The organism is Bradyrhizobium sp. LA2.1 (assembly GCF_040547725.1).
Lineage (GTDB): Bacteria > Pseudomonadota > Alphaproteobacteria > Rhizobiales > Xanthobacteraceae > Bradyrhizobium > Bradyrhizobium barranii.
Map to the genome: position 1 here is coordinate 331,849 of NZ_JBEPQI010000007.1, position 55,689 is coordinate 387,537.

Annotated in this window: 57 protein-coding genes, 1 tRNA gene and 2 pseudogenes (1 of these 60 only partly in view); 18 read left to right on the top strand and 42 right to left on the bottom strand. The window is 63.2% G+C overall.

The annotated features are described in order from the left end of the window. Positions 1-74: 74 nt before the first annotated feature. From ABIB95_RS16490 to ABIB95_RS16515, 6 genes are all read right to left on the bottom strand, one after another. Positions 75-1,028 carry a 2-hydroxyacid dehydrogenase gene (locus tag ABIB95_RS16490; RefSeq protein WP_354240593.1) on the bottom strand — a complete coding sequence of 318 codons (954 nt, stop codon included), beginning with the start codon at positions 1,026-1,028 and terminating at the stop codon, positions 75-77. A gap of 118 nt (positions 1,029-1,146) precedes the next feature. Beyond that, on the bottom strand, positions 1,147-1,839 hold the full coding sequence (gene rplA, locus ABIB95_RS16495) for a 50S ribosomal protein L1 (protein ID WP_014494487.1): 693 nt from the start codon (positions 1,837-1,839) through the stop codon (positions 1,147-1,149). A 6-nt stretch (positions 1,840-1,845) separates the two neighbouring features. Next, a complete protein-coding gene (rplK, locus tag ABIB95_RS16500; protein ID WP_006611824.1) occupies positions 1,846-2,274 on the bottom strand; it encodes a 50S ribosomal protein L11 in 429 nt (142 codons plus the stop codon). Between the two features lie 131 nt (positions 2,275-2,405). After that, the gene (gene nusG, locus ABIB95_RS16505; protein ID WP_063982569.1) at positions 2,406-2,963 is read right to left on the bottom strand and encodes a transcription termination/antitermination protein NusG; all 558 of its coding nucleotides are present in this window, start codon (positions 2,961-2,963) and stop codon (positions 2,406-2,408) included. Further along, positions 2,963-3,154, bottom strand: a complete 192-nt coding sequence (gene secE, locus ABIB95_RS16510; protein WP_007611620.1) for a preprotein translocase subunit SecE — start codon at positions 3,152-3,154, stop codon at positions 2,963-2,965. The genes nusG and secE overlap by 1 nt, the downstream gene beginning before the upstream one ends. A 345-nt stretch (positions 3,155-3,499) precedes the next feature. Next, a tRNA-Trp gene (locus ABIB95_RS16515) sits at positions 3,500-3,575 on the bottom strand. 152 nt (positions 3,576-3,727) lie between these two features. Here ABIB95_RS16515 and ABIB95_RS16520 point away from each other — a divergent pair. Beyond that, positions 3,728-4,951 (top strand): serine hydrolase domain-containing protein, encoded by a 1,224-nt coding sequence (locus tag ABIB95_RS16520; RefSeq protein WP_354240595.1) that lies wholly within the window; start codon positions 3,728-3,730, stop codon positions 4,949-4,951. Positions 4,952-5,101: 150 nt separating this feature from the next. On the opposite strand, the gene ABIB95_RS16525 is transcribed toward ABIB95_RS16520, so the two are convergent. Together ABIB95_RS16525 and ABIB95_RS16530 are read right to left on the bottom strand one after the other, a co-directional pair. Then, positions 5,102-5,869 (bottom strand): SDR family NAD(P)-dependent oxidoreductase, encoded by a 768-nt coding sequence (locus ABIB95_RS16525; protein WP_063982568.1) that lies wholly within the window; start codon positions 5,867-5,869, stop codon positions 5,102-5,104. 69 nt (positions 5,870-5,938) lie between these two features. Continuing rightward, positions 5,939-6,637: a histidine phosphatase family protein gene (locus ABIB95_RS16530; protein ID WP_063982567.1), complete on the bottom strand. Its 699-nt coding sequence runs from the start codon at positions 6,635-6,637 to the stop codon at positions 5,939-5,941. A gap of 134 nt (positions 6,638-6,771) precedes the next feature. Between ABIB95_RS16530 and ABIB95_RS16535 the strand changes: the two genes are divergently transcribed. Then, entirely contained in the window at positions 6,772-7,557 is a 786-nt protein-coding gene (locus ABIB95_RS16535; protein WP_063986290.1) for an SDR family NAD(P)-dependent oxidoreductase, read from the top strand. A 670-nt stretch (positions 7,558-8,227) separates the two neighbouring features. Here the strand turns inward: ABIB95_RS16535 and ABIB95_RS16540 are convergent. The 3 genes from ABIB95_RS16540 to ABIB95_RS16550 are packed head-to-tail and all read right to left on the bottom strand — an operon-like array spanning position 8,228 to position 12,988. Next, a complete protein-coding gene (locus ABIB95_RS16540) occupies positions 8,228-10,210 on the bottom strand; it encodes a hypothetical protein (protein WP_354240598.1) in 1,983 nt (660 codons plus the stop codon). Next, positions 10,207-12,240: a tail fiber assembly protein gene (locus ABIB95_RS16545; RefSeq protein ID WP_354240600.1), complete on the bottom strand. Its 2,034-nt coding sequence runs from the start codon at positions 12,238-12,240 to the stop codon at positions 10,207-10,209. Before ABIB95_RS16545 ends, ABIB95_RS16540 begins: the two co-directional genes overlap by 4 nt. Further along, the gene (locus tag ABIB95_RS16550; protein ID WP_354240602.1) at positions 12,161-12,988 is read right to left on the bottom strand and encodes a hypothetical protein; all 828 of its coding nucleotides are present in this window, start codon (positions 12,986-12,988) and stop codon (positions 12,161-12,163) included. The genes ABIB95_RS16545 and ABIB95_RS16550 overlap by 80 nt, the downstream gene beginning before the upstream one ends. Between ABIB95_RS16550 and ABIB95_RS16555 the strand changes: the two genes are divergently transcribed. From ABIB95_RS16555 to ABIB95_RS16580, 6 genes are all read left to right on the top strand, one after another. Then, complete coding sequence (locus ABIB95_RS16555; protein WP_354122667.1) at positions 12,959-13,210, top strand: hypothetical protein; 252 nt, start codon at positions 12,959-12,961, stop codon at positions 13,208-13,210. The genes ABIB95_RS16550 and ABIB95_RS16555 overlap by 30 nt on opposite strands. After that, the gene (locus tag ABIB95_RS16560; RefSeq protein ID WP_354122666.1) at positions 13,207-13,626 is read left to right on the top strand and encodes a hypothetical protein; all 420 of its coding nucleotides are present in this window, start codon (positions 13,207-13,209) and stop codon (positions 13,624-13,626) included. The genes ABIB95_RS16555 and ABIB95_RS16560 overlap by 4 nt, the downstream gene beginning before the upstream one ends. A gap of 155 nt (positions 13,627-13,781) precedes the next feature. Next, positions 13,782-14,120 (top strand): septal ring lytic transglycosylase RlpA family protein, encoded by a 339-nt coding sequence (locus ABIB95_RS16565; protein WP_354122665.1) that lies wholly within the window; start codon positions 13,782-13,784, stop codon positions 14,118-14,120. Then, the gene (locus ABIB95_RS16570) at positions 14,117-14,980 is read left to right on the top strand and encodes a glycoside hydrolase family 108 protein (RefSeq protein ID WP_354240605.1); all 864 of its coding nucleotides are present in this window, start codon (positions 14,117-14,119) and stop codon (positions 14,978-14,980) included. Before ABIB95_RS16565 ends, ABIB95_RS16570 begins: the two co-directional genes overlap by 4 nt. A 165-nt stretch (positions 14,981-15,145) precedes the next feature. After that, entirely contained in the window at positions 15,146-15,958 is an 813-nt protein-coding gene (locus tag ABIB95_RS16575; protein WP_354122716.1) for a DNA adenine methylase, read from the top strand. Between the two features lie 112 nt (positions 15,959-16,070). Continuing rightward, on the top strand, positions 16,071-16,325 hold the full coding sequence (locus ABIB95_RS16580) for a hypothetical protein (RefSeq protein WP_354240607.1): 255 nt from the start codon (positions 16,071-16,073) through the stop codon (positions 16,323-16,325). Between the two features lie 438 nt (positions 16,326-16,763). Here ABIB95_RS16580 and ABIB95_RS16585 read toward each other — a convergent pair whose 3' ends face one another. After that, positions 16,764-17,246, bottom strand: coding sequence for an anthrone oxygenase family protein (locus ABIB95_RS16585; protein WP_063982566.1), 483 nt, complete (start codon positions 17,244-17,246; stop codon positions 16,764-16,766). Positions 17,247-17,340: 94 nt separating this feature from the next. Here ABIB95_RS16585 and ABIB95_RS16590 point away from each other — a divergent pair, with 94 nt between their 5' ends. The 3 genes from ABIB95_RS16590 to ABIB95_RS16600 all read left to right on the top strand — a co-directional run bounded on the left by ABIB95_RS16590 (position 17,341) and on the right by ABIB95_RS16600 (position 19,754). Next, positions 17,341-17,991: a TetR/AcrR family transcriptional regulator gene (locus ABIB95_RS16590; protein WP_063982565.1), complete on the top strand. Its 651-nt coding sequence runs from the start codon at positions 17,341-17,343 to the stop codon at positions 17,989-17,991. Positions 17,992-18,095: 104 nt separating this feature from the next. Beyond that, positions 18,096-19,283, top strand: a complete 1,188-nt coding sequence (gene argE, locus ABIB95_RS16595) for an acetylornithine deacetylase (protein ID WP_063986289.1) — start codon at positions 18,096-18,098, stop codon at positions 19,281-19,283. A 168-nt stretch (positions 19,284-19,451) separates the two neighbouring features. Then, positions 19,452-19,754, top strand: a complete 303-nt coding sequence (locus ABIB95_RS16600) for a hypothetical protein (protein WP_063982564.1) — start codon at positions 19,452-19,454, stop codon at positions 19,752-19,754. Between the two features lie 199 nt (positions 19,755-19,953). Here the strand turns inward: ABIB95_RS16600 and ABIB95_RS16605 are convergent, their stop codons facing one another. The 3 genes from ABIB95_RS16605 to ABIB95_RS16615 form a co-directional block, all read right to left on the bottom strand. Continuing rightward, the gene (locus ABIB95_RS16605) at positions 19,954-20,580 is read right to left on the bottom strand and encodes a LysE family translocator (RefSeq protein ID WP_063982563.1); all 627 of its coding nucleotides are present in this window, start codon (positions 20,578-20,580) and stop codon (positions 19,954-19,956) included. A 209-nt stretch (positions 20,581-20,789) separates the two neighbouring features. Further along, positions 20,790-21,848: a phosphotransferase family protein gene (locus ABIB95_RS16610; protein WP_063982562.1), complete on the bottom strand. Its 1,059-nt coding sequence runs from the start codon at positions 21,846-21,848 to the stop codon at positions 20,790-20,792. Between the two features lie 131 nt (positions 21,849-21,979). Continuing rightward, complete coding sequence (locus ABIB95_RS16615; RefSeq protein WP_063982561.1) at positions 21,980-23,215, bottom strand: acyl-CoA dehydrogenase family protein; 1,236 nt, start codon at positions 23,213-23,215, stop codon at positions 21,980-21,982. Positions 23,216-23,424: 209 nt separating this feature from the next. On the opposite strand from ABIB95_RS16615, the gene ABIB95_RS16620 reads away from it, so the two are divergent. Continuing rightward, positions 23,425-24,087, top strand: a complete 663-nt coding sequence (locus tag ABIB95_RS16620) for a TetR/AcrR family transcriptional regulator (RefSeq protein WP_166092677.1) — start codon at positions 23,425-23,427, stop codon at positions 24,085-24,087. A gap of 3 nt (positions 24,088-24,090) precedes the next feature. Here the strand turns inward: ABIB95_RS16620 and ABIB95_RS16625 are convergent, their stop codons facing one another. The 13 genes from ABIB95_RS16625 to ABIB95_RS16685 all read right to left on the bottom strand — a co-directional run bounded on the left by ABIB95_RS16625 (position 24,091) and on the right by ABIB95_RS16685 (position 37,487). Next, on the bottom strand, positions 24,091-24,483 hold the full coding sequence (locus ABIB95_RS16625; RefSeq protein ID WP_038942317.1) for a RidA family protein: 393 nt from the start codon (positions 24,481-24,483) through the stop codon (positions 24,091-24,093). 203 nt (positions 24,484-24,686) lie between these two features. Then, on the bottom strand, positions 24,687-24,902 hold the full coding sequence (locus ABIB95_RS16630) for a hypothetical protein (RefSeq protein WP_092192602.1): 216 nt from the start codon (positions 24,900-24,902) through the stop codon (positions 24,687-24,689). A gap of 239 nt (positions 24,903-25,141) precedes the next feature. Continuing rightward, positions 25,142-26,371, bottom strand: coding sequence for a CaiB/BaiF CoA transferase family protein (locus ABIB95_RS16635; protein WP_063982558.1), 1,230 nt, complete (start codon positions 26,369-26,371; stop codon positions 25,142-25,144). A gap of 218 nt (positions 26,372-26,589) precedes the next feature. Continuing rightward, positions 26,590-27,276, bottom strand: a complete 687-nt coding sequence (locus tag ABIB95_RS16640) for an outer membrane protein (protein WP_247307458.1) — start codon at positions 27,274-27,276, stop codon at positions 26,590-26,592. Positions 27,277-27,413: 137 nt separating this feature from the next. Then, positions 27,414-28,619 carry an MFS transporter gene (locus ABIB95_RS16645; RefSeq protein ID WP_247307465.1) on the bottom strand — a complete coding sequence of 402 codons (1,206 nt, stop codon included), beginning with the start codon at positions 28,617-28,619 and terminating at the stop codon, positions 27,414-27,416. Between the two features lie 145 nt (positions 28,620-28,764). Then, positions 28,765-29,592 (bottom strand): 3-oxoadipate:acetyl-CoA acetyltransferase, encoded by an 828-nt coding sequence (locus ABIB95_RS16650; RefSeq protein ID WP_247307466.1) that lies wholly within the window; start codon positions 29,590-29,592, stop codon positions 28,765-28,767. A 120-nt stretch (positions 29,593-29,712) separates the two neighbouring features. Beyond that, complete coding sequence (locus ABIB95_RS16655; protein WP_354240612.1) at positions 29,713-31,110, bottom strand: MFS transporter; 1,398 nt, start codon at positions 31,108-31,110, stop codon at positions 29,713-29,715. 475 nt (positions 31,111-31,585) lie between these two features. Further along, positions 31,586-32,902 carry an NAD(P)/FAD-dependent oxidoreductase gene (locus tag ABIB95_RS16660; protein ID WP_354240614.1) on the bottom strand — a complete coding sequence of 439 codons (1,317 nt, stop codon included), beginning with the start codon at positions 32,900-32,902 and terminating at the stop codon, positions 31,586-31,588. Between the two features lie 59 nt (positions 32,903-32,961). Further along, positions 32,962-34,278 (bottom strand): NAD(P)/FAD-dependent oxidoreductase, encoded by a 1,317-nt coding sequence (locus ABIB95_RS16665; RefSeq protein ID WP_354240616.1) that lies wholly within the window; start codon positions 34,276-34,278, stop codon positions 32,962-32,964. A gap of 86 nt (positions 34,279-34,364) precedes the next feature. Further along, entirely contained in the window at positions 34,365-35,111 is a 747-nt protein-coding gene (locus ABIB95_RS16670) for an amino acid ABC transporter ATP-binding protein (protein ID WP_354240618.1), read from the bottom strand. Next, entirely contained in the window at positions 35,108-35,926 is an 819-nt protein-coding gene (locus ABIB95_RS16675; RefSeq protein WP_354240620.1) for an amino acid ABC transporter permease, read from the bottom strand. Before ABIB95_RS16675 ends, ABIB95_RS16670 begins: the two co-directional genes overlap by 4 nt. Next, entirely contained in the window at positions 35,923-36,639 is a 717-nt protein-coding gene (locus tag ABIB95_RS16680) for an amino acid ABC transporter permease (protein ID WP_354240622.1), read from the bottom strand. The genes ABIB95_RS16675 and ABIB95_RS16680 overlap by 4 nt, the downstream gene beginning before the upstream one ends. Before the next feature lie 17 nt (positions 36,640-36,656). Continuing rightward, on the bottom strand, positions 36,657-37,487 hold the full coding sequence (locus tag ABIB95_RS16685) for a transporter substrate-binding domain-containing protein (RefSeq protein WP_283016894.1): 831 nt from the start codon (positions 37,485-37,487) through the stop codon (positions 36,657-36,659). Between the two features lie 202 nt (positions 37,488-37,689). Between ABIB95_RS16685 and ABIB95_RS16690 the strand changes: the two genes are divergently transcribed. Next, positions 37,690-38,454, top strand: coding sequence for an IclR family transcriptional regulator (locus ABIB95_RS16690; RefSeq protein ID WP_354240624.1), 765 nt, complete (start codon positions 37,690-37,692; stop codon positions 38,452-38,454). Positions 38,455-38,578: 124 nt separating this feature from the next. On the opposite strand, the gene ABIB95_RS16695 is transcribed toward ABIB95_RS16690, so the two are convergent. The 6 genes and pseudogenes from ABIB95_RS16695 to ABIB95_RS16720 form a co-directional block, all read right to left on the bottom strand. Continuing rightward, entirely contained in the window at positions 38,579-38,782 is a 204-nt protein-coding gene (locus ABIB95_RS16695; RefSeq protein WP_166092593.1) for a hypothetical protein, read from the bottom strand. A gap of 236 nt (positions 38,783-39,018) precedes the next feature. Beyond that, positions 39,019-39,186: pseudogene (locus ABIB95_RS16700) on the bottom strand (GDP-L-fucose synthase); the annotation flags it as partial. 50 nt (positions 39,187-39,236) lie between these two features. Further along, positions 39,237-39,593, bottom strand: a pseudogene (locus tag ABIB95_RS16705) (DUF1109 domain-containing protein); the annotation flags it as partial. A 382-nt stretch (positions 39,594-39,975) separates the two neighbouring features. Beyond that, a complete protein-coding gene (locus ABIB95_RS16710) occupies positions 39,976-41,895 on the bottom strand; it encodes a vWA domain-containing protein (protein WP_354240718.1) in 1,920 nt (639 codons plus the stop codon). 199 nt (positions 41,896-42,094) lie between these two features. Beyond that, positions 42,095-42,685, bottom strand: coding sequence for an RNA polymerase sigma factor (locus ABIB95_RS16715; protein WP_354240627.1), 591 nt, complete (start codon positions 42,683-42,685; stop codon positions 42,095-42,097). An 853-nt stretch (positions 42,686-43,538) separates the two neighbouring features. Then, positions 43,539-44,402 carry a LysR family transcriptional regulator gene (locus ABIB95_RS16720; protein WP_354240629.1) on the bottom strand — a complete coding sequence of 288 codons (864 nt, stop codon included), beginning with the start codon at positions 44,400-44,402 and terminating at the stop codon, positions 43,539-43,541. 162 nt (positions 44,403-44,564) lie between these two features. Between ABIB95_RS16720 and ABIB95_RS16725 the strand changes: the two genes are divergently transcribed. The 4 genes from ABIB95_RS16725 to ABIB95_RS16740 are packed head-to-tail and all read left to right on the top strand — an operon-like array spanning position 44,565 to position 46,317. Further along, the gene (locus tag ABIB95_RS16725) at positions 44,565-45,086 is read left to right on the top strand and encodes an SDR family oxidoreductase (protein ID WP_354240631.1); all 522 of its coding nucleotides are present in this window, start codon (positions 44,565-44,567) and stop codon (positions 45,084-45,086) included. Beyond that, positions 45,050-45,433 (top strand): Rossmann-fold NAD(P)-binding domain-containing protein, encoded by a 384-nt coding sequence (locus ABIB95_RS16730; protein ID WP_354240633.1) that lies wholly within the window; start codon positions 45,050-45,052, stop codon positions 45,431-45,433. Before ABIB95_RS16725 ends, ABIB95_RS16730 begins: the two co-directional genes overlap by 37 nt. Before the next feature lie 41 nt (positions 45,434-45,474). Beyond that, entirely contained in the window at positions 45,475-45,933 is a 459-nt protein-coding gene (locus ABIB95_RS16735) for a nuclear transport factor 2 family protein (protein WP_354240635.1), read from the top strand. Between the two features lie 15 nt (positions 45,934-45,948). Next, on the top strand, positions 45,949-46,317 hold the full coding sequence (locus ABIB95_RS16740; protein WP_354240637.1) for a nuclear transport factor 2 family protein: 369 nt from the start codon (positions 45,949-45,951) through the stop codon (positions 46,315-46,317). Positions 46,318-46,536: 219 nt separating this feature from the next. On the opposite strand, the gene ABIB95_RS16745 is transcribed toward ABIB95_RS16740, so the two are convergent. From ABIB95_RS16745 to ABIB95_RS16775, 7 genes are all read right to left on the bottom strand, one after another. After that, a complete protein-coding gene (locus ABIB95_RS16745; RefSeq protein WP_354240639.1) occupies positions 46,537-47,688 on the bottom strand; it encodes a CaiB/BaiF CoA transferase family protein in 1,152 nt (383 codons plus the stop codon). Positions 47,689-47,760: 72 nt separating this feature from the next. Beyond that, entirely contained in the window at positions 47,761-48,426 is a 666-nt protein-coding gene (locus ABIB95_RS16750; protein ID WP_354240641.1) for a nitroreductase family protein, read from the bottom strand. A 17-nt stretch (positions 48,427-48,443) separates the two neighbouring features. Further along, positions 48,444-49,484, bottom strand: a complete 1,041-nt coding sequence (locus ABIB95_RS16755) for a phosphotransferase family protein (RefSeq protein ID WP_354240643.1) — start codon at positions 49,482-49,484, stop codon at positions 48,444-48,446. A 5-nt stretch (positions 49,485-49,489) separates the two neighbouring features. Continuing rightward, a complete protein-coding gene (locus ABIB95_RS16760; RefSeq protein ID WP_354240645.1) occupies positions 49,490-50,734 on the bottom strand; it encodes an acyl-CoA dehydrogenase family protein in 1,245 nt (414 codons plus the stop codon). A 41-nt stretch (positions 50,735-50,775) separates the two neighbouring features. Further along, positions 50,776-51,561 (bottom strand): SDR family NAD(P)-dependent oxidoreductase, encoded by a 786-nt coding sequence (locus ABIB95_RS16765; protein ID WP_354240647.1) that lies wholly within the window; start codon positions 51,559-51,561, stop codon positions 50,776-50,778. Between the two features lie 10 nt (positions 51,562-51,571). Then, entirely contained in the window at positions 51,572-52,333 is a 762-nt protein-coding gene (locus ABIB95_RS16770; protein ID WP_354240649.1) for an SDR family NAD(P)-dependent oxidoreductase, read from the bottom strand. Then, complete coding sequence (locus ABIB95_RS16775; protein WP_354240651.1) at positions 52,330-53,988, bottom strand: AMP-binding protein; 1,659 nt, start codon at positions 53,986-53,988, stop codon at positions 52,330-52,332. The genes ABIB95_RS16770 and ABIB95_RS16775 overlap by 4 nt, the downstream gene beginning before the upstream one ends. A 179-nt stretch (positions 53,989-54,167) precedes the next feature. Between ABIB95_RS16775 and ABIB95_RS16780 the strand changes: the two genes are divergently transcribed. Continuing rightward, positions 54,168-55,187, top strand: a complete 1,020-nt coding sequence (locus tag ABIB95_RS16780) for a zinc-binding dehydrogenase (protein ID WP_354240653.1) — start codon at positions 54,168-54,170, stop codon at positions 55,185-55,187. 73 nt (positions 55,188-55,260) lie between these two features. Here the strand turns inward: ABIB95_RS16780 and ABIB95_RS16785 are convergent, their stop codons facing one another. Continuing rightward, positions 55,261-55,689: the 3' portion of an ABC transporter substrate-binding protein gene (locus ABIB95_RS16785; protein ID WP_354240655.1), read on the bottom strand. It continues 789 nt past the right edge of the window; only the last 429 of its 1,218 coding nucleotides appear in the window; its start codon lies beyond the right edge, outside the window; the stop codon is at positions 55,261-55,263.

A 55,689-nucleotide genomic window follows, 5' to 3' on the forward strand; every position in this document is an offset into this window, starting at 1 on the left:
CTTGCCAAGAGCAAAATTCACACCAGTTCCAATCGACTGGCGGCGGGGCTTGAGACGGCCCGACAAGGGCCGATTCAGGCCGATTTGACCCCGTATGGCAGCGGCTTGCCCGCGAAGAACGCCGTCAGGTTCGCCAGCACGCAGTTCTGCATGGCGACGTGCGATTCGAGGGTGTGGCCGCCGATATGCGGGGCGAACACGACATTGGGGAGCGCCGTCAGCGCGTCGGGGGCGTGCGGTTCCTTATCGAAGACGTCGAGGCCGGCGCCGGCGATGGTCCTGTCGGTCAGGGCCGCGACCAGGGCCTTCTCGTCGATCACTGAGCCGCGGGAGATGTTGACGACATAGCCGTGCTCCCCGAGTCGCCCGAGGATATCGGCGTTGACGACGTGCTGGGTCTCGGCCCCTGCCCGGACCGCGACCATCAGCACGCTGCACCAGTCGGCGAGCGCCTCCAGCGTCGGGAAATATTGATAGGGCAGATCGTATTTGGTGCGGCTGAAATAGCCGACCTCGCTCTCGAAGGCGGCGCAGCGGGCCGCGATCTTGCGGCCGATCTCGCCCATGCCGTAGACGCCGATACGGCGACCGGGCATGCCGGCCTGCGGCCGCATCATCGGCGACTGCTTTGAGCCGGCCCAATCGCCGCTGCGGACATATTGGTCGGCGACCAGGATCCGCCGCGTTGTCGCCAGCATCAGGGTCATCGCGATGTCGGCGACAGAGGCCGCGTTGGCACCGGGGCTGTGGCCGACCGCGATGTTGCGGGCGGCGGCCGCTTTCAGGTCGACGCCGTCATAGCCGGTGCCGTAGCAGACGATGGCGCCGAGTTTTGGGAACAGGTCCATCGCATCTGCGGCGAGCGGCGAGCCGCCGGCGGTGAGCATCGCGCGGATGCCACCGAGCTCATCGGCCGAAAACACCTCGCGCGCCGGCTTGCCGCCGGTGTCGAGCAGTTCGAACCGCTCGGCGAAACGCGCCATCATCGTCTTCGGGAAACGCGAGTAGATCAGGACCTTGTCAGCCATTTTTTCTTGTTTCCCGGTTCTTGCTTCCGATGAACGCCACAAACGACGAGGGGCGGAATCGGTTGCCCAATTCCGCCCCTCGCCTCATGCAATTTCCAAACCTCGGCCGAGGCAAGCCTTAGCCGAGAATCGTGCCCGGCTCGACCTTCACGCCGGGGCCCATCGTCGAGGACACCGCAACGCGCTGGATGTAGGTGCCCTTGGAGCCAGCCGGCTTCGCCTTCGAGACAGCATCGGCCAGGGCCTTGATGTTCTCGACCAGCTTCTCCTCGGAGAACGAGGCCTTGCCGACGCCGGCCTGCAAAATGCCGGCCTTCTCGACGCGGAACTCGACCGAGCCGCCCTTGGCACCCTTCACCGCACCGGTGACGTCCATGGTCACGGTGCCGATCTTCGGGTTCGGCATCAGGCCGCGCGGGCCGAGCACCTTACCGAGACGGCCGACCAGCGGCATCATGTCGGGGGTGGCGATGCAGCGGTCGAAATCGATCGAGCCATTCTGCACCTTCTCGACCAGGTCTTCGGCGCCGACGACGTCGGCACCAGCAGCCTTGGCTTCGTCAGCCTTGGCGCCGCGGGCGAACACGCCGACGCGGAGCGTACGGCCGGTGCCGTTCGGCAGGGTCACGACGCCGCGGACCATCTGGTCGGCGTGACGCGGATCGACGCCGAGATTGATCGCGACCTCGATGGTCTCGTCGAACTTCGCCTTGGCGCGTTCCTTGACCATCTTGATGGCGTCCGCGAGCGGGTAAAGCTTTTCGCGGTCAACACCTTCGCGGGCTTTGTTCAAACGCTTTCCGATTGCCATGACCGCTTACCCCGCCACTTCCAGACCCATCGAACGGGCAGAGCCCTCGACCATCTTCATGGCCGACTCGATGGAATCGCAATTGAGATCCTTCATCTTCTTCTCGGCGATCTCGCGCACCTGCGCCTTGGTCACCTTGCCGGCCTTGTCGCGGCCCGGCGCCTTCGAGCCGGACTGGATCTTGGCGGCCTGCTTGAGGAAGAAGGACATCGGGGGCGTCTTCATCTCGAACGTGAACGAACGATCGGCGTAGATCGTGATCACGACGGGAATCGGGGTGTTCTTCTCTTCCTTCTGGGTCTGGGCGTTGAACGCCTTGCAGAACTCCATGATGTTGAGACCGCGCTGACCAAGCGCGGGACCGATCGGGGGCGAAGGATTCGCCGCACCGGCCGGGACCTGAAGCTTCAGGTATCCGGTCACTTTCTTTGCCATGTATCACTCCTGTTGTGCCGGCAGGGCCAGCGGTTTCAGGTTCGTGGTCTGGGTCGGATGCGGCTGGCAACCGCCCTCTCCCTCCCACGGCCTCTTGCTGGCGTGAAACCGAAGCCTCACGCCTCGTCCGATCAGACCTTCTCGACCTGACCGAATTCCAGTTCGACCGGCGTGGCGCGACCGAAGATCGACACCGCGACCTTCACGCGCGAGCGCGCCTCGTCGATTTCCTCGACCACACCCGAGAACGAGGCGAACGGGCCATCGGCCACGCGCACGTTCTCGCCGATCTCGAACGACACCGACGCCTTCGGCCGTTCCACGCCCTCCTGCACCTGGTGCAGGATGCGCATGGCCTCGGCTTCAGAGATCGGCATCGGCTTGTTCTCGGCGCCGAGGAAGCCCGTGACCTTCGGGGTGTTCTTGATCAGATGGAACGCCTCGTCGGTCAGCTTCATCTTCACCAGCACGTAGCCCGGGAAGAACTTGCGCTCGGCGTCGATCTTGCGGCCGCGGCGCACTTCCGTGACCTTCTCGGTCGGAACCAGCACCAGCTCGAACAGCTCCTCGAGCCCGCGCTGCTTGGCCTGCTCGCGGATCGATTCGGCGACCTTCTTCTCGAAGTTCGAGTAGGCGTGGACGATGTACCAGCGCTTGTCGGTCGATTGGGTTGCAGCGGCTGTTGCCATCAGTGAATGCCCAAAAGGAAGGTGATGAGGTAACGGATGATCTGGTCGGCGGCGAAGAAGAATATCGAGGCCACGGCGACCATCACGAACACCATGATGGTGGTGATCGTGGTCTCACGACGGGTCGGCCAGGTGACCTTGGCGGTCTCCGAGCGCACTTCCTGCAAAAACTTGAACGGGCTGACTGCCATCGTTTGATGTCCAACGTCCGTCGACAGACGCGAATGAATTTCAGGGATCCGAACAGCCGCCGTTGGCCCAGCCCTCTGTCTCGAAGGATGAGCCGGGAAACCGGGCTCGATTGTTCGGGGATTTCAAAGCCGCGCCGGAAATCCGCGTTTAACGGGCCGGCTGCGAGTGCCGGGTAGATACTGCGGATGGGGCCAAAGGTCAAGGTGTGGGCTGGCCGGGACGCGCGCGGCCGAGGCCAGCGGAGCCGATCCGGATCAAGGGCTTACCCGGTCCGCATGATCCACGGTCCGAGCTTGTCGGCCCGCCGCCGTCCTGCCTGTCGATCCTGATGGTCTGGGATTAGCTGGCAGGAGTGGCAGGGCTCGAACCTGCGACCCCCGGTTTTGGAGACCGGTGCTCTACCAATTGAGCTACACTCCTACGGACCCTCGCGTCGCCACGCGGATCAGGGGCGCTTTCAAGCACAGGGGACGGCTGGTTTGCAAGGGTGAAGCGCGCTGGCTTCGCTTGTTTGTGCCGCGCCTTCTGGGCCAGAGTTCATTCCCGATAATAATGTGCCCCCGGGAGTAAACATGACTGCCACAGCCGCCGCCCAAGCCGCCACCGCGCCGAAAACCCCGCTTTTGCCCGAGGCCAGGCCGGAAACGCTGGGTCTGTCGCGCCCTCGCCTCCAGGCGATGTCGGACGCCTTCAAACGCGAGATCGACAAGGGAACCGTTCCCGGCGTGACCGTGCTGGTGGCCCGGCGCGGCCAGGTCGGCTGGTTCGAGGCGCTCGGCAAGCAGAACCCGGCGGGGTCCGCGCCGATGGCGCTTGATTCGATCTTCCGGATCTTCTCGATGACCAAGCCGATCGTCTCGGTCGGCATCATGACGCTGGTCGAGGATGGCCATTTGCTCCTCGCCGATCCCGTCGCCAAGTTCATTCCGGAGTTCGCGGACCAGAAGGTCGGCGTCGTCAGCGGCGGCAAGCTGGAACTGGTTCCGCCCCGGCGGCCGATGACGGTGCAGGACCTGCTCCGCCACACCTCTGGTCTCACTTATGAGCACCAGGGCGACGGCCCCGTGCACAAGCTCTACCAGGAGTCCCGCGTCCGCAGCCGCAAGATCACCAATGCCGAGCATGCCGCGCTGGTGGCAAGCTTCCCGCTGGTCTGCCATCCCGGCGACGAGTTCAACTACAGCCGCTCCACCGACATCCTCGGCCGCATCATCGAGGTCGTCAGCGGCAAGTCGCTCGGCGCGTTCCTCACCGAGCGCATCCTCGCGCCGCTGCAGATGACTGAAACCGCCTTCTCCACCAGCGAAGCCAATGCCGGCCGGCTCGCCCAGCCGTTCGAAGCCGATCCCTGGACCGGCGACAAGGTCGCGCTGTTCAACATGCTCGAGCAGCCAGTGATGGAGTCCGGCGGCGGCGGCCTGGTCTCGACCACGATGGACTATGCCCGCTTCGCGCTGATGCTGCGCAACGGCGGCACGCTCGACGGCAACAGGATCATCGGCCGCAAGACGCTGGAGCTGATGGCATCCGATCACCTCGGACCGCACGTTGTGACCAACGGCACACTGCTGTCGCCGGGCCACGGCTTCGGCCTCGGCTTCGCCGTGCGCCGCGAGGCCGGCATCGCGCCGTTCCCCGGCAGCGTCGGCCAGTATTTCTGGAGCGGCATTGCGGGAACGTTCTTCTGGATCGACCCGAAGGAGGATCTATTCGTCGTGTTTATGTCGCAGGGACCGGGGCAGCGCGACCACACGCGGACGCTGGTGCGGGACCTGGTTTACGCGGCGGTGGATTGAGGTCCGCTCTCGTGCACCGGACGCGATGCAGCGCGTAGCGGTGCGTCGCAGAGCCGGGGCCCATGCCTCCGCGATCTCGAACGCCGCCTTCTGGGTCCCGGCTCTGCGGAGCAGCGTTTCACGCTGCACCGCGTCCGGGACACAAGACCATCAACTAATCGTCGCGCCGCCGTCGATCACCATGGTCTGGCCGGTCATGAAGTCGCCGGCCTTCGAACCCAGGAACACCGCGGCGCCGGCGATCTCGTCGGGGATGCCGATGCGCAGCAGCGGCGAGCGCGAGGTCGAGGCCTTCAAATTCTCCGGATTGTCCCACAGTGCCTTGGCAAAATCGGTCTTGATCAGGCCGGGCGCGATGCAGTTCACGCGGATGTTGTGCTTGCCGTACTCGCAGGCGAGGTTGCGCGCGAGCTGCATGTCGGCGGCCTTGGAAATCGCGTAGGCGCCGAGGATGGTCGAGCCCTTCAGGCCGCCGATCGAGGAGACGATGATCACCGAGCCGTCCTTGCGCTCGATCATCTGCGGCACCACCATCGAGATCAGCCAGTTGTTGGCGACGATGTTGTTGTCGAGGATCTTCCGGAACTGATCGTCGGAGATGCCGGCGAGCGGGCCGTAATACGGGTTCGACGCGGCGTTGCAGACCAGCACGTCGATCTTGCCGAAGGCGCGGTTGCTCTCATCGATGAGGTTTTGCAGATTTTCCTTCGACGAGATGTTGGCGGCGATCGCGACCGCCGTGCCGTTGCCGAACTTGTCGTTGATGCCCTTCGCAACCTGGTCGCAGACATCGGCCTTGCGCGAGGAGATCACGACCTTGGCGCCGTGCTCGGCCATGCGCTCGGCGATCGCCAGCCCGATACCGCGCGTCGAGCCGGTGATGACGGCGACTTTCCCCTTCATGTCGAACAAGGTCATGGTTTCCTCCCAGATTATGGTTTGATTGACTTGAAGCTTACGCCGTGTCCGCGCGCGCGGACAACGGTATCAGGCGAGCTTCTTGACTTCCGGCCCCGCCAGCTGATGCATCTCGGCGTGCGCGTCATCAGCGATCCACGGCTGCTGGTTGACCATCGGCAGTCGCCAGACCGAGCGTTCGGGGCTTGAGAAATAATCGAGCCGCGTGATCGACACATTGTCGATGTCGAACGACAGGGCCCGCTCTACCTGGCCGTCGAGTGCGAGGCCGATCGCCGCCTTGATGGTGCCGCCATGCGCGACCGCGATCACATCCTGCCCGGCCGCCTCGTTGTTGATCCGCTCGACGGTGCGGCGCGTGCGGTTGTAGAGATCCATGAAGCTTTCGCCGCCGGGCGCGGGCTCGTTGATGTCGGCGAACCAGCTCGAGCCGACGGGGCGGCTGGCGATGAACTGGGCGCGGTTCATGCCCTGCCAGCGTCCGAGATTCTGTTCGGCCAGGTCTGCTTCCCATTTCATCGATGCGGGCCTTGGGAAGCCGGCCGCCCAGATCGCTTCCGCGGTCTGGTGGGTGCGCATCAGATTGCTCGAATACCAAACCGCCTTGCGTGGCAGCACCTTGGCAACAGCGTTGAACACGTAGGTGTCGCTGGTGTCGCAGGCGAGATCGCTCTGGCCGTAAATGTTGCCGCCGTCATTGCGCACCGGCGCATGACGGACCCACCACCACCGCGTCGTGACCACTTTGGGCTTGTCTGTGCCTGTCATCGAAACTCTTCCATCCCGTGTGATGTCGCTGTACGTCAGGTGTGAACGTGTCTCAAGACACTTTACCGTTTGAAATCTTGTTTGAAATTCCGTTGCGCGGCAAGCGTCGCGCAGCATACCAAAGGGAGAAACGCATGGGCCGTCTGCAAGGCAAATCCGTCATCATCACCGGCGCCGGCAGCGGCATCGGCCGCGCCGCCGCACTCCTCTTCACCAGGGAAGGCGCCAAGCTGATCGCGGTTGACCGCACCGAGGCGGTGAAGGAGACCGTCGACGAGGTGAAGAAGGCCGGCGGTGTCGCGGAAGCCATGGTGGCCGACGCGGGCTCCGAAAAGGACGTCATGGCCGTCATCGACAAGGCGGTGAAGACGCATGGCCGGCTCGACGTGATCTGGGCCAATGCCGGCGTCTCCGGCGGGCTCGTGCCGCTCGGCGAGCAGACCGTGGAACAGTGGCAGGAGGTGCTGCGCGTCAACCTGATCGGCCCGTTCCTCGCGGTGAAGCATTCGATGCCGCACATGGTGAAGCAGCAATCCGGCGCGATCGTGCTCACGGCGTCCGTCGCGGGCCTCAAGGCCGGCGCCAGCGGACATCCCTATGCGGCGAGCAAGGCCGGCGTGATCAGCCTGGTGCAGACCACGGCGTATTCGCTCACCGGCACCGGCGTGCGCATCAACGCGGTCTGCCCGGGCCTGATCGAGACCGGCATGACCAAACCGATCTTCGACCGCGCCAAGGAGCGCGGCACCCAGGACAAGATCGGCCAGCTCAATCCGTTGAAGCGCCCCGGCCAGCCGCACGAGCTCGCGGCGATGGGGCTGTTCCTGGCCAGCGACGAAGCATCGTATGTCAACGGCCAGGCGTTCCCGGTTGACGGTGGTTTGACGGCGTCGATGCCGTATACGGGCAAGCCGGTTTAGCACGCGCTCTCTCGCATCCCGGACGCGCTGCGTCCGGGATGCGAGACCGGAGTTTTGGCGCGCAACTGCCTCAACATCGTCATTGCGAGCGCAGCGAAGCAATCCAGAATACCTCTGCGGAGGCAGTCTGGATTGCTTCGTCGCAAGAGCTCCTCGCAATGACGGAGTGTGGGGGGACACGGCCGCTTCATCATACGCATCTTCATTGCGGACACACCCTCGCATCCTCGCGGCTTGCTTCGCCCGAGCTTTGCTTGGTCGCCTCACCCCCAATTGAAAGAGGGCGCAGGGAAGGCCGGGAGCCGGCTGGCTCCCATTGTCCGCTATGCCATGAGTAGTTTGCGCTACCATGCACAGCGGGTAACAGGGCAACCGGAGCATCCCGGCCTTCCCTGCGCAGTGGTTGGAACGGCTTATGTCGTGCTCTCCCCGGGGAGCGATGCACTATTGCCCCCGTCGCCGTTGCGGATGGCTGCTGCGCATGCCCGGTCGGGCTGCCACATCACCGCAAGACTTGGCGCACAGACCCCGGGCGCCAGGTGTAGCGCGCAATTTCAAATGTCACCTCGCGCAGGTTCAAATGTCACCCCCCCCGGAACGGGCCTGAAGCGCCCGACGAGGTCGTTCTTCTGGGACTGCTTCGTCCGCGTTCGAGTGCGCGCGTCATCGCTTAGAGCCTCGCATTAAAGGACACACTGCCTGTTGCCGTGTAGAGCATGCAGGCTTGTCCGGCCGAACCGACAGATGATGTTGCGACCGGTGCCAGATAGATCTGACCCGATGAAACATCGATCCCACCAATCCCCAGACTTGAGAGCCCCGAACTATTGTCGGCGCACCACAATTGGTTGCCTGGAGCCGATAGGGTTGGTTGAGCCCTCATAGGTTGGGGCGTTTTGGAATAGAGGTATCCTTGCGTGCCTCCCGACCGCAGCATTCCCGTTGCCCAGAAAACGCCACTTCCGATCTTGTAAAAATAGCGCTGGCACCGCGCCAGCTCGGTGGCGTAGTCCGGAAGCTGGAACGCCGGCGCCGCCGAACCTTCGACCAATGACACGTCGAACAGCTCGAACACGTTGCCGACCGTGCCCATGAAGTTGAACTGGTTGGATGTCGCGATCTTCGCCGCCGACTGCCATGAACCCGCTGTCTGCTGATAATTCGAGCCAGCCATCAAAGACCAGAATACCAGCATAGCTCCGCTATTGTCGGTCGCCCAAGTGCCGGTCGTGTCTCCGGGGATCGTTACAGACTTAACCACGTCGGTATTCGCTTCACCACCCGAAACGGTGTATTCCGCTACATAGCAACGGTTACCAAGACCGTTCCAGACCGCGACACCATAAGTTCCGGCCGGAACCTTGATGCCGAACTGGACCGTGATCGTCTTCGCCGCTGACAACCCGAACTTAAGATCGGCGGCACGCAGGCCCTCTAATCGTTGCAACAAATAAACGATGTCGCCAGAATCAACCGAGGCGTCGGCACTCGTTACGGTCGCTCTAAGCCGATTAGTTGATCCGCCCGGGGTTACACTGGCGACCTGTGCAACACTGATGGCCCCCGATGTCGTACGTTGCAGTTCGAATTGGTCGACCGGATAATAACCGTTCGTTGTGCCTGCGGTCGCGCCATTTTCTTGCGACACCTGCATGCCGCCGTTGATGATGTAGTTTTTCTTCGTCACGCCGATGTTGTCACGCGCCTGCGCCTTCTGAGCATCGGTGAGAGTCTGAACAGCGTTGTACAGCACCGCCGCACCGGCAACTGTACCCGGCTGACCTGCTAGGTTGAAATTCCAGTCGTTGACCGTCGCAGTGCTGCCGCTGGTCAGATCAGCGCTGATGGTCAGTGTGGTGCCGGCATAAGTCGCAGGACCTTCTAGCCATTTCGAAGAGTCAGCATTCGATGTGGCGCGAACTCGCGCACCGTTGGTGTAGGCAAGGCCGGCCTGTGTCGCAAACGGATGCGACCCCACCCCGATCGTACGCGACGTCGTCGACGTGCCACCATAGCCGGCGCCGGTCGGCCCGATGCCGCCTGTATCGCCTTTCGATGCCAGCAACTGCCAATAGGTCGCGTTCGGCGGCGCGTGCCCGGAGCCCGGCGTCGGGTTGATCCAGACGTAGGATGAGCCCGCCGAACTGACGAAATCGCCGACTGAGAAGGTCGCCACATTGTCGTAAGCGCCGCGAGCGTTGAAGCCCCTGTAAAGGCCGAGATAGTTCCAGACGCCGCCGGTCATGACCCACATCTTGCCGGTCGTCGGCTGGAACGCCGTTTGATTCTCCTCGCCGAGCGATGGATCAGGTGCCATCAAGGTCGGAGGTACGAAGACGATGTAGCCGTTGGCGTTAAGCGCAGCGACGATCTTGTCGACGTCTTTCCACGCCTCCGAGCCGACCACCCGTTGCAGCGAGACCTTCCAGATGTTGTAGGCGACGCCGCTTGCAGTCGCGCCAGGCCACGGCGGAATAGTCAAATGCGTATCGTCGGCGAGATCGGTGATGAACACACCAAAGTGGCCGACCTGGAAGAAGTCGCCCGGCTTGGCGTTGCCCGCCGTGAGCCACAGCGTGCTCGTACCAACAACCGCCGTACCGTCTGCGACGACCGCAACGGTACCGGTGGAGTAGCTCGGAAGCGCGCTCATGCGTTCACCCCTTTCGCGGCGCTCGCCGCATCCAATTGTTCGCGTAGCCACGCAAGCGCGTCGATTCCATTAGGTCTTGCTGGTACCGCGGCTAGCATCGCCGCAGCGGTGTCATTGCCCTTAGACGAATCTCTAAGAGCCTTGCGGTAATTGACCCATGCTGGAAGATCGGTCTCCGAGACCGGAGCATGAGGCAGAAGGAGATAGTCTGTATCAATCAGCTCTTGACGCACCGCAGCTTTGACCTGCCAGATCGCGAACGGGTCGGGGTCTGGCTCCGTCTTGTCGACGATAGCCAATGACACCGGGTCAACCATCTGCGTTTTTGCATCGATAGTCTGGTTGTCGACAATCAGAACTTTGCAGCCTTCAAAATGGCTTGTCTCGAAACCGTCCCCGTGATCTGCGCCATAACCATAGGACATGATCTGTCCGGTCGTGACGTTGTAATGAATGTTCATCGCTTCGCCGCCACTGGTTGCACCTGCCAACATCGCATTCGAACTGGTAGATCCGAATTGAGCCGCAATCGAAACGGATACAATGCCGCCAGTACCTGTAATGCTGATAGCACCGGACAGTGGTGTCGGGGCGCTCGCGCCGGTTGGCAGCGTCACTTGGTAATAGTTGACTTGTGAGCCGTTGAGCAAAAAGCGGAATTGTCCCGTCTCTGTAGCGGGGGAGCCACTAGCCCACATCGAGTTCACGCTCACGTAAATCACGATAGGCTTGCCCGACAACCCCGTGGTGTCTATGGACATGTTGAAACTGAAAAACGACACCCAGTTACCAAAACCTGCGCCAAATATAGCGGCTCCCGTCGTCTGTGCGACCGGCACCGTGACCGCATTGTCTGCGATGCTTAGGCTACCCACGCCGAGGTTCTTGATAACGCCCGATGCGGAGTCGATCGAGTTCGCCTTGAGATAAATGACGTCGATCGCGCCGGCCGCGATGGCCTTCACGTTGAAGGTGCCGTCTAGATTGAGGTTGCCTCTTATCCCGACCGCTGCGACGCCATTGATGGCGCCGATTGCGAAGACGTCTTGAGGCAGGCCACCGTTGTAGCCCGGAAACTGGAATTGAAACTTGTCGGCCTGGACGGCGAAAGAAGAGAGACCCGGACCGCCGTTGATCAGCTTCGTCCCGATGACGTAACCGTCCACGCTCACTGCCACGCCATATGAGGCCGCGGCGTAACCGTCGAGCGTCGCGATCGCGTTGGCGGACTCCTGGACGAAAGCGGTGAGAGAGCCCCATGTCGCAGTCACCAGCGCCGTGTAACTTGCGAAGGCCTCCGAGGCATTGACGGCGACAATCCGGACGTCCTCGATCGAGGCCGCCGCGACCTCGGCGCGCGCATTGTACTGCGTCCGCACCTCTGTCTTGTCATTCCATCCTCGCGCCGAGAGGTTCGCAAGCCGCGACGCGAAGTCCTGCTCGATCCGGTCGACCTTGTCGCTCAGCTGATTGAAGATCGTGGTGACCTGCGCACTCACGGCCGCGTCGAATTCGGCAAGCGAGAGACGAATATCGGCCGTCGTCACCGTGATCCAGTCCGACCACAGCATGTCGCGCGGCGTCGAGGGTAGATACTGACCGCGCACTTGGTACGTGACGGCCGGCAGGATCGATTGAGTGATGATGAGACTGCCAGCGCTCACCCGATCGGTCCGACCGCGCGTCACACTCGAACCATCGGAGGCAAGTCTCACCTCAAACTGCACGCCGCCGACGCCTGGCTGCGAGCCGTCCCAACTGATCAGGATGGCAGGCCGGCGAACGACGCCGCTGTCATCCAGCAGCTGGTAAGGCTGCGCGTTCCAGTCGGTCACGCCTTGCGCCGGCGGCGGGTTCGAGATCAGGCCGCCGGTCGTCACCGGCTGTAAGTCGGTGTCGCGATCCCAATCGTAGTCGTCAGGATCGACCTCGGTGAGCACCAGGAGGACGTCAAGATTGCTCTTGTCGGTGCCGGCATCGACGCGGAATTGCTTCGCCGAGTAACCGTTGCGCGCGCTCGTCCAGCGCAAGGAACGGCCGGAAGTTCTGACTCTCGGTCGAGAGGATATCATCATCGGTGAAGCTGAAGCTCGGGGTATCGGGCGCGCCGAGATGAAGTTTGTAGAAGCCGCCAATCTCGGAAACCTTGCCCTGACAGCCGAGCATCAGCGATTCCAGGAGATGGACCGGCTGCGTGCTGACGTTGACCTGGACGCCAGTGCGATAACTCGGCTCAGGTCCGTCGGCGCCTTCGACAGTGACGCGACACTTGCCGATCTGTGTGATCCAGTTGGCGGCTGGCAACCGTGCCGCCGCGGTGCTCTGCAAGCCATAGACCCACTTGCCGGCATAGCTAATGCCGCGCAGTACGGCGTAAGCCTGCACCGCCGGGAAGTTGTCGCCGTCACCGCCCCAGGTCGAGCGATCTCCGAAGCGGTGCGTGCCGCTGCCGCCGACCGTCGAGTCTTTGGACGGGTCGTAGAGCGGGATGCCGGACAGCTCGGCCTTGAAGCTTGGCACGCCGTTCCAGAGGTTCTCATCGAGCAGCGTGTGCGCGATGAAATAGCAAACGCCCTTGCCGACGCGCGTCGCGCCGTAAGGCCGATCAGCGGAGCCGACGTTGAAGACCATGTAGGCGTCGGCGGTCGTCTGCGTTCCATCGTAATACTTGATCCACAGGTGCGGCGTCGGTGCACCTTCGCCATTGTGCGGACGGTTGATCCTGCTCGTCAACAAGGTCGGAGAACCATGGCCCGGCCACTGCGCGTCTGCGATCATGCGTTGCTCCGCTTCCTCGAGCGCGTCGGCGGCCTCGATGTCGAAGGTCTGCGCCGGCACCTTGCGGACTCTCTCGACCGCGCCGTCGGCGCGGCCGAGCTGCTCGACCAGACCGAGGTGACGATCGCCGCGGACGGCAATCACTACGTGGTCGTCAAGGGCCGGCTCGTCACCGTCCTCGCACCGCCGATGAAGCCCAAGCGGATGAAGGCGCGGCGATGACCGAAAAGCTGCCCGGTGTGCTGGCGGAGATCGCGGAGGTGGTGGGTGAGACCGCCGCCCTGATGATCGCCGCCAAGCGCGGCGGGCAGCGCGTCTACTTCCCGGCCGTAAGCCGGCTGCACGAAGGCTATGAAAACTACTGGCTCTTCGAGTGCGTCGGAATCGAGCTGGCGCGCAAGATCTGCGCACACTTCGAGGTCGACGGCCGCGGCCAGCGGATCGACCTTCCGCTGCACGTTGGCGGAACCTACCGCCAGTTTCTGCGTTCGGTCGCCCAGCGGATTCACGCTCTCGATCGAGAAGGCAAATCGTCGGCCGAGATCTGCAAGCAGCTCGGCCTGACACAGCGCACCGTGCATCGGCACCGCGCAAGGCACGGCAAGCCGAAGAACGACAAGCAGGGCAAGCTTTTTTGACTTCTGCGCTGCCTGTGCGAGAGTAGCACACCGGATCATCACCGGCCTGACACCTGTCAGGGTCGGGATTTTCGAGTAATTCCGGGATTGTGGCCTCCTCGCCGGGGGCCAGCTTGCTTCAACCTTCATTCAAACGATCTTTGAAACGGGCATGCGTGGCCCTCGCGCTGTTGTTTGTCAGTGCGCCCGCCCATGCCGAGATCTACGCCGGCGTCGCGACCTGGTACGGCGACGAGAGCGGCCGTTACACGGCCAACGGCGAGACCTATGACGCCGACGATCTCACCTGTGCCCACCGGACCTATCCCTTCGACACGCTCGTGCGGGTCCACTGGCGCGGCCGGAGCGTCATCTGTCGCGTCAACGACCGCGGCCCTGCCAAATCCACTGGCGTCGACATCGACCTCTCACGGGGCGCCGCTCGCGTTCTGCGCATGATCGACGCCGGGCGCGTGCACGTCATCATCGAGAAACTCGGAAAGATGCTCGAATGAGGACCGACTTCAGCAAGTGCATGCCGGTCGTCCTTCGGTACGAGGGCGGCTGGTCGAACCACCTCCGCGATCCCGGCGGCGTTACGCTGGAAGGCATCATTCAACGTGTCTATGACGGCTTCCGGGATCGCAGCGGCAAGCCGCGTCGGGCCTTGACGCCGGATATGCGCGGCACCGCCGATTGGAAGCGCGAGCGCGACCAGATCTATCGTGCACAGTACTGGACTGCGATCCGCGGCGACGACCTGCCGGCCGGCGTCGATATCGTCATGTTCGATTCGGCGGTGAACTCCGGCCCGTTCCAGGCGGTGAAGTGGCTCCAGCGCGCGCTGCGCATGAACGATTGCGACGGCCATCTGGGCGAAGCAACGCTCGCCGCGCTCAATGCGCATCCCGACCACGACAAACTGGTTGCCGATCTCTGCGCGCTGCGGCTCGGTATGCTCCAGCACCTCTCGACCTGGTCGACGTTCGGCGCCGGTTGGAGCAAGCGCGTCGCCAACGTCAAGCAGATCGGCCAGGCTTGGGCGACAGGCTCGGTCGGGCCGAAGCCGATCGAGGCCCACCTCGACCAGGGCGACGCCAAGGCCTATGCGAGCGACGTGGCGCAGCCGGCGATCGACGCCGGCGACGCTGTCAAGGGCGGCGTCGGCTCCGGCACGGTCGGCACCATGCTCCAGGGTGTGAAAGACCAGGTCGAACCGATCGCAGGCAGCTCCGATTGGCTGATGAAGATCTACACGGCCAACCTTCCGGACGGCAGCACGCGAACTGTGTTGGTGCCCGAAGGCATCGATCCCGGCTTCGCCTACCGACCAGGTGAGATGCCCGCGAGCCTCGACGAGGCGCTGGATGAGTGAGGGTTACCCCCCGGCACGGTAGTGGCGGGGGTCGACAGCGCGCAAACGCTGCAACCGCGGGCCTATCCTGGCAGACTGACCCGCACGACGAGAGTAACCGTCCTCGCCGACCCGCCGCTGCTGCGCAGCGCGGCGACCGTAGGCGGGCCGGAGCGATTCGAAGAGATGAGTTCAAGGGTTGTCTACAAGCCGGTGAAGCCAGCCGCGGGCTATATCGGCGGCAAGAAACAGCTCGCGAAAACGATCGTCGCGAGCATCGAGCGGATTCCACACGAGACCTATGCAGAGCCCTTCGTGGGCATGGGAGGCGTTTTCCTGCGCCGGCGGCGGCCCAGGAAAGGCGAGATCATCAACGACCGCTCCGGCGATGTCGCGACGTTCTTTCGCATCCTGCAGCGCCATTACGTGCCCTTCATGGACATGATGAAGTGGCAGATCACGGGGCGGGCCGAGTTCGAGCGGTTGAAGGCGTCCGACCCGGCAACGCTGACCGACCTGGAGCGGGCCGCGCGCTTCCTCTATCTCCAGCGCACGGCGTTCGGGGGCAAGGTCGCGGGCCGCAATTTCGGGGTCGATCCGGCCGGCGCGCGCTTCAACGTGGCCAAGCTCGCGCCGATGCTGGACGAGCTGCACGAGCGACTTGCCGGCGTCACGATCGAGTGCCTGCCATGGGCCGAATTCATCAGCCGGTACGACCGGCCGGGCACGCTGTTTTTTCTCGATCCGCCGTATTGGGGCGGCGAGAAGGACTACGGCGTAGGCCTGTTCGAGCGGTCGGAATATACCCAGCTGGCGGAGGTTTTAAGGGGCCTAAAAGGCCGCTTCATCATGTCGATCAACGACGTCCCGGAGATCCGCAAGACCTTCGCCGGCTTCCGCTTGCGGCCGGTGCAGCTGACCTATTCGGTGGCCCGCAGCAATAAGGCGCACCAGGCGCGGGAGCTGATAGTCACTGAAAAGAGGAAGTCCCCTCAATGACCAGCATCGACTAACGGTCTGGGCATAAGGGAATAATTTCCCAAACCGGCTCTTTTTCGCTTCAATACAATATGTTAGCGCACTCTAAGAAGACTACTAGGGGGCGTTCGACATGCATGAGACACTTTTGGCTATACAGCAGCAGCTGGCTGTCGTGATCAGCCAGCTGCGAAGCGTGATACCGAACGACGAACCGATTGGGGTAGCGCAGGCAAATTGGGGTTTTGCGGCGCTATCGCGTGCTGATCTGATCGACGGGGTACAAGCGCTTATCGATCGGATAGAATACGAGGGCTGTCTCGCCAGCTTGCGCCAGGTGTCTCGCAAGCCCTTGCATTCCAATCACTTCCCGCCGCTTCCCGGATAATCCCGGCCGATCCCAGGAGGTGTCATATGAATTTGCGCGTCACACCAGGACGACACGATTTGGCCGTACGCCGAACACATCTGTCGTTGGCGCGAGGTCTTCGCTCACGGTCGCCCGCCCTGCGAAGCTTTTCGTGCCGATGTGACCTGCGTCCACCGCCGCCCGGCCCGCGTTCGTGACGATCGCGATACGCCCCTCTTCCTTGGGCCGGGTTGCGGCAACAGATACGCCGTTTCCGAATTTCGGTAAAGTGGAATATTTTGGCGAGTACACATTGACCGAGAGTTTGAGTGTTTTGCCCGACGGGCAACGCAAGGTCTTGTAGACTGGAGATCTTGTAGCCCGGATGGAGCGAAGCGTAATCCGGGGTTTGCGCCCCCCGGACATAGTGGCCCCGAATTTCGCTTCGCTCCATCCGGGCTACGATGCCGATTTGGCCTACGAAGCCAGCGCTGCGACAAACAACCCGCTCGCGACCACCGACGCAACCGTCCGCACGTGGTTCCAGAACGTCCAGTCCTTCAGATACGCCGCCCACACCGCGCCAGCCTCCGGCGCGGACGGCTGCAACGCGGCGAGCGCGTTGTTGAGCGGGACGTTGAACACCATCGTCACCACGAACATCCCGATGACATAGAGGCCGCCGCCGGCGATCATGCTCACTGCCCCCGGCTCGCTGACGCGCAACGTACCCATCACCACCAGCGCCGCGCCTGCTACCGTCGTGCCGAGAAACAGCGGCATGAACAGCGAGCGCACGATGTCGACATTGATCGCGTTCATCGCCGCGATGCCGGCCGCCTGGCCGAGCCGGCCGAACGCGGCCATGATGAAGGTCGAGAAGGCGAAATAGATTCCGGCCATGAGGCCGCAGCCGATCGCCGAAAACCAGAGCAGTCCGGTCGTGAAACCCTGCCACATGCCGCAGCTCCCTATAATACGATAAACTCTCGTATTTGATAAATGCGATAAACTCTCTTATTTGTGACGTCAAGCGCGGATGGCGGGAACCAGGATGCCGGAACGGAAAAGCAGGACGGACAAGACGACGCACGCGGCCGCGCGACGCACGCCGCTGGTGCCGACGCAGGAGCGAAGCCGCGAACGCTTCGACCGCATCCTGACCGCTGCGGCCGAGATTCTCACCGAGAAAGGCAGCGACGCCTTCCGGATGAGCGACATCGTCGAGCGCACCGGCATCGCGTTCGGCTCGCTCTATCAATATTTTCCGGACAAGAGCACGGTGATCGGGACGCTCGCCGAGCGGTGCAATGTCATCGGCCGCGAATGCGTCCAGCGCGACCTCGCCGAGATGAAGAAGCTATCCGACCTGCACGCTGCTCTGTGCCGCATCACCGACGGCTATGACCAGATGTTCCGCGAGCATCCCGTGATGCATCACATCTGGCAGGCGACGCAAGCCGACCGAAGCTTGCAGAAGATCGACGAGGAGGATGTGGCCTTTCTCGCCGGCCTCTTGCGCGAGGCGCTCAAGCGCGTCGCGCCGAAACAGCCCGCCGCCGCCCTCACCTCCTTCTCGCAACTGGCGATGATCCAGATCGCCGCCGCGGTTCGTCACGCCATCGCCTTGCCGCCGGCGGAGGCGCGGCGTACGCTCGAGCTGTTCAAGCGAATGCTGCCGAAAGATCTCTCCGCGCTCGGCTGAGGTTCAGCGAAAGCACCCTTCGCGATCCGATTTGCCCGAACCGCCACTCCGTTGGTATGTTTCGTGCAGGCGGCGAAGCCATCCTCCATCTCATGAACGAGACAATGCCCAACCCGATTTTCCCGAGTTCACGACCCGATCGCATTCGCAACCTCCTCGCCGACCTCGTCGGCTTCGACACCGTCAGCGACCGCACCAATCTGCCCTTGATTGCCCATATCGAGAGCTATCTCGCTTTCCTCGGTGTCAAGGGCGAGCGCATCGTCGACGACACCGGCCAGAAGGCCTCGCTCTGGGTCACCATCGGACCGGAGGACCGTCCAGGCCTCGTGCTGTCGGGACACACAGACGTCGTGCCGGTCGTGGGCCAGGACTGGAGCCACGATCCGTTCAAGCTGGTCGAGCGCGACGGCAAGCTCTACGGCCGCGGCACCACCGACATGAAGGGTTTTGTCGCGGTGTGCCTCGCCATGGTGCCGGAGATGCTGGAAGCGAAGCTGACGACGCCGATCCATCTCGCCATCTCCTATGACGAGGAGATCGGCTGCGTCGGCGTGCGGCCGATGCTGCGCGAGGTCGCGAAGAAGAAGATCAAGCCGCTCGGCGCCTTCATCGGCGAGCCGACCGAGATGAAGGTCATCATCGGCCACAAGGGCAAGCACGGCGTGCGCGCGACATTCCGTGGTCTCGCCCGCCACTCCTCGATCGCGCCCGACGGCGTCAACGCGATCGAATACGCGGCCGAGCTGATCACCGAAATCCGTCGCCGTGCCGTGAAGCTTGCGGCCGCGCGATCGAATGACAGCCTCTACGACGTTCCGCATTCGACGCTGCTCACCAGCATCGTGCATGGCGGCGCCGCGCTGAACATCGTGCCCGATACCTGCACGGTGGATTTCGAATGCCGCGGCATCGGCATCACCGAGTCGCGCGAGGTGACGGATGCGATCGTCGCCTGGGCCAAGGCCGAGCTCGGGCCGGAGATGAAGGCGAGACATCCGGAGTGCGGCATCGATTTCGAGGAGATCCTTGATTATCCCGCGCTCGACACGGCGGCCGACGCCGCCATCGTCACACTGGCAAAAAGCCTCGCCGGCCGCAACGACCACGCCAAGGTCGCCTTCGGCACCGAGGCGAGCCTGTTCGCCAGCATGGCGGATATCCCGTCGGTGGTGATCGGCCCCGGCGCGATCGCGCAAGCGCATACGCCCGACGAGTTCGTGGCGATGGCGGAGCTGGAGAAATGCGCAGGCTTCGTGGAAAGGCTGATCGCGCATTGTGTGAAGGGCTGACCCGTAGGGTGGGTTAGCTTAGCGCAGCGTAACCCGCCACTTCTGTTGCGCCGTGCGAATGGCGGACAACGATGCGCCTTTGCCCACCCTGCGGGAGCTGATTTGCCCGACAGGCAAGGCTCCCTTCTGCTAGGCTCCAGACTCTCGCCTAACCGAAGGGAGAACTCCATGAAGGCCATCGCACTGGGCGCACTCGGAGCCGTGCTGGTTGCGGCCGCCGCTCCCGCCGCGCCGCTCAACGCAACGACGATCGGCTCTGCCGAAATCTCCGACGTCGACCAAGTCGGTCTGATCTGCAACGAGTATTATGGACGCTGCTGGCGGACCCGGGGACGCTATGTCCTGCGCTACTTTGACGACCCCAGCTACTTCCCCGGCAGGGGCTACAACTACTACGCCGGTCCCGGCTATTACGATCGCGGATACGGCGGCTACTACGTCGGACCGAGGTTCACCATTCGCGCCCGGTAGCAGGCCAATCACCATCAGAGCGGCCCTCGACGCCGTCGCGTCGAAGAAGAAGGGCATGAACAGCGAGCGCAGGATGTCGACATTGATGGCGTTCATCGCCGCAACCGTGCAGAGCGTTGCCCGCATGAGCGTTAGCAACATGCGGGACCGCCGTCCCGGGTGTCGCTGCGCTCACCCGGGCTACGGGAGCACGCGTTCCTCATCGCTCCTGCAACGCCAGCCGCACGCCGACAGCGCAGTAGATGGTCCCGACCACCTTGCCCTGCCATTTCACCACGGCCGGATGGCGGCGCAGGAGATTGCCCAGACGACCGGCGCCGACGGCGAACACCACGGTGCTGACGAGACCCAGCAGCACGAAGACGATGCCGAGGATCGCAAGCTGAAGTGCGATCGAACCGTGCTCCGGCCTCACGAATTGCGGCAGGAACGCAAGGAAGAACAGCGCGGTCTTGGGATTGAGCACTTCGGTCAGCACGGCCTGCCGGAAGGCCCGGCCCGCGCCGATCGCGGGCGCGCCGCCGTTCAGCTCGACCGGCGCCTTGTCGAGCATCGCGCGAATGCCGAGATAGATCAGGAACGCAGCGCCCGCATATTTAACGATGCTGAACAGCAGCGCAGAGGTCGCGATGATCGCCGAAAGACCGACGATCGCCATCGAAGTGTGGATCAAGTCACCGGCCGCAATCCCCGCGCCGGTCGCGATGCCGACCTTCGTTCCCGAGCTAACCGCGCGCGCCATGGTGAGCAGCGTCGCAGGCCCGGGAATGAAGACAAAACCGAGTACGATGAGGATGTAGGTGATGAGGGTGGCGTGATCGATCATGTGGCTGGCCGTTCTTTCACTGATGTCGCTACGACAGCGGTGTCATGCCCCGGCTTGACCGGCGCATCCAGTACGCCGCGGCTCCTCTGCGTCCACGCGCTGTCTCTGGGATACTGGATTGCCCGCTTTCGCGGGCAATGACACCGAAAGTGTGGAGACGGCGAACCACAAAGCGAAAAGGCGCGGCCATCAGCCGCGCCTTTGTGTGTCTAAACCGCGCCCGCCTTCTGCGCGTACTCCCACGACGCCTTCGACAGCGGCACGGTGCGCTTGGCTGACTCCAGCGCCTTGGCATTGGCCGCGGTGCCGTCGCGAACGCGGCCGGCGATGCCTTGGGTGATGCCGGCGAGGCGGAACAGGTTGTAGGCAAAATACCAGTTGAGATCAGGCACCGTCATCTTGGTGACGTTGCAATAGATCTGCGCGGCCTCTTCCACGCTTGGGATGTTGAGCGCCTTGAGGTCGGCGCCCTCCAGGCCCGGCATGATCCACTGCATCAACAGATAGGTGAAGTCGGCCATGGGATCGCCAAGCGTCGACAGTTCCCAGTCGAGCACGGCCTGCACGCGCGGTTCCGTCGCGTGGAAAATCATGTTGTCGAGGCGATAGTCGCCGTGGACGATCGAGACGCGCGCCTGCTCCGGCACGGTTTTGGGCAGCCATTCGGCGACCTTCTCGAACTCCGGAATGTGCTGCGTCTCGGACGCCCGGTACTGCTTGGTCCAGCGGTCGATCTGCCGCGCAAAGTAGTTGCCGGGCTTGCCGAACTCGCCGAGGCCGATCGCTACGGGATCGTACATGTGGAGTTTTGCCAGCGTCTCGATCTTGCTGGTGAATATCTTGCGGCGGTCCTCCGGCGTCTGGCTCGGCAGCGTCGGATCCCAGAACACCCGGCCGTCCTCCATCGACATGATGTAGAAGGCGGCGCCGATGATGCTGTCGTCCTGGCACAGCGCGTAGGCGCGCGCGACCGGAAAGCCCTGCTTTCCAAGGGCTGCGATGACGCGATATTCGCGATCGACCGCGTGCGCCGACGGCAGCAATTTGCCGAACGGCTTTCGGCGCATCACATATGAGCGGTTCGGCGTGTTCAGCCGGTAGGTCGGATTGGATTGGCCGCCCTTGAACTGGAGCACGACCAGCGGGCCTTCATAGCCTTCGACGTTGTCGCGCATCCAGGCTTCGAGCCGCATCTCGTCGAAGCGATGACGCTCCTCGACCGGCTTGGTGCCCGAGAATTCTTCGTCTTTCCTGACGCCGTCAGCCACGATGACGCTCCCTCTTCAGTCCGAACATGATCCTAATCGGTAACCGCTGACGCACTTGCGTCAAGCGGTCACCGAATGCGGATCAGCCCTGTCGTCTTTTTCAGGTCGGGAGCGCCGCGGGGCTCTCCCTCTTAATGCTTGGGAGAATTGGCATACTTCCGAACTTCAAGCCTGGCAATGGCGCGATTGTGCACCTCGTCCGGACCGTCGGCGAGCCGCAGCGTGCGGATGCCGGCGTAGTCCTTGGCGAGACCCGCCTCGTCCGAAACGCCCGCGCCACCAAAGGCCTGGATCGCCTCGTCGATGATCTTCAGCGCCATGTTGGGTGCCGCGACCTTGATCATGGCGATCTCGGCCTGCGCGGTCTTGTTGCCGACCTTGTCCATCATGTCGGCAGCCTTGAGGCAGAGCAGACGTGTCATCTCGATGTTGGTGCGGGCCTCGCCAATGCGCTGCTCCCACACGCTGTGCTCGACGATCTTCTTGCCGAAGGCGGTGCGCGACATCAGACGCTTCACCATCTTCTCCAGCGCTTCCTCTGCCTTGCCGATGGTGCGCATGCAGTGATGGATGCGGCCGGGACCGAGGCGGCCCTGCGCGATCTCGAAGCCGCGGCCTTCACCGAGCAGGATGTTTTCCTTGGGCACGCGCACGTTCTCGAGCAGCACCTGGGCGTGGCCGTGCGGCGCATCGTCGAAGCCGAACACCGGCAGCATTTTCTCGACCTTGATGCCGGGGGTGTCGAGCGGAACCAGGATCTGCGACTGCTGCTGATGCTTGGCCGCCTTGAAATCGGTCTTGCCCATCAGGATCGCGATCTTGCAGCGGGGATCGCCGACGCCGGACGACCACCATTTGCGGCCGTTGATGACGTAGTGATCGCCATCCTTCTCGATGCTGGTCTCGATGTTGGTGGCGTCGGACGAGGCGACCGCCGGTTCCGTCATCAGGAACGCCGATCGGATCTCGCCGTCCATCAGCGGACGCAGCCATTTGCGCTTCTGCTCCTTGGAGCCGTAGCGCATGAACACTTCCATGTTGCCGGTGTCGGGCGCCGAACAGTTGAACACTTCCGAAGCCCAGGAGATGTGGCCCATCTGCTCCGACAGCAGCGCGTATTCGAGATTGGTCAATCCCGCGCCGCGGAATTCGTCGTCCTCATGCTCGTTCGGCGGCATGAACATGTTCCAGAGGCCTTCGGCCTTCGCCTTCTTCTTGAGGTCCTCCAGAACCGGGATCACCTTCCAGCGCTCGCCGCTGTGATCCTGCTCGTTATAGATCGGCACCGCCGGACGCACGTGCTTGGTCATGAACGACTGCACGCGGTCGAGCCATTCCTTCTGCTTGGGGGACAGATCGAAATCCATGGGACGCTCCTCGGTCTCTCTTTGCAAAGCTGTTTTGCGCCGGACTGTCCTCCCGCCGCACGCGCCCCGCAAGCGCGAATGCTTGCGGACGCCTCGGAACCGGCTCGCGCGTTGCGAACGAGTCTCGATTGCGGATTGACTTTCTCCGGCCTTCAAACGATAGTTTCATACAAGTGTTTGAATTGCAACTCCCTCCCCGAGGGGCATCCATGGCCAGCGATCATACGAGGTCTGCCATTCTCGCCGCCGCCGAACGGCTTTATGCCGATCGCGGCTTTGGCGACGTGACGCTGCGCGACATCGTCGCGGAGGCCAACGTCAACCTCGCGGCGGTGAATTATCATTTCGGCTCGAAGGACGAATTGATCGCGGAGCTGTTCGTCTCGCGCTCGATCGCCACCAACCGCGAACGCCTGCGCGAATTGAAGGCCGCGGAAGAACAAGGCGGCGGTCGTGCGCCGATCGAGGTGATCTTGCGCGCCCTGGTCGGCCCGACCTTGCGCGGCTGCCTTGGTCCGGAAAACCAGCGATCCACCGCGGCGCGCTTCATGATCCGCGCCTCGATCGAATCCGTGCCGCCGATCCGCCGCATCAAGAACCGCGAGATCGACCATTTGCGGAAATTCGCGGGCGCCATGCGACGGTCCCTGCCCGACCGCAGCGACGTCGATATCTATTGGGGCCTGAACTTCGCGCTCGCCATGGCGCACCACACCATCCGCGAGAGCGAGCGGTTGACGAAGCTGTCGGAAGGCAAATGCGATCTCGACGACGTCGAGGACGTCGTCGCGCGCGTCGTCAGCGTCGCGACGATGGCGCTGACGGCGGGGCGGACCGAGACGAAGGCGCCGTCACGGGTTGTCGCGCGTTAGCGCTCACATCATCGCGATGCAGTCGATCTCGACGTCGAAGGGGCCGAACCATTCCGGGGTGCAGACGAAGATGCGCGCCGGCGGATCGATCGGGAAATAGCGCGCATAGATCGCGTTGAAGACGGCGAAGTGTTTGGTCGAGGTGCAGTAGACGTTGCACTTCATGACGTTATCGAGGGAGGCGCCTGCCGTCTCGAGGCAGAGCTTCATCTGCTCCATGATGATCTCGCTCTGCCGCGCGATTGGCATCCCCCCGATCTCGCCCGTCTCGGGGTCGAACGGCGGCAGGCCGGCGACGAAGATCATGTTGCCGGCGCGCGTGACCGGCGAGGTCGGCGCCTTGACGCGGTCGAGAAAGGACGAGATCGGTTCGACGCGGAGCGCTTCGCGTTTCATCGGCGGCCACCTTCGGTTCGAGCGAGACTGGCGCCTTGCTACATTATTTTGCAGCCGGCATGCTTCGCTAAAGCTCGAAGTGTGGTTGCGGGCCTAAAGCGCGATGAGATCGCGCTCTAGTTTTTGTTTGAGATAATCTCCGCGCAAACCCGTTCCGCGTTTGTCGCGAGGGAAAACCGCTGCGCAGTTTTCCGGATCGTGCCTTACGCCCGCTGCGGCATCTCCTCGGCCTCTTCCTTGGCGAGCAGCAGCAGCATCTCGATGCCCATCTCGCCTTCCTGGGGCGAACGGATGAACTTTATCTCGTCGGCGCTTTGCCGCAGCGCTGCAATGATGGCGACGGCCTGATTGGCCGTTGCTGCCTCGGTTGCCAGAACTGCCTTCTGGTTCTTGGCCTGAAACCCGATCGTGTAGGACATTCGTTCCCTCCCGGACTTACGTGGGGAGGATGGCATCAGAGTCGCGCGCAAAGCGGAAGCCTGTGCGAGTACGGACCGGGTTTATCTGGGGATTGCGCGCAAGCCTCAGGCAAGGCCGAACATGGCGCGCGCGTCGTCCGCGGTCGCAACCGTCGCTCCCAGGCTGGTCAGGATCGCTGTCGCATGCGCGCCAGCATTGGTCTTCGCCGGCACGCCCCTGGGAGGATCAGGAAGCGAAGCTAGATAATCCCCTGCTGCTTCAGCTGCTCGATCTTGCCGGCATCATAGCCGAGCTTGCCGCCGAGCACCTCTTGGGTGTGCTCGCCCAGCAGCGGCGGGGCGCGGTAGTTCTCGATCGGAGTCTCCGAGAGGGTCAGCGCGTTGCGGATCAGCGAGAGATCGGGCTCGAACGGATGGTCGACCTTCACCCGCATGCCGCGCGACTGGACGTGCGGATCGGAAAACACCTGCTCGAAATTGTTGATCGGGCCCGACGGCACGCCGGCCTCCTCCAGCTTGTCCAACCAGTAGGCCACCGGCTGCTTCAGGAACAGGCCGGCAAAGATCGCCATGATTTCCTTGCCGTGCACGACGCGGTCGTTGTTCTTGACGAAGCGCTTGTCGTTGGCGAGCTCGGGCTCGCCGAGCACGGCGCAGGTGCGCTGGAACTGGCCGTCATTGCCGACCACCAGCATCAGCTCGCCGTCGGTGCAGCGGAATACGCCGGCCGGCATGCCGCCATTGCCCCAGGTGCCGCGGCGCGGCGGCATCTTGCCGTTGACGAGGTAGATCTGCAGCCAGTGCGACAGCGATGCGATGACGGTATCGAACAGGCAGACGTCGATGTGCTGTCCCTGCCCGTCATTGGCGTCGCGATGGTACAGCGCCGAGAGAATCCCGATCGAGGTGTTCATGCCGGTCATGTAATCGACGATAGACGGGCCGACCTTCATCGGACCCTCGCCGGGCTCGCCGTCGATATGGCCGGTGACGCTCATCAGGCCGCCCATCGCCTGCAGGATCGCGTCATAGCCGGCACGCGGCGCGTAGGGGCCGGTCTGGCCGAAGCCGGTCACCGAGCAATAGATGATGCCGGGGTTGATCGCCTTGATCGTCTCGTAGTCGAGGCCATAGCGCTTGAGATCGCCGACCTTGTAGTTCTCCATGAAGACGTCGACGTCCTTGGCGAGCGCGCGGATGATCGCCTGCCCCTCGGGCTTGGCGATGTTGACGGTGACCGACTTCTTGTTGCGGTTGGCGCAGAGATAGAACGAATTGTTGTTGTTCGCCTTGCCCTCGGGGTCGGTCAGATAAGGCGGGCCGAAGGCGCGCGCGTCGTCGCCGGTGCCCGGCCGCTCGATCTTGATCACCTCCGCGCCGAGATCGCCCAGCATCTGGGCCGACAGGGGCCCGGCCAGCACGCGGGTGAGGTCAAGGATCTTGATGCCTGAGAGCGGCAAGGCCGACATGTCGATTTCCTCCGGGAACTGATATTGGCGCGGCGGCCTTAAGCCCTGGCCGCGCTCCCTGCGGATACACCATTTTGGAGTTCTGAGCACTGCGTTCGGGGCATACGGCTATCCATCGCCCGGCAGCAGGAGCGGCCCTGCGGCGGGCGAATTTCCGCGCCACGGCTATCGCGCCGGCGCCGGCGCTCCGCCACGGCGATCCGCGCCGCTGATGACGGCTAGAACCTGACGCTGATTCCACCGCGCACGGACTGGAAGCGAGGATGCTGCTCGTAGCTCCCGACGTCGGGCCAGTCGAAGCGGGACGTGCCGAAATCGCTATAGCGATATTCCAGGCGCGCCGTAACCCGATTGGTCAGCGCCGCTTCTCCGCCGACGCCTGCGGTCCATCCGGTCTTCGAAATGTCGGCATCCACCGTGGGCACTGCCAATGTCGACGTCCACCGGTACTTCAGCTCAGTGAACGCCAAGCCACCCGTCACATAGAGCAGCAGGCGCTCAGTCGGTGTAAAGCCGAGCCGTCCGCGAACGGAGGCCTCCCACTCCTTGCGCGCGTCGTATCGGAAAAACGGGATGTTAAATCCGCCGTTCACCGGGCCCACGTCTACATCGGCCTCAAGGCCAACAACGAGCCTGTCCAATTGATGGTTGTAGCCCACATGGACACCGCCGAAGCCGCCGTCCGCGCGGACCCCATGCGTGAAGCCGGTCGGAGGCCCGCCCAAGAAGAATTCGACAGTGCGATCCTGGCTCCACGCGTAACCACCTTGGACACCTGCATAGAAGCCAGTCCATGCGAAGGGCGACACGGCGACAGAGCGCACTGCCTTAACGGGCAAGTCGGCAGCATCCGCACCGACGGCGGAGCAGGCCAGCGCGGCGAGGCAGATCAGCGTGCGTTTCATTGCAAATTCCAGCCCATGGGATTGACGATTCCAACTCTAGCGGGTTCCCCCCGCTTTTGCTGTGGCGGCCGGGCGACACTCGGTGAAAACGAATAGGAAGCGACCGGCAACTCGCGGCAACCGACGTGCCGCCGACCTCACACCACACCGGCCGCGGCCACCTGCGGTCGGCGGCGGCCGAGCAGAACCAGGATCAGCACCGCTGCGCAGGAGCAGACGAAGGTGAGACCGAGCGCGCCGCGGCTGCCGAACTGGGTGAGCAGGCCGGCAAGAACGGGCGGCGAGATCGCGGAGGCCAGATTGAGCGGCAGCGCGATCATCGACGACGCCTTGGCGAACTCGGCCTGGTCGTAGAACACCAGCGGTATCGTCGCCCGCGCCACCGCCATGGCACCGCTGCCGGCGCCATAGAGCAGGATGAAGACCGCGACCGCCCAGGTCGCCCCCTCGCTCAGCATCAGAAGCAGCATGGCCACGGGCAGCGCCGTGCCGGCGACAAGCCCCGTCGTAATGCCGTCCCAGCGCCCGCCGCCGAGGAAGTCGAGCCCGCGGGCGCTGACCTGGATCACGCCGAGCATCGAGCCGAAGGCGATCGCCTGCGCCGGCGCCAGCCCCTCGGCGCGCAGCAACTCGATGAAGACGGCACTCAGGCCGAACGTGACGAAGGCATTGACGGTGATCGCGGCGACGACGAGGCCGAACGTGCTCCGCGGAATTGACAGCGCGCTGGCTTGCCTTGCGGGAGCGGTGCCCCCCTCCTTCGCGAGGGCCCGGCGTGGAGTTGCGAAAGCATAAAGCGGCAGCGAAACGAGAAACAGCATGGCGGCGTAGACGAGGCACGTGCCGCGCCAACCGAAATGGCCGCTCAGGAACGAGGTGGTCGGCCAGAAGATGCTGCCGGACAGTCCCGTCACCAGCATGAGCGCGCCAATCGCGCTCTTGGCCTGTCGCCCAGCGACCTCGTTGAGCATGATATAGGCGCCGGTCGACAGCGTGGCGCTGCCGCCCATGCCGAGGATGACCCAGGCCACGAAATAGAGCATCGGCTCGTGCGCAAAATACAGAAGGACATAGCCCGGCACGGCCACGACGGTGCCCACCATCATCACCTTGCGTGCGCCGTGCCGCGCAAAAGCCCTGGCGAGCCAGGGCGCGCACAGGCCCATGGTGACATAAAGCGTCGAGGTGCCCGCAAACACCATCGGCAGACTCATGCCGAGATCGGCCGCGAGGTCACGGCCCACGATCGGCGGAAGGCCGATCGTGCCCCATCCAATGAGCTGGGTGATTGCAAGCACCAGCAGGACCCCGATGAGCCTGCCGTCAGATTTCAAGAACCGCATTCCGATCGTCGCCTGCCCCAGCTGCATGCGTCCGCATAGACACGTCATAGCGGGAGTCTTGATAACGGAAGTCCTGGCGCAGCGGAACGCCGGCCGCCGAATGGCAGAAGGCGGCCGGGAGCATGTCAGCAGGAGGCAGTAGCCCCTACCCCGCGAGCCCGAGCAAGGATCGCGCCTCGGCCGCGGTCGCGACGCGCCGGCCGTGGCGCGCGACAGCCTCGCCGGCGATGGCCACGAGCTCAGCATTGCTGGCGGCCAGGCGGGTCTTGTCGATCCTGATATTGTCCTCGAGCCCGGTGCGCACCGCGTCGGCGCCGCGCGCAAGCGCCCAGCCCATGACCTCGGCCTGATGGCGTCCGATCCCGGCCGCCGTCCACGTCGCTGTCGGGATCAGCCGCTTCAGCTCTCCCAGGAGGATGTCGAGGACATGCTCGTCGGCCGGCATCGCATTCTTGACGCCCATGACGAACTGCACGTGCGGACGTGAGTCCATCAGCCCCGCCTCGATCAGACGCCGCGCACCGTGTAGATGCGACAGATCGAAGATCTCGATTTCCGGGCGGATGCCATTTGTCTTCATGCCGGTCGCGAGAGTCTCGACCAGGGCGGCGCCGTTCTCATAGACAATCGTCGGAAAGTTCACCGATCCTGTCGACAGCGAGGCCATGTCCGGCTTCAGATAAAGCGATGATCCCCGCGCCGAGGGATCGCGGCCCCGCCCGCCGGTCGAGAACTGAACGATCATCCCCGGACAATGCTTTTTGATCCCCTCCTGCACCTGCGCGAAGCGCGCGGGGTCGGAGGACGGCGTCTCGTCATCGTTGCGAACATGGATATGGGCAAGCGTGGCGCCGGCCTCGAAGGCCTCCTGCGTCGACTCGATCTGCTCGGACGGCAAGATCGGCACCGCGGGATTGTCCTTCTTGCGCGGAACGGAGCCGGTGATGGCGACAGCAACAACAACGGGGTTCATCCCTTGACCTCATGATGATCGCGCTCGCGCGCACGGAGTTCGAATAGGCACTCAAGTAACGCATCGAGCCCTGCCGCTGCAAACATCATCGATCGCAGCGGCAGGCCCGTTGCGTGCCCTTCAGGTCGGAATTGCGGTCGCACCGCTCGCCGCCTCCGCACGCTGCCGCTCATAGTCGGCCCGCGGCATCGGAACGGCCTTGGGATTGCCGAGATCGTCGATACTGACCCGATAGGTCTCCCGGGCCGTGACGGCCGCCAGCGCCGCGATGACAGTGATACCGAAGGCGATCGCTCCCACCGTCAAGGGGATATTGTCCGAGCCGGGAGGCGCCACGGTCGCAAACAGGGCCGGAAGCAACGCGGTGATGGTCGTTCCGATGTTCTGCGAGATCGCCATCGCCGACACCCGCGTGCGGGTCGGAAACAGCTCCGGGTAGAAGCTCGGGAAGATCGCGTTGTAGCCCTGATAGACGACGCCCCACATCAGCAGCGACACCAGGATCGCGAGCGGCACATTCCTGATGCTGATGGCATAGAGATAGACGAAGGCAAGCAAGCCTGAGAGCAGCGCGCCCACGATGATCGGAGGCTTGCGACCGACCTTGTCGGAGAGATTGCCGACGAAGGGAATGACGAATATGGCCAGCATATTTCCGAGGACCGGGATCCACAGATAGACGTCCTTGGCAAAACCGATGCCATAGGCCGGCTGCACCGCGTAGGCCGCACCGAAGATGGTCGCAACGACCGGGATGACGTTCATCAGAGCCATGCAGATGACCCTGAGCATGTCGCGCCAGCTCAGCTTGATGGCCTGAACAATGGGCGACCGCGGCGTTTCTCCCCGTGCGCCCTCTTGCGCAAAGGCAGGGGTTTCGTCGACTTCGCGACGAATGATGTAGCCTGCGACAATGACGAAGAAACTGAGCAGGAACGGAATCCGCCATCCCCAGCTATTGAATGCGTCGGTCGGCATATAGGCCGCCAGCGGCAGGAACACGGCTGCCGCGAGGATTTGTCCGGCCTGCACGCCCTGAAGGGCGAAACTGGCATAGAAGCCGCGCCGGCCGAACGGCGCATGCTCCAGGATCATCGAGCTCGCGCCGGAGATTTCACCGGCCACCGCAAATCCCTGCACAAGGCGCAGGATGACGAGCAGGATCGGCGCCAGGATGCCGACCTGCTGATAGGTCGGCAGAAAACCCACCGCCATCGTCGAGATGCCCATCAGGAACATGCAGACGATGAGAACGGTCTTGCGGCCATGGGTGTCGCCCCAATGTCCGAGAACGAAAGCCCCGATCGGCCGGGCCACATATCCCACACCGTAGGTCGCCAGCGATGCGACGATGGCGACGGTGGGGTTTTCCGACGGGAAGAAGATTTGCGGGAAGATCAGCGACGCGGCGGTCGCGTAAATGAAGAAGTCATAATATTCGAGAGCCGAACCGATCCAGCCGCTCGCAGCAGCCTTCCGGGACTGACTCATGTGACGGATCGTGCGAGTCGTGGTCATCGCAGAAAATTCCTCCACTGGGTTTGCTGACGTCCCGTTGTCGGGCTTCGCTAGAAATTGGGCAGCATTCTCCGGGCGCCCTGCCGACTTCCGCGAGCGCTTGTCACTGCCGATGGGTATCCGATTGGTCGGGACAATAGGCTTTCGCCGGGCTAACACAATTACCCAGTTATGCGATAAACCTAACATGATGTTATTTTCGCCGGACTTGAACACAGTTGGCGATTGTGCGCCGATCAGCAGCGCTCCGGCGGAGACGCGTCGTCGACATCCGACGCAGAGACGACCAGATATTTTCAGACCGTCCGTTCAAAACACGCTTTTCGCCACAAGCGCACGCTGGGCTCGCTTCTCCCATGCCAGCAAGATTGCCCGCATCAGACAGCGCGACTGTGTGTGGGAGACCGGCTGCCGCCGTCTGCCACGAGAAGAGCTCCCGTGACGACTACACCTTGTTTGGCGTGGGCATCAAAAATCAGGCGGCCCTCTTCAAGCGCTTGAAGCGCTCCATCCGGAAGGGTGCGGGATCTACGCAAGGCGTCGAACCGGTCACGAGATCGGCCATTAGGGCGCCGGCGCCAGGACCGATACCGAAGCCGTGGCCCGAGAAGCCGGTCGCGAGATAGAAGCCTGGAACGGAGCCGACCGGTGCGATGACGGGAACGGCATCCGGCGTGACATCCATCAGGCCCGCCCACATTTGCACGATCCTGGCGGCGCGGAACGCCGGGAAAGCTTCGCCCAGATGGGTGAGGCCGCCATGGACGAATCGCAGCGACGGATCGGGATCGAGAATGCGGACCTGCTCGAAAGGCGTAACCTCGTCGCTCCTCCAGAAGCGGGCCATTTTCAGCTCGCGAACGAACTGACCGCCGATGCGAAGCGTCAGTTCGTTCCAGCTCTTGATGAGCGTCGGCGTATAGTCGCAGAACAATCGAAAACTGTCCGGCGTAATCGGGGCGACGTTCGCGTTGCGTTGGGCGACGGTGAATCCGCCATCCAGACGGCGCCGGAAAGCGAAGTTGCCCGCACCAACGGCAAAATCCGGAACGCCCTCGATCGAAGAAACGCGGGCGACGCTGCCGAGGATCTTCAGGACCGGAAGATCGATGCCCATGTTGCCGGCGAAGAGGCGCGACCAAGCCCCTCCCGCCAGCACGACGGACGAACAGCGGATCTCGCCGCGCTCGGTGACACAGCCGCTCACCCTGCCCGCCGACCGCTCGATGGAACGGACCGCGCAGTTGGTGAGGATATGCACCCCTTTCGCCGCCGCGCCGCGCGCGATTGCAGGGACGGCGATAAACGGCTCCGCCTTGCCGTCGCTCGGCGTATGCAGCGCGGCACGGAACGGTTTCGCCATACCCGGCATGAGCGTCTTCAGCGCCTCGCCCCTTACGAAGCGAGAGTCGAGATCGAAAGACGTGGCGTGTTTCAACCACTCGTCATACATCGCAACGTCGGCATCCGTGTCGCAGAGATAGGCGATGCCGGCCTGCCGAAAGCCGGTTTCGCCGCCGATACGCTCGTTCATGCCACGCCAGAGCCGAAGACTCTCGATCGCGAGCGGCAACTCGGCCGGATCGCGCCCCATTTGGCGTACCCAGCCCCAGTTTCGCGACGACTGCTCTGCTCCGATCAATCCTTTTTCGCACAGGGCAACGGAGACGCCACGCTCAACCAGCGAAAGCGCGGTCGACACGCCGATGATGCCGCCGCCGATCACGACGACGTCCACATGCGCAGGCAGCTCCTGCGGCGCGACGACAAGATCGGGAATAATCCTGGACACGTGGTCCTCCTTGAAACGGGTACGCGGAAGGCGAGCCGGGCCGGATGTGCCGCCCGGGCTCAGCGTCCCGGACGGTCGAGGAAATCGCGCAGGCGATACCAGCCGGCAAAGAGCGGCACGAACCAGGGCTTGCCCGAATAGAAGGGCACGGCCGTGAATGTCTCGCGATCGAAGGCCGATGGCATGTTCTGCTCGCCGAGAATTTTGCGTGCTGTCTGGTAGCCGAGAAAGGTCATCAGCGCGACGCCGTTGCCATTGCAACCAGCCGCGAAATCCGCGCCGTCGCGAGCCCCGAGATGGGCTATCTTGTCGCCGGTCATGGCCACGCGCCCGCTCCAGGCATGAGTGATCTTCACGCCCGCAAGCTGCGGCCAGATGGCCAACATGCGCGCATAAAGCCGCTTCGCGGCCAGCTTGTCGGGCATGTCGAAGATGCCCGGGCGTGAACCGAACAGAAGCCGTGTCCCGTCAGGCGACGGCCTGGCGTAGATCAAATCACGGCGTGTGTCGGACACCATGCGGGCCTGCGGAACAAGCTCGGCCAAGAGATCGGCCGGCAGCGGCGCGGTGGCAATCTGATAGCTCTTGACCGGCACGATACGGCTGGCGAGGCCAGGCGTCGCATCGGCGGCGGTGTAACCGTTTGTGGTTGCGACCACGTGGGCAGCCCGGATGGCACCTCGAGCGGTCGGCACGATCTTCTCTCCTTTCGCACCATCCTGCACCATACCCGCGCGCGCATGCGAGCGCAGCATGACGCCGGCGGCGCGCGCCCGGTCGCGCAGCGCCTTGTGATACTTGCCCGGATGCAGACCGCCATATTCGTCGATCACCATGCCGCCGTGATAATAGTCCGAACCGATCGCCGATCGCTGATGCGCGCGATCGAGGAAATGTACGGTCACGCCGGTCTTTTCCGCCAGAAGCATGCCATGCCGCTTCAGGGTTTCGTAATCGCCCGCGGCGTGGGCGCCGAAAAAGCGGCCGCTGAGCGCAAGCCCCGCATCCAGCTTCTCCGTCTCGACCAGCATCTTCAGATAATCGAAGCTCTCGTTGCTCTCGCCGATCAGGCGCGAGAAGAGCACGGGATCGATTCCCTTGATCGCACCACTAACCACCAGCTTCTGGCCACTCGACACCATCCCGCCCGAACGCGTCGAGGCTCCCTCCCCGATCCGGTCACCGTCGATGACGACGACGGAGCGCCCGGCGCGCGCCAGATGAGTCGCTGCATTCAACCCGGCATAGCCCGAGCCGATGACCACGACGTCGGCTCGCTCCGGCAGCGGATCGAGATCAGTCTCCGGTTCCGCGGCCTCCCACCAGTAAGGCGTCTCCTTGAAGTCCTTGGCGTAGATGTCGTCAAAACGAGGCATGATGTATTGGGCCTTCCGGCTCACCTTTCATTTTCATTGCACGTGGGATGGCCGCACCACGCAGCGCGTCCGCCCCGGTGGTGCGATCAGAGAACCTGACCGAGGAATTCGCGCGTGCGCGGGTCTTGCGGATTGTCGAAGAGTTCCGCAGGAGGCGCACTTTCCACGATCAGACCACGATCGGTGAAACAAACGCGTTGCGAGACTTCCCGGGCGAACTTCATCTCGTGCGTCACGAGAATGCAGGTGAGGCCCTCCTCCACCAGTTCGCGGATCGCGAACAGCACGTCCTTTACCGTTTCGGGATCGAGCGCAGCCGTCACCTCGTCGAACAGGATCGCTTCCGGCTGCATCGCGAGTGCGCGGGCAATTGCCACGCGCTGCTGCTGGCCGCCGGACAGCTGCCCCGGGTAGCTGTCCGCCTTCTCCGAGAGCCGCACCTTCTTCAGGAGCTTGCGGGCCCGCTCCTCGACTTCGGCGTGATCGTGTCCGAGAACCTGGATCGGCGCCATCATGATGTTTTCCAGTGCCGTACGATGCGGGAAAAGATTGTACTGCTGGAACACCATCGCGACCTGATGGCGCAGCACCCGCATCTGCTTTTCCGACCTCATTTCATGCACACGGTGTGCGCCGACGCGGACAAAGCCTTCGTCCACGGGAATCAGGCCGTTGATGCAGCGCAGAATGGTGGACTTTCCCGACCCGGAAGGACCGATAATGCAGACTGCCTCGCCCTTCTGCACGAACATCGAAATGCCCTTGAGAACAGGGACGTCACCGAAGGACTTGCGGACGTTGTCGAGCTCGATCAGCGCGTCGATGCGGTTCACAGGCTTTCTCCCTTCACGGCGCGCTCCAACCGGCGCGCGACGACCGCGATCGGATAGCAATAGGCGATGAACAGGAAGAGGATGGTCAAATAGAAGTAGACGATCACGCGCTCGTTCTCCATGGCGAGCAAAGTATTCAGAATTGTCAGCACGTCCTGGATACCGGTCACCGTGGCGAGCGCTGTCGCGATCATCAGCAACGCGTAGGAATTCATCCAGCCCGGGATCATGCGCCGCAGCGCCTGTGGCATGATCACGTGGCGATAGATCTGGCCGGTGCCATAGCCGAGCGAACGTGCCGCTTCCCACTGACCGCTGTGAATGGACTGAACGGCGCCCCGGATCACCTCGGAGAAATTCGCCGCCGTTGGCAGCGCAAGGCCAATCACGGCCTTCACGAACGGCGGGAACGCAATGGTCGTGCCGAAGACATGCATCTCAAACGGCAGGAAATAGAGCGTTGCAAAAAGCAGAACGAGCCAGGGTGAATTGCGCAGGAAATTCATCAGCAGAAGAGACGGGACCCGGATCGGTCCGAACCTGGCGAGCGTCGCAAGACCCATGATCGTACCGAGCACCGTCGCCAGTGCCATGGAGGCGATCGAGAGAATGATATTGAGGGCAAAGCCGCCCGCGATCGGCCAGCCGGACGCCGAGCCGGTGAGAAGCAGAGGAAGCCGCGCCAGCACGCGGCTCCAGTGCGCCGAGCCGCCCGCCGCCGCATCGACCGCGATCCAGATCGCGACGCCAAGGGCGATCAGCAGCAGAACGGCGCGCTTCTTTCCGTCATAGGAGAGCATGGAGCCCGCGATCAATGCCCCCTCCCGTAACCCGGGAAGGCCATGAAGGCTTCGAGCCTCGCCATTGCAAATGTGAGGATGGACACCAGCACCACATATATGAGGAGGACCAGAATCATGACCTCCAGCGTGCGGAACGTGTCATTGTAGATCTGCCCGGCGTAGTACATCAGTTCCGGCACGGTGATGACGGATGCCTGCGACGTCGTCTTGAAGAGGTTGGTCAGGATGTTCGTCAGTCCCGGCAGGCAGATGCGGGTGGCGATCGGCGCCTCGATGCGCCAGAAGCGGGCCCATCGGCCGTACCCCAGCGACCGCGCCGCATCGATGATCGACCGCGGCATGGTTTCGATGCCGGAGCGGAAGGCTTCGGTCGCCAGCGCCCCGCCGAAGAGACTCAGCGAAATCGCAGCACAGGCAAAGGCACTGAGAAGCGGAACCGATAATCCCGTCGACGGATCGGTCACCTTGAGGCCGAGGTTCGAGAAGGTGAAATAGGCAAACAACATCTGCAGCAGCGGCGGCGTGTTGCGGAACACCTCTACGAACAGCTCGATCAGGGCATCGAGCCAGAAAATCCGCAGCGTGAGCCCGAGGGCCCCGAGCATCCCGATGAGGATGGCGGCCCCCGATGAGAGCGCCGCCAGCTTCAGCGTGTTGACGACACCGGTCAGCAGCCATTGCTGGTACGCAGGATCCGCGAGCCAGGAATAGTCGAGTCCGAACAAAGGCCGCTCCGTGTGCGTCAGTTCTTCTTCGCGACCGCAGCCTTCGCCCGCGCGGCGATGTAGTCGGAGTGCGGCATGCCGAACTCGGTCTCCCACGCAATCAGCTTGCCTTCGGCCTCGGCCTTCGCGATGGCCTTGTCGACGGCTTCGTGGAATTCCGTGTCTCCCTTGCGGAGGCCGCCGGCCATCGGCTGGAATTCATACGGCGCCACCGCGATCTTGTAGCTCGCCCAATCGGGCTCCTTGAGCTTCTGCTGAAGCGTCATGTCGTCAAAGACGAAGCCGATGCAACGATTGTCCTTCAGCGCACGATAGGCTTCCGGCTGGGTCTTGAAGGCCACGAGATTGATGCCGAATTCCTCGGTCATCTTCTTGTTGTAGTAGGAGCCCTGGATGCCGCAGACCGACTTGCCCTTCAGCTCTTCCCACTTGGAGACCGTCGCTTCCTTGGCCGCCAGCACGGACGGGCCGGCAGCGGAAACGTATTCCGTCGTGAAGTCGATGACCTTGGCGCGCTCGGCCGTGACGCCGAGCGTGGCGAAGATCGCATCGATGCGGCCGGCGGTCAGGAATTCGATGCGATTGGACGCGACGACAGGCACGAGCTCGATCTTATCCTCGGAGCCAAGGAGCTCCTTGGCAACGTACTTCGCAAGCGAGACCTCGAAGCCGACGATGTCGCCCTTGTCGTTCAGAAAGCCATAGGGCACGTAATCATTCTTCACGCCGACGACGAGCTTGCCGCGTGCCTTGACGTTCTCAAGCGTGCCCGCCACGGCGGCGCTACCAGCAAAAAAAGCAGCGAGCGCAACAGCGGAAACGCCCATCATCGTTTTGAAGCCTGTCATCCTGTTCCTCTGGATAAATCACGGCCTTCCAGCGCTGTTGCCACAGCCCCGCGTCAGCCATCAGCTTTGCGAATGCAGAAATCAGGTCGCTCAAAAAGTATGCATCAATCCCAAGCGACCTAATTTTCATCATTGGAGACGCATCTTTCTCAATGTACAAGTTGCCGAGGCCTCTTTTTTCATAATGTGAGATACTGTGCCGGTGATCGCCCAACCGCCCTCCGGTGGAGCCCAGTTGCTCGACCGGACCGTCATCCTGCTGGATCTCGTCGCCGATGGCGGCGTCGAGGGCCTTTCGCTCAAGGACCTGGCGGCCCGCTCCGGGCTAAACACCGCCACCTGTCACCGCATCCTCAACACGCTGGTCGGTCACAAGCTGCTTGCCCGCGACGACAAAAAACGGCGCTACAGGTTGGGTGCACGCATGGCGATCTACGGCGTCCGCGCGGCTCGCGGCCCCGGCATCATCAGCCGCTGCGAGATCGCGCTGTCCCGGCTCAGGCGCCGCACCGGCGACACGACCCATCTGATGGCCCGCTTCAACCACGATTCCGTTTGTCTCGACCGGCGCGACGGCGAATGCATCGTGCCGACCCTGACGGGATCGATCGGCGGCTTCGTCCCCCTCGGCGTGGGCCCCGGTTCGATCGCAATGCTCGCATTCCTGGATGAGGACGAGCAGGACTACATCATCCGCGCCAACCTCGGGCGCTACGCGTCCTATCGCAACCTCACCGAGGACAAGGTTCGACAGCTGATTGCCGACACCCGTCGCCGCGGTTACGCGGTGGATGTGGGCGAGCTCATTCCCGGCATTGCCGGAGTTGGATTGCCGATCATGACGCCGGGCGAAAAGCCGGGCGCGGCGCTCAGTTTCACGCTGCTCTGCGCCAAGCTGACGCCGGGCGTCCTCGAACATTACGGCGCCCTCCTGAAGGAGGAAATCGACGCCATCGTCGGTCAGTAGGAAGGATCAGGGTGGCGTGGCGACGGCCGGAAACAGGTTAGCGGATCTCGTTCACGTAGGGATGATGCGCAGTCGTGGCGCGGTACTCGCTCAGGATCACAAGCGCACGGGCTTGATCGCATCCCTAGCTTCCCAGCGCATTCCCGCCGGCTTCGCGACCGGGCACGCTGACATGCACCTCATGCCCCTGACGGATCGCCAGGGAGGCGGCAGCGACCGCGGACTCGAACGCGGCTTCCTTGGTCGCGTATTTGCTTTTGACGTCGCCGTCATGCAGCACGCCCCATTCGTCCTCGACCGGCACGATCGCGTATTGAGCAAGGCCCATGGTGCAACTCCTCGATATCTAGCGCTGCGTGACCTGCGGATGGGCTGCCGTCACCCGCCACACGGTGTTGCCGCCGTCGTCGGCGACCAGCAGTGCGCCGGTCTTGTCGATGGCGACAGCATCGGATGACCCGCGATTTGCGCGGTGGAGAGCACGCGCACAGCTCCTTGCACGGTCGGCCTCGTTTGGCTTTTCGCCCTGCCCGACCGGCCAACTCTTGCGTGCGGTGAAGGTTCCTACTCTCGCGCCGCCACCGGCGCTCCGGCCTGATACGCCGCATAGGCGCACTTCAAGCCATCGTGAAGCGAGGTCGTGGCACGCCAGCCGAGCTTGGCGAGACGGCCGACGTCGAGCGGCTTGCGCGGCGTTCCATCGGGACGCGAGCTATCGACACTGATATCGCCGCACGCATTTGTCGCGGTTTCGAGTGCGACGTCGGTATTGACGCAACACCTCACCACCGCAGTAGCCGCGGCCCGAGCGCGGCCCCCGCCAAAGTGCACACCACGATCGTTCCACCGTACCAGAGCGCGACAAAGGGCAGCGAATCGTCGGTGCAGTGAAGCGCGTAGGCCACCGCACTGATGCCGCCAGCGACAAGACCAGCGAACGCCCCTGCTCGGCGCAGGTCCGTCGGTGCCGCCTGACGCACCGCCCACATCGTCAGCGCAAATGGCACAATGGCGATGATCGGGATCGACACCAGACATTCCAACCACGCGTCACCCGCAACCATTCGGTCCCAGTGCGACACCGGCGCCGAACCGATGCTGATGAGCGCCAGCGCCGCGATCAGCAGAAACGGCAGGACGACGACCGCCATGCTGTGCTTCAGCACATGACAGCTCGAAATTTCATGGCCGCAAAATCCCACGGGCGGGACGGATTGAGAAGCCCCCTGGTCCTGAATTCGGCGACGGTCGGCGATCAGTTACATCACGCCCTCGTGAGGATCGACGCGTGTGAGCCGAGAGCGCGAGTCTCTTCGTGACAATTCACGCGTCCGCTTTCTTGTTTGGATGTGGCACACGGCGTTGACACCGCCTAAGCGCTACCATCCAGCGAGCGGTGGCGGCACGAAATTTTCCGCCTTGATGGCTTCGCATCGCGTTGGGAGGCCCGGAAGCGGAGGCAACTTTGCTCCGCTTCCTGTCGATGCCGGAATGGGCGCGCTGGCCTAAATCGAAGAGTGATCACGGTCGCAGCGGCTGCATCGCGCTCGCAGTTTTGGCCGCGCGCACCAACTGAAGGAACTCGGAGCGATAGCCGTAAGGATCGTCGCCGCGCGCGGCCGAGGCGATACGGAGCACGTCGTCATAGCCGAACCGGCCGGTGTGCTTTCCGCCACGTAGAATCTCGCCGAACGCGGCAACACTGGTTGCAAAGCGGGCATCGAGTGGCGCGTCCTCGAAGCGGCCATGTTCCGATGCGCGATCGACGGGGGTGCTGACCAGCACGCTTTGATCGGATCGCGGCAGCTTGTAGCGGATCTTGACGAAGGCATATTCGGCCGGCGACGGTGAGTCGCTCGCCGGGGCTTGCGCACCGTATCGAAGATCGTCGACCACGCGAGGCCCGCCGACAGGCACGATGTCGTAGAGCGCCGTCACGGTTTGCCCCGAGCCGACGTCGCCGGCATCGACTTTGTCATTTGAGAAATCGTCGCGATTGAGAAGTCGCGTCTCGTAGCCGATGAGCCGATATTCGGCGACGGTTTCCGGATTGAACTCGACCTGGATCTTCACATCCTTGCCGATCGGAAACAGCGTCGAACTTGCCTCTTCGACCAGCACCTTGCGTGCCTCGTTGATCGTATCAATGTAGGCGGCGACGCCGTTGCCGTTCTGCGCCAGCGTCTGCGCCAGCGCGTCGTTGTAATTGCCGACACCAACGCCGAGCACGGACAGGAAAATGCCCTTTTCGCGTTGACGCTCGACGAAACCTTTCAATTCATCCTTGTTCGTAATTCCGACATTGAAGTCGCCGTCGGTGGCGAGGATGACACGATTGACGCCGCTGGCGTCGAAGTTCTGCTCTGCAAGCGCATAGGCTTGCCTGATGCCTTCGGCACCCGCCGTGCTGCCACCCGCCTCGAGCCGATCGATCGTCGCCAGGATTTTCGCTTTCTCGGACACGGAAGTGGGCTCGAGCGCCGTGCCGGCATTTCCGGCATAGGTCACGATCGCGATGCGGTCCTCGGGCTTCAGCTGGGTAACGAGCATGGCGAGCGACTGCTTCACGAGCGGCAACCGGTTCTGCGGCTCCATCGAGCCCGATGTGTCGATCAGGAAAACGAGATTCGCGCGCGGTCGGCTCGTCTGTTGCAGCGCATAACCTTTGACGCCAATGCGAATGAGCTTGCGGCCTTCCGCCCAGGGGTTCGGAAACACGGCAACGTTGGCTCGGAACGGTTCACTCGCCGATGCGGGGGCTTCATAGGCATAGGGAAAGTAATTGATCAGCTCCTCGGTCCGAACGGACGCGGCCGGCGGCAGGACATTGCGGTTGAGCTGTGCGCGGACGAACGCGTACGACGCCGTGTCGACATCAATGGATAATGTCGAGACGGGTGCATCGCGCGCGACCTTGAAGGCGTTTTCCGGCGCATTCGCAAACTTGTCGCGGCCGACAGACTCGGACGCAGCAGGAGCGTGCTCGCGCTGGTGGGCGTTTCGCGGGACTTCAGCCTGCGCCATCTGCGACGCAGGTGCCGGTGGCGAAGCGCGCGTCAAGCCGGAATCGGTCCGGCCTCTAAAAGCGTACATTTCTGACGGTGCCCCCTGCATGGGAGCCCTCAACCGACCGGCGATCTGATTTTCCACGCGCGGCCTGGCGGGAGGCGGCGCCGCGGCAGCTGAAGGCGCGGCAGCTTCCTGGCTGGGCTTTCCGGCCTGAGTGGCGGTTTGGGTTTGCGTTTGCGGTTGAGCCTGGCTTTCGCTTTCCTGCTTTGCTTGCACTGTCGAAGGAGCTTGAGCGACGTCGCTGCTAGCCAGCCGTTCGACGCGCACAGCGACGTCCTGCGGCTGCGGCGACCGCATGAGATGGAGATAGGCGCCCGATCCGGCAATAATGCAGGCCAGGCTGGCGGCCAGGAGATAACGCGTACGCTTCATGACAGTCCTCTCGCGCGACGGCCGCAAGGACGCGGCGGTTCGCTCGATGAGACGGATGTCGGTCGGCATTCCTTGGCTGTCGTTGGCGTTTTTTTCCTCGGCGCTTTTTTGATCGAAGCGCAGCAGCGCCTCTTGCACAGCCGAGGCACGCGCGTCCGGCGCAGGCGGCGGAGGGTCGGGCAAACGCATGATGTCGTGATCAGTACTCATCGCCAATGTCCTTCGCGAGACCCGCCTGTCGCCTCACCTCGTGCATGCGGCCGGAGATGGTCGACTCGGAGACGCCCAGGGCTGAGGCCGCCTCCGCGTGCGTCATGCCTTCGCCGACCACAAGCACGACCGTCTCCCGCAGCAGCGGCGAAAGCCGCGCCAGCTCGCTCGCGAGCCAGCTGCGACGAAAGAGATCCCGACCATCCGGCGGCGACGCCATTTCGGCAAGAACGGCGAGATGGCCTTTCAGGCGCGTCAACGTCGAATGACGCCGATGGTGGTCATGGCAGGCGTTGCGCACGATACCGACCAGCCAGGTTGTGAACTTCGCCTCCCCCCTGAAAGAAGCGATCCGTTCCACCAGCGCGCAGCAGACATCCTGACAAATGTCCTGCGCGTCAGTCTGGGAGCCGGTCATGCGCCACGCAACCCGGTGCATCAGGTCGTAGTGACGCCGCAACAAGGCTTCGAATGCAGCACGGTTGCCCTGCGTGGCCAGACTGACGAGGTCGTCATCCGTGGCGCCGCCATCCGGCGGCTCAGTCACCTCTGCGGTCATAAGCTGAATGGCGCCCCCCATGCCCGTTCCTCAAAGCCGACAGGATTGAGCAAAACAATTGGGACCGTTACCCGGTCCCCCGGCCAGTCCCGTCCTGGACCGCAACCGCATGCGCTTTACCATAGTAGTTCCACCCATAAGCCGGGGCGCCGAGAGGAGATTTTCCGGGCATTCACGAATTGAGACGAACGAGACGCAGGAATCCTTGGGCCAGGTTTGAAAAAATTTCCGGACGGCGCAACACCAGGGCCTTACAGCGCTCTGTGGCGGCAGCAACGCAAGCATCGTGGCGGCGAACACGATCCGGGCGACCATGCCCAGGATTTTCAGGCGGGTCGGCGTGGCCCGGTCCAATTAGCCTCGCTTCAGCCGGTCGCACACCGGCGAAGGCCAAGAGGGGGGTCGCCAACCGGGATTCTGACTGGTTGCCTTTCGCGGTTCCTATCCAGTGCGGGGAATACGAAAGCTATCAAGAGAGGCGCGAAACAGCCGATAGGAAAGCGAGCATCAGAACGTGTAAAGCAGCCGATTTGTCAGAATGAAATCTGACCCCTCTCGCAAAATCTTCGAAAAATTTGGAGCGGGTGAAGGGAATCGAACCCTCGTATTCAGCTTGGAAGGCTCGAAATACTGTAGCGTTTTCAAAAACCCTTTTGACATTTTCGGCTTTTTTAGCCCATTGAGATCGTTAGAGAATTTCTCGTTGTCAGAACAGCGACGAAGCGCCAGCCAATGCGAACGGATGACGGCCTCAGTACATTCTGTCGTTGTTCGCAGACTTCTTCGGACGAATCGACGGAGGTCGGCTCACGCTAACGGAATCCTCCTCGGCTCCCATTCACGGGCGCCAGCCCATCGCGGATGCATCGACCAACTATCCGAAATGCTCGATCAGCAGTTCAGTGAGGACTCGGACTTTTCGAGCTGGGTGCTGCCCCGGCGGCCGGACAACAAACACTCCGGCTGTGGGGGGAGGATAGCGTGTCATCACCGGATTAAGGGCGCCGGAAGCCAAATGATCCTCGACGAGGCAATGAGGAAGCCAGGCGATGCCGAGCCCTGCTACAGCGGCAACGACGAGAGCAGTGCCGTTGTCCGCCTTGAACCGCCCCTGCGGATGAATGGAGATTGTTTTGTCCCCGTCGATGAATTGCCAGGCTTCCGTACCCTGCATGAGCGCCTGATGCGTGAGTAGCTCGTCCGGCGTCTCGGGAGCTCCATGCTCCCTGATATAATCCGGGCTTGCGACGAGGGCACCATGGATTGGTCCGACGCGCCGCGCCATCAGGATTGAATCGCTGAGATAGCCAACGCGTACGGCACAGTCGAAGCCCTCGCCGACAAGGTCCACGAAGCGATCGCTGTAGCTCGCATGCACGTGGAGCAGCGGGTGGCGCCGCGCCAGCTCCGCAAAGACCGGCGCCAAAACCGTCGGGCCGAAGGTCAGCGGCGCTGCAACGCGCAGCCGGCCGCGCAGATCCCCGGCGGGCAGGATCGTCTCCCGCGCGACGTCGATTTCGGCGCAGACCCGAGCGGCGTGGTCACGGAACGTGACGCCGGCCTCCGTCAGCGCGGCGCCGCGAGTTGTCCGTGCAACAAGCTGGATGCCCAGTTCAGCCTCTAGCCGGAACAGCCGCCGGCTGACGATCGATTTCGAGACGCCGAGGCGGCGCGCGGCCGACGACACACCGCCGGCATCGGCCACTTCGACAAAAGTCCGCAGGTCTTCGATATCCATTCTCGGCGTTCCGCTTTCGGCGACACGGTTAGGCAGATCGCGAGGCTACCGCATCACATTCAGGAACGACATCATAAAACCCTGTCAGAGCGGACCCCGGTCAGAGCGGACAACGCCGCGCGCATCCAAAGCACTCACCGCCTACTGAAACGGAGATCTCAAATGCCGAGCCCCTCTGAACACTCGCGTCGCTCCGCCGCAGTCACCGGCGCCGGCAGCGGCCTCGGCCGCGATATCGCGCTCGGACTGGCCGCCAAAGGCTACGTCGTTTTCGGCACGGCCATGTCCGCCGCGGAGGTCCAGGATATGAAGGACGCCTCCGGCGGGCGCGTCAGCCTGACCGTCTGCGACATGACCAGGGAGCAGGCTGTGAAAGCCTGGGCGGACGGCGTGTCCGACGCGCTCGGCGCTTCCGGCCTTGATCTCCTGATCAACAATGCGGGCATCCTGACCCCGGGCCCGATCGAGGTTCTGCCGCTCGACGCCATCCGGCGCGAGTTCGACGTCAACGTGTTCGGGGCTCTGTCGGTCATGAACGCTTTCCTGCCGGCGCTGAGGAAGGCGCGCGGCCGCTCGTCCAGGTCAGTACCTGGACGGCGAGCGTTCCGCTCCCCTTCAACGGACCATCAGGCGCGTCGAAGGCGGCCATGGAGGCATTTGCAGCCGTTTACCGCGCCGAGCTGAAGTCCTTTGGGGTCGACGTCGTCGTGGCGGCGGCGGGCAATATGAAAACCGGCGGTCCGGCGAAGACTGCGGCCGCCCTCAAGCGCGTTGCCGACGGGATGACGTCGGACCAACGCGCGTTATACGGACAGACCTTCGATTCATTCGCAGCCGCCCTCAACGGCATGCAGGACAGAGGGCTCGATTCCGTCCTGGCCGCGAAGCGGGTGATCGAGCTGGCAGAGCAAGTACCCGCCCCCAGCCGCGCGCCGGTCGGCGAAGACGCCGACGAGATGCTTCGGTTTGCTCGCGAGAAATCCGACGCCGAACTGGATGCACTCCGTCTCCAGATCGTCGGTCTGACCTGAATTCATCCAACAGCCACAAGCTTCACACCAAAGGAGTGAGCATGATCGTGCTCGTAGATCCCAACGACAGCCGCGCCGTTCGCAACAAGGACAACGTCCTCAGCTTCTATGATCTGGTGATTAACAAGAAGAAGTCGGAAGAGTTCGTGGAACGGTTCATGGCCCCCGGCTACGTCCAGCACAATCCGCTCATTGCCGATGGCGCGAAGGCGCTGGGGCAGTTCTTCGGCCAGATCACCAGGGAGCGCGCCAACGCGCGCGTCGTCGTCGACAAGATCATCGCCGTCGGCGACTATGTGTTTGCGCACGTGAATTTTCTGAATCTGTTCAACGACGATCCGAACGATACGGGGATCGCCGGCGTCGACATCTACAAGATGGATGCCGACGGAAAAGCCGTCGAGCATTGGGATACCTTGCAGCTCGTCGGCAATCCGAAAAACTCGGCTCCTTGGCTTGCGCCGGATGTCCCGCGTGCCAATCCACACGGCATGTTCTAAACAGGAGGGTCAGCCATGAGCGACACCCTTGGTCCTCTGATGGAAAGAAACCTGCTCGAAGTATTCGGGCAGCCAGACTCCGCGCGCCGAGCGGTCGCGATCGCCGAAATCTACACTGCGAACTGCACGTTCTTTGAAGCGGGGGAACGGATCGTTGGCCACCAAGCTCTAAACGCGAGGATCGAGCGCATTCTCCTAGAAGCTCCCGGATTTGTGTTTCGCGCGACAGGACCTGCCGAGGTGAACCACGATCTCGGCCGCTTGCAGTGGCACCTGGGACCGGCTGGAGCTCCTCCTGTAGTCACAGGCATGGACGTCGCGATCTTCGAGCACGGGAGAATTCGGGCGCTGTACACCTTTCTCGACAAGCCTGCGCGCGATTGAGCCGGGTTGCCGAAAGGACTTCAACAGTTGTCGGAATGAGATCGAGCATTCGCCTCAAGCCACTGAAAAGGCTGGAGCGGGTGAAGGGAATCGAACCCTCGTATTCAGCTTGGAAGTCTCGAAATACTGGCGTGTTCTCAAGGGCCGTTCTGACATTTTCGCTGTTTTTGGCCCGTTGAGATCATTACAGAATTTTGCGTTGTCAGAATGGCGGCCGCGCTACTCCGCCGCTATCGCGCCGGACGTCTCGAGTGTGGCGATGTGATCCGGCAGCACGCCCCAATCCGCGAGTGCCTGGCGGCTGTCCCGCCCCGGCGACGGCGGCGGTGTGTGAAGCTCGGAGGGCGTGCTGGAAAAACGCGGTGCCGGACTCGGATGCCGTACCCCGTCGAACATCGTGTAGACGTTTCGTGCCTTCATCTGCGGATGCGACGGGGCTTCGTTGATCGTCAAAACCGGCGCGAGACAGGCGTCGTGCCCCATGGCGGCCGCTACCCATTCATCCCGCGTACGCCCAGCGAATATATTCGCGAAGCATTGGCGCATCTCCGGCCACGCCGCGCGGTCGTTCTGATCGGGAAGTCCCTCGGCGCTTAAGCCCATTACCTTCAGCAGATTGGCGTAGAAATGCGGCTCGATCGCCCCGATAGCGATAAACTTGCCGTCCTTCGTCGCATAGCTGCGATAGAACGGCGCTCCGCCATCAACGATGTTGTCCGCACGTCGCTCCGTCCAGCTTCCTTGCTGCCGGAACGCCTGAAAGGCCGACATCAGGTGCGTCACGCCGTCGATCATGGCCACGTCGACCGTCTGTCCCTTCCCCGATCGCTGCGCCTCCATCGCCGCCGAAAGCACGCCGACGGTCAGGTAGAGTGCTCCGCCGCCCAGATCGGCGACAAGATTGAGCGGTGGCGGCGGTGGGCGATCGGTATCGCCCAAACAATGGAGCGCACCGGTCAGCGCCAGATAGTTGATGTCGTGTCCCGCTTCCTGCGACATCGGTCCCTCCTGCCCCCATCCCGTCATGCGCGCATAGATCAGACGCGGATTGACGGCATGGCAGGCATCGGGACCAAGTCCGAGCCGCTCCATCACCGAAGGACGGAACCCTTCGATCAGCGCATCCGCCTGTCCCACCAGCTTCAGGACCGTCGCAATGGCCTGCGGCTGCTTGAGATCGAGCGCAACCGAGCGCTTGTTGCGATTGTAGAAGTCGAACTGCGCGGGCAGGTCCGGCTCGACACCGGGCTTCGGGATGCGATCGACGCGCAGCACGTCGGCGCCGAGATCGCCGAGCAACGCGCCCGCAAATGGCGCCGGGCCGATTCCGCCCATTTCCACGACGCGAAAGCCTTGCAGGGGGCCGGTCACGATGAACTCTCCTCTTCCTGGACATCGGTGGGATCGCGACGTGGGACGATGAAGTTCGCTGCCCGATCACCCTCAGCGATGAAAGCGCACGACGTCATCGATCCTGGCCCGGTCGACACGCGCCGCATTGGCCTTGACGTCGTGGTCCTCATAGCCAAACGAGATGCCGAACAGCAGCTTGTAGTTGCTGGAGACGTCGAGCTGCTCCCGAACGATGTCTGGAAACAACCCGAGCGCGCCCTGCGCGCAGGAGGCGATCCCACGCGAGGTCAGCACCAGCATGAGCGTTTGCGCATACATACCGATGTCGGCCGCTTCGCGCGTATCGAAAGGCTCCGGCATGAAGATCAATACGGCATGCGGCGCATCGAAGAAGGCGTGGTTGCGGATATAGGCGAGCTTGCGTCCGACCGCGTCGCTGCGCGCAACCCCCATGGCCCCATAGAGGGCCTGCGCTGCACCGACCTGGCGTTCCCGATAGATTCCGGTGAACTTGCCGTCGGCCGGCCAATCCGGCTTGATCGGATCGTCGCGCATCCCCGCCGCAACCAGCGCCTCACGCAGGCGCCTGAGCCTGTCCCCTGACACGACGTGCGGGGTCCATGGCTGAACGTTGCAGTTGGAAGGCGCGCACTGCGCGAGCGCGAATATCTCGTACAGCGTTGCCTCGGGTACCTCGCGCGGAAGGAATCCGCGCACGGACCGCCGGAGGCGGATCGCGTCGTCGACATTCATCATAGGTCGCTCCACGGGGCTCATGGCTCGCTCTCGATCAATGCCATGCCGCGCGTTGCATAGGCACGCGCGAGCCGTCGGCCAACATTCGCCGCGTCCGGCAACACATTGTTGCCGAGATCGCCACGCGCTGCCACGCCGGCGCTTCCGACGGCGCCCCGGAACATCGCAAAGACCTGATGGAAGACTGTCAGGCGCTCGGTCGCCCCCGCGCATTCATAGTAACGATCGAGATAATCCCGCGCACTCGGAATTCCCATATCGTCGAGCGGCAGGCCGAGTAGTCCTCCGTTCTCGTCCGGCGCCATGCGCCAGGCCTGGCTGTTGAACGCGAGGTCGACGAGCGGATGGCCCAGTGTCGACAATTCCCAGTCGAGCACACCGATCACACGCGGCTCGGTCGGATGAAATACCACATTCGCCATGCGGAAATCGCCATGGCAAAGGACAAGCGTCTCGCTCGCGGGCACGCGTTCCGCCAGCCAGCGCACCATTCTGTCGAGAGCGGGGTTATCGTCATCACCCCGGCGATACTCGCCCCACAACCTGGACCAGCGATTGAGCTGGCGCGCAAAATAGTTGCCCGGCTTGCCGTAATCGCCGAGCCCGATTTTCCCGTAATCGAGCTTGTGGATTGCGGCGAGCGTCGCGCACATTGAGCGATAGCAAGCAGCGCGCTCCTCGCGCGCAAAGCCCGGCAGGGCGTAGTCATAGACGACGCGCCCCTCCAGCCATTCCATGAGATAGAACGGCGTGCCCAGAACCTCCCGATCCTCACAATAGCGGTAGGGCTTCGGCGTCGGGACGTCGCTCGTCTCAAGGGCCGTGAGCACCCGATATTCGCGGTCGATCGCGTGAGCAGACGGCATCAGCACACTGTTCGGCTGCTTGCGCAGCACGCCGCGCCAACCACCCCGCGTCACGAAGTAAGTGGGATTGGACATGCCGCCGCTGGTGCGCGTGACCTTCGCCCCCGCAGTCCCGCCCAGCCAATCCTTCAGATAAGCGTCGAGCCGACGAAGGTCGAAATCCAGATCGCCGTCGCTCGCCTGCACGTTCATCGCGCTCAGCTCGCGCTCTTGCCGCTAAAGCCGAACAGATATTGTGCGACACGCCGCATCTGCACCTCTTCGGTCCCTTCGGTGATACGGTAGCGACGGTGATGGCGGTAGATGTGCTCGAACGGCAATGCACGGCTGTAACCCATGCCGCCATGCACCTGCATCGCGCGATCGGCGGCCTCGCAGCACAGCCGGTTAGCGCGGAAATTGCAGATCGACACCATGTCGCTGATCTCGAGCGGATTCTGGCGATCCATCTGCCAGGCGGTCCGGAAGATGAAATTGCGCAGCATCTGGTATTCCGCCCAAAGCTCGACCAGGGGAAACTGAACGGCCTGCTTCTTGGCGAGCGGCTCGCCAAAGGCGACGCGCGATTTCGCGTATTTCACGGCTTCCTGGATGCAATAGCGCGCGGCCCCGGCGCTGGCCGCCGCCTGCCGGACGCGGTTCTCGTGCACGAAGCGCTGCGCAACGACGAGGCCCTCGCCTTCCCTGTGCAGAATGGCGCTGTCCGGCACCCGCACGTTCGACAGCTCCGTCTCCGCGTGATCGCTGGGCATGTTGAAGGTCCAGTGATTGTAGAGCACGTTATGGCCGGGCGTGTCGGTCGGCACGATGAAGGCCGTGATGCCCTTGGCCTCGCCCGGCTTGCCCGAGGTGCGGGCGAACACCAGATTAGCGTGGGCGCGGGCGACCTGGCTGTTCCAGCGCTTGCGGCCGTTGATGACCCAATGATTGCCGTCGCGCACGCCGGTGGTCTCGAGCCAGGTCGCATCGCTGCCATGCCCCGGCTCGGTCAGGCCGAAGGAGAGGTGCTTCCTGCCGGTGATGATGCCCTCGATGTAGGTCTTCTGCTCATCCGTTCCGTAGTCGGCGAGCGCCGGGACGATCGGAAAATTGCCGACGATGGAGGATTCATCTTGCAGATCGTTGTGCAGCCCCAGTCCGCGGCCAGCCAAATGCTCGCGGATCGCGGCGATCGCGAGGTTCGAGGCGCCCTGGCCGCCGCAGGATTTCGGTAGGCCGTAGCGAAGATGCCCGGCCTTGTCGGCAAGGCGCTCCATTTCGCTGATCAGCGCCCGCCACTCATCACGCGGACGGCCGTCATTGTCCCAATCGGTGCGGGCGTTCTCTCGACGATGGTCGAAGAACTGCTTGTGATCGCGCTCGAGCGGTTTGATCTCAGCTTCGATGAAGGCGTCGAGTTCTGCGAGCTTGTCGGTGATGTCCTTCGGCAGTTCGAAATCCACGGTGCCTCTCCTGTTCTGTTCTTATAGGGCAGCGAGTGTTGCTAGAGCGCGATCCGGCCATAGGGATGGGTGCTGCTGACGCCGCCATCGACCGACAGCAATTGACCGTCCACGTAAGATGAATCGTCGCTGGCCAGGAATGCCGCTGCGGCAGCGATCTCCTCAGAGCGTCCCGGCCGTTTCAGCGGCGTGACGTGTCCGAGCTTGGATTCGACTCCCCGGGCGCGGGCGTCCTCGAACACCTTGCGGGTCAATTGCGTCTCGACGAGCCCCGGCAGCACTGCGTTGACGCGCACGCCGGTCCCGGCGAAGGCGTTGGCCGCCGTCTGTGCCAGATTGTTCACGGCCGCCTTGCTTGCGCTGTAGGAGATCGCACCGGCGTTGGCGCGCAGTGATGCGGCCGATGAGGTCAGGATGATGGAGCCATAGCGTTGCGCCGTCATGTGACGGCCGGCATATTTGACGGCAAGGAAGCAACTGATCGTGTTGATGCGGTAGACTTCGGACCACTCCTCCACCGTCTGCTCCAGCAGCGGCGTGTTGGTCCCGGTGACACCGATATTGGCGAAGAAGATCTCCATCCCCCCGAATTCCGAGACGCAGCGCGACACGATCGCCGCCACGTTCTCCTCGATCGAGGCGTCCGTGATCATGGCGGATGCCACGCCACCCTCGCCCCGGATCTCCGCGGCGGTCTCCTCGGCATTACCGGCCCGGCCGACGACCAGGACAGCCGCGCCCTCGCGCGCGAAACGAATCGCGCTGGCGCGACCGATGCCGCTCCCGCCGCCGGTGACGACCGCACGCTTGCCCTCGAGCCGCTTCATGCGTCTTCTCCTATCTGGCAGGAACCGTCCAGCCGCCATCAGCCGTGATGACCGCGCCCTGGATGTAGCTCGCGTCATCGCTTGCAAGGAACGCCGCAAGCGCGGCGATCTCTTCCGGAGCGCCGAAGCGTCCGGCCGGCATCTCGGCCTGCCGCACCGCAATGGTCGCCTCGTCGAACTGCGCGATCGAGGCAGGCGTTCCGATCATGCCCGGCGCGATCACATTGACGCGGATCTTCTTGGCGCTCAGCTCGATGGCAGACGCGCGCGAGAGGCCGACGACGCCAGCCTTCAGCGCGGAATAGGCAATCGAGTCCTTGGCGGGGTGAAACGCCGATACCGAGCTCAGATTGACGATCGAGCCGCCGCCGCGCCGCTCCATCTGCGGAGCCACGGCCTGCGTCGCCCAGATCAAGCCGTGCACGCCGACCGCGAACATCCGCTCGACCGTGTCGACCTCGATCTGCTGCAACGGTTCGAAGCGCGCCCACACGGCATTGTTGACGAGTACGGCCACGGGTGCATTGAATTCGCGTTCAACGCGTTCAAAGAGTGCGCGCACATCGTCCCGCTTGCCGATATCGACCTCGTATCCCCTCGCCTCGAACCCCATGTCCTTCAACTGGCTGACCGCGGGCTCCAGTCGTCGCGCGCTGACATCGACACAGGCAAGACGTCCGCCCTCCCGGCCAAAGCGCTCCGCGATCGAAAGACCGATCCCGCGCGCCGCGCCGGTGACGACACAGACTCGATCCCTGAGACGGGCGTTCATGCGCTGGCCTTGTGTGCCGGTTCGGCGAATGCCTTGGCAATCTCGCGCAATTGATACTTCTGGACCTTGCCGGCCGGGGTCTTCGGCAGGTCGGGGACGATTTCAACACGCTCCGGCCAGTATTGCTTGGCGACCTTGTGCTCGGCCAGGTGCGCCTGCACGCCCGCCAGATCGAGCTTCTCGCCGGGACGCAGCATGATGAAGGCGCAAGCCCGCTCTCCCAGCCTCGGGTCCGGATAACCAACGATCGCGACGGAAAGCACGGCTGGATGCTTGAACAGCAGATTCTCGATATCGAACACCGGGACGTTCTCACCGCCGCGGATGATGATGTCCTTAATGCGGCCGTCGATCCGGATGTAGCCCTCGTCGTCCATGTAGGCCATGTCGCCGGTGTCGAACCATCCGTCGGCGTCAAACGGCTCCATGTCCTCGCGCTTGTAATAGCCAAGGAACATCTGCGCGCCGCGGACCTTGAGCAGTCCTTTCTCTCCGACCGGGGCCGGCGATCCATCCACGCGCACCACCTTGACCGCCACGCCCTCCACCGGACGCCCGTCGGTCTTCGACGATTTCTCCAGCGCCCGCTCCGGCTCGGTCAGTGTGCTCGACAGCGATTCCGTCATGCCCCACAGCGAGCAAACCTTGAGATCCAGCTCGCGATAGGCGCGATCAATCAGCGCTGGCGGGATTGGCGCGCCCGCGCAGAGGAACTTGCGCAGTTGGGCTGGCTTGGGCACGCCGGCTGCGACGGCCTCGCACATGTCGGCAAGGAACGTCGCTGCACCGGCGGAATAGGTCACGCCTTCCCTCGCCATGATCGAGACGCCGCGCTTGGGCTCCCAGATATCCTGGAAGATCACGGTCGCGCCGATTTTCAGACCGAGCAGCATGCCGGCCGCAAAGCCGGTCATGTGGCCCAGCGGCGAGCAAACCAGCATTGTGTCGCTTGCGTCGAGGCCAAATCGTCCGGCAAGCCCGATGCAGCAGCCCATCAGCGTATTCAGGCAGTGCATAACGCCCTTGGGCGAACCCGTCGTGCCCGAAGTAAACATCAGGACGGCCATTTGATCGGCGGGAAGCGCACCGAGATCACCAACCGGTGGCGGGCCGAGACGCTCGTTACCGGACAGCAGGGCCTGATCGAAGCTTGCAGGCCCCTCGCCGTCGACGGCGATGACGTGCTTGAGCCTCGGCAGCCCCGGCTGGAGCGAGAGGGCCATCACCTCGTGATCAAATCCGCGGAACAATTTCGGAACGACCAGCAGCTTCGTCTCGGCGAAGCCCAGCATGTAGGTGAGTTCATGTTCTCGGAAAATCGGCATCAGCGGATTGACGACCGCCCCGATCCGGAAGGCCGCAAGCGCGATGACCGCAAATTCCCACCAGTTCGGCAGCTGGACCGACACGACGTCCCCTTGGCCGATGCCAAGACGGCGCAGCGCGGCGGCCGCACGCGAAATCAGATCCCCGAGTTCCGCATAGGTCAGACGCTTCGGTTCGGTCCGGTCGGCGCGATCCGCCATCAGCGCCAGCTTTTTGGGCGTTGCGGCAATCGTCTGCTGCAGGAACTCGTCGAAGCTCTTGTCGACCCAGAATCCGCTCGCGCGCATCGCGCGCGCATGCGCCACGGGATCGAACCGATTCTCGCTCATGACGTCGCCTCCATGACGATTGATCGCTGCCCTTGACGGCACTTTAGTGCGTTAGTGTATTATATTCAAAATGGACTGCAACACCTAAATAGGCAGGGTTGCCCAGGTTTCGAAGATCGGCTTTTTTCGATTTCGTGTGCTAGTGCATTACTTATTCCGAACCAACAAGGGAGGTCGCAATGAAGGCGGCGGTTCTGGAACGGCGTGGGATCGATGGCGTGACCTGGCGGGATTTTCCGGATCCCGTGCCGGCTCCGGGAGAGTCTGTGCTCAGGGTCGCGGCCTCTTCTGTCAATCGCGTCGATCTCTACATGCGCGACAACGGCAACGGGATCACCCATGCGTTGCCGCAGGTGATGGGGGTCGAAGCCGCCGGCGAGATCGTCGAAGCCGCCCCCGGTACCGGACTGAAACCAGGCATGAAGGCTGTTCTCTTCTCCGAGGCCTATTGCGGCAGATGCCGTTACTGCCAGGCAGGCGACCAGCCGCTCTGCGAGAACGTGAAGATCATGGGCGAGCATCGGCATGGTGGCTTTGCCGACTACATCGCCATGCCCAGCGCCTGCTTCTTTCCCCTCCCCGATGACGCCGACCTTGTGGCGGCAGGTGCCCTGATGACGGGCCATCTGACGGCCTGGCGGATGCTGTTCGGCAAACGGGCGCTGCAACCCGGCGAAAGCGTCCTGATCGTCGGCATTGGCGGAGGCGTGGCAGTTGCCTGCCTCCAACTGGCGAAAATCGCGGGCGCCCGCGTCTTCGTCACCTCCTCCAGCGACGAGAAAATCGCCATGGCGAAGGCGTTAGGCGCAGACGGCGGCGTCAATTACCGGCGCGATCGGGTTTCCGCTGCCGTCCAGGAGATGAGCGGCGGCGGCGTCGACATGGTGATCGACAGCGTCGGCGAAGCGAGCTGGGGCGAATCCTTGCGCTCGTTGCGCCGCGGCGGGCGCCTCATCACATGTGGCGCCACGACCGGCTCCAATCCGCCGGCCGATCTGCAACGATTGTTCATTCGCCAGCTCGAGATCTACGGCTCGACCGGCGGCAGCGTCAGCGAATTCCGCCAATTGCTCGATGTATTCAATCGCGGCCTGACCAGGCCCGTGATCGATTCATCGTTTGCAATGGCAGATGTCGGCTCGGCCCTTGCGCGCCTCGCCTCCGGCGCACAGTTCGGCAAAGTGTCGCTCATGGCCTAGCCCCATCGCACCGAGCCTTGATGCCACTGGAGCGTTCGGCGCCGCGCCAGGATCGGCAACGGCGCCGAGACGGTCACATCTTGCAGGCGGGATCCACCGGAGGAATAATGTCCTGCCCTGGCTCGAGCTTCTTGATCTGATAACCGGGCTTTCCGTCAGCCCCGATTGCGATCTGACTGATCGCCATCCGCCGCGCAGTCTGATGATCGCCCGCCCGGACTTCGACATCGCCGAGAACCGTTTCAGTCTTGAGGCCTGACAGCGCGGCGCGCACCGCGTTGATATCGGTCGAATTGGCCTTCCGCAGCGCGGCAGCCATGAGCTCGATCGCCGCGTATTGGTCGGCACTGGTGTAAGGCGGCAGCTCCCCGTTGTATTTTTCCTTGTAGGCTTTCACGAACGCTTCGGCTTGCGCGCCGGGAAAACCGGCGACGAAGCCGATGTTCTGATAGACGCCGAGCACCGTCTCGCCTTGCGCGGGCAGCGTTTGCGGAATCACGAA

Coding starts and splice junctions, on each gene's coding strand:
- ABIB95_RS16685 (WP_283016894.1), bottom strand. CDS start 37,487: ATGACAGGCTTCAAAACGATGATGGGCGTTTCCGCTGTTGCGCTCGCT.
- secE (WP_007611620.1), bottom strand. CDS start 3,154: ATGGCAGTCAGCCCGTTCAAGTTTTTGCAGGAAGTGCGCTCGGAGACC.
- ABIB95_RS16530 (WP_063982567.1), bottom strand. CDS start 6,637: ATGACAGGCACAGACAAGCCCAAAGTGGTCACGACGCGGTGGTGGTGG.
- ABIB95_RS16575 (WP_354122716.1), top strand. CDS start 15,146: ATGAGTTCAAGGGTTGTCTACAAGCCGGTGAAGCCAGCCGCGGGCTAT.
- ABIB95_RS16570 (WP_354240605.1), top strand. CDS start 14,117: ATGAGGACCGACTTCAGCAAGTGCATGCCGGTCGTCCTTCGGTACGAG.
- argE (WP_063986289.1), top strand. CDS start 18,096: ATGCCCAACCCGATTTTCCCGAGTTCACGACCCGATCGCATTCGCAAC.
- ABIB95_RS16625 (WP_038942317.1), bottom strand. CDS start 24,483: ATGAAACGCGAAGCGCTCCGCGTCGAACCGATCTCGTCCTTTCTCGAC.
- ABIB95_RS16740 (WP_354240637.1), top strand. CDS start 45,949: ATGAGCGACACCCTTGGTCCTCTGATGGAAAGAAACCTGCTCGAAGTA.
- ABIB95_RS16750 (WP_354240641.1), bottom strand. CDS start 48,426: ATGATGAATGTCGACGACGCGATCCGCCTCCGGCGGTCCGTGCGCGGA.
- nusG (WP_063982569.1), bottom strand. CDS start 2,963: ATGGCAACAGCCGCTGCAACCCAATCGACCGACAAGCGCTGGTACATC.
- ABIB95_RS16605 (WP_063982563.1), bottom strand. CDS start 20,580: ATGATCGATCACGCCACCCTCATCACCTACATCCTCATCGTACTCGGT.
- ABIB95_RS16600 (WP_063982564.1), top strand. CDS start 19,452: ATGAAGGCCATCGCACTGGGCGCACTCGGAGCCGTGCTGGTTGCGGCC.
- ABIB95_RS16650 (WP_247307466.1), bottom strand. CDS start 29,592: ATGAACCCCGTTGTTGTTGCTGTCGCCATCACCGGCTCCGTTCCGCGC.
- ABIB95_RS16630 (WP_092192602.1), bottom strand. CDS start 24,902: ATGTCCTACACGATCGGGTTTCAGGCCAAGAACCAGAAGGCAGTTCTG.
- ABIB95_RS16490 (WP_354240593.1), bottom strand. CDS start 1,028: ATGGCTGACAAGGTCCTGATCTACTCGCGTTTCCCGAAGACGATGATG.
- ABIB95_RS16555 (WP_354122667.1), top strand. CDS start 12,959: ATGGCCCGGCCACTGCGCGTCTGCGATCATGCGTTGCTCCGCTTCCTC.
- ABIB95_RS16730 (WP_354240633.1), top strand. CDS start 45,050: ATGGAGGCATTTGCAGCCGTTTACCGCGCCGAGCTGAAGTCCTTTGGG.
- ABIB95_RS16695 (WP_166092593.1), bottom strand. CDS start 38,782: ATGGGCCTTGCTCAATACGCGATCGTGCCGGTCGAGGACGAATGGGGC.
- ABIB95_RS16770 (WP_354240649.1), bottom strand. CDS start 52,333: ATGAACGCCCGTCTCAGGGATCGAGTCTGTGTCGTCACCGGCGCGGCG.
- ABIB95_RS16550 (WP_354240602.1), bottom strand. CDS start 12,988: ATGATCGCAGACGCGCAGTGGCCGGGCCATGGTTCTCCGACCTTGTTG.
- ABIB95_RS16620 (WP_166092677.1), top strand. CDS start 23,425: ATGGCCAGCGATCATACGAGGTCTGCCATTCTCGCCGCCGCCGAACGG.
- ABIB95_RS16535 (WP_063986290.1), top strand. CDS start 6,772: ATGGGCCGTCTGCAAGGCAAATCCGTCATCATCACCGGCGCCGGCAGC.
- rplA (WP_014494487.1), bottom strand. CDS start 1,839: ATGGCAATCGGAAAGCGTTTGAACAAAGCCCGCGAAGGTGTTGACCGC.
- ABIB95_RS16775 (WP_354240651.1), bottom strand. CDS start 53,988: ATGAGCGAGAATCGGTTCGATCCCGTGGCGCATGCGCGCGCGATGCGC.
- ABIB95_RS16525 (WP_063982568.1), bottom strand. CDS start 5,869: ATGACCTTGTTCGACATGAAGGGGAAAGTCGCCGTCATCACCGGCTCG.
- ABIB95_RS16715 (WP_354240627.1), bottom strand. CDS start 42,685: ATGGGGGGCGCCATTCAGCTTATGACCGCAGAGGTGACTGAGCCGCCG.
- ABIB95_RS16655 (WP_354240612.1), bottom strand. CDS start 31,110: ATGACCACGACTCGCACGATCCGTCACATGAGTCAGTCCCGGAAGGCT.
- ABIB95_RS16580 (WP_354240607.1), top strand. CDS start 16,071: ATGCATGAGACACTTTTGGCTATACAGCAGCAGCTGGCTGTCGTGATC.
- ABIB95_RS16615 (WP_063982561.1), bottom strand. CDS start 23,215: ATGGATTTCGATCTGTCCCCCAAGCAGAAGGAATGGCTCGACCGCGTG.
- ABIB95_RS16645 (WP_247307465.1), bottom strand. CDS start 28,619: ATGCGGTTCTTGAAATCTGACGGCAGGCTCATCGGGGTCCTGCTGGTG.
- ABIB95_RS16710 (WP_354240718.1), bottom strand. CDS start 41,895: ATGAAGCGTACGCGTTATCTCCTGGCCGCCAGCCTGGCCTGCATTATT.
- ABIB95_RS16585 (WP_063982566.1), bottom strand. CDS start 17,246: ATGTGGCAGGGTTTCACGACCGGACTGCTCTGGTTTTCGGCGATCGGC.
- ABIB95_RS16640 (WP_247307458.1), bottom strand. CDS start 27,276: ATGAAACGCACGCTGATCTGCCTCGCCGCGCTGGCCTGCTCCGCCGTC.
- ABIB95_RS16725 (WP_354240631.1), top strand. CDS start 44,565: ATGCCGAGCCCCTCTGAACACTCGCGTCGCTCCGCCGCAGTCACCGGC.
- ABIB95_RS16590 (WP_063982565.1), top strand. CDS start 17,341: ATGCCGGAACGGAAAAGCAGGACGGACAAGACGACGCACGCGGCCGCG.
- ABIB95_RS16665 (WP_354240616.1), bottom strand. CDS start 34,278: ATGCCTCGTTTTGACGACATCTACGCCAAGGACTTCAAGGAGACGCCT.
- ABIB95_RS16720 (WP_354240629.1), bottom strand. CDS start 44,402: ATGGATATCGAAGACCTGCGGACTTTTGTCGAAGTGGCCGATGCCGGC.
- ABIB95_RS16765 (WP_354240647.1), bottom strand. CDS start 51,561: ATGAAGCGGCTCGAGGGCAAGCGTGCGGTCGTCACCGGCGGCGGGAGC.
- ABIB95_RS16780 (WP_354240653.1), top strand. CDS start 54,168: ATGAAGGCGGCGGTTCTGGAACGGCGTGGGATCGATGGCGTGACCTGG.
- rplK (WP_006611824.1), bottom strand. CDS start 2,274: ATGGCAAAGAAAGTGACCGGATACCTGAAGCTTCAGGTCCCGGCCGGT.
- ABIB95_RS16635 (WP_063982558.1), bottom strand. CDS start 26,371: ATGTCGGCCTTGCCGCTCTCAGGCATCAAGATCCTTGACCTCACCCGC.
- ABIB95_RS16520 (WP_354240595.1), top strand. CDS start 3,728: ATGACTGCCACAGCCGCCGCCCAAGCCGCCACCGCGCCGAAAACCCCG.
- ABIB95_RS16540 (WP_354240598.1), bottom strand. CDS start 10,210: ATGAGCGCGCTTCCGAGCTACTCCACCGGTACCGTTGCGGTCGTCGCA.
- ABIB95_RS16755 (WP_354240643.1), bottom strand. CDS start 49,484: ATGAACGTGCAGGCGAGCGACGGCGATCTGGATTTCGACCTTCGTCGG.
- ABIB95_RS16735 (WP_354240635.1), top strand. CDS start 45,475: ATGATCGTGCTCGTAGATCCCAACGACAGCCGCGCCGTTCGCAACAAG.
- ABIB95_RS16560 (WP_354122666.1), top strand. CDS start 13,207: ATGACCGAAAAGCTGCCCGGTGTGCTGGCGGAGATCGCGGAGGTGGTG.